Origin of the sequence: Nocardioides astragali (genome assembly GCF_024436375.1) — a bacterium.
GTDB lineage: Bacteria > Actinomycetota > Actinomycetes > Propionibacteriales > Nocardioidaceae > Nocardioides > Nocardioides astragali.
Window position 1 is genome coordinate 571,359 of the sequence record NZ_JAFMZM010000004.1, and the last position, 55,426, is coordinate 626,784.

Genomic DNA, 55,426 nt, shown 5'->3' on the forward strand with positions numbered 1-55,426 from the left:
CTCCCACTCCTCGCCGATGTGGAAACGCTTGGATCCCACGTGCTTGAAGCCGTGCCGGGCGTAGAACGCGTTGGCCCGCCCGTTCTCCTCCCTGACGCCGAGCCAGATCCCGGCGGCGCCGAGCTCCCGGGCCGTCTCGACGGTGGCGGTCATCAGCTGCGAGGCGGTGCCGGTGCCGTGGCGGTCGGGGTGGACGTAGCACCGCGCCAGCTCGATCGTCGGCCGCCTGCGGAGCACGCGTACGACATCGGCGTCGCTCGGCTCGCCGGACACGAGCATCGTGTAGCCCAGCGGGTCGGCATCGAGGTCGGCCGCGTCGGCGGCGATCAGCACGGTGCGGGCCGGATCGGCCAGGTGCTCGCGGAACAGCTGCTCGCCCAGGTGCTCGGCGATGTGGGCGGTCAGGGTCTCCGCTGCGGTCTGCGGGGTGCAGGCGAGCGGGAAGGTGAGGGCTGCCAGGCGCGACAGGCCGGGCGCGTCCTCCGGGACGGCGCGGCGGACGGTCACGGGCACCTGTCGGACACTACCCAAACGTCCTACCTCCGCCTGCTCTATGAGGGCGCTCGTCAGCTGATCTCCGGCAGCTCCTGCGCGGCGCCGAGCAGGACGCGGAACGGGTCGCCCTTCTCCGCCAGCCGGTCCAGCGCGGTGCGCACCGTCCAGCGGTCCGGGCGCAGGTCGGGGTCATCGAGCTCGTCCCAGGTGATCGGGACCGAGACGGGGGCGCCGGGACCGGGCCGTGGCGACCACGGCGCGACGAGCGTCTTGTTGACGGCGTTCTGCGTGTAGTCGAGCCGCGCGAGCCCCTTGCGTGCCTTGACCTCCCACTTCCAGCTCACCAGGTCGGGCACGACCTTGCCGACGGTCCTCGAGAGCTTCTCCACCCATGCCCTCGTGTCCTCGAAGGCGTACCCGTCGACCACCGGGACCCAGATCTGGATCCCGCGCCGGCCGGTCACCTTCGCCCGCGCCGTCACTCCGAGGTGGTCGAGTGCCGTGCGGTGCAGGCGTGCGAGCGCCAACAGCTCCTCCCACGTCGTGGCGGTTCCCGGGTCGAGGTCGACCAGGGCGTACGTCGGCTCGTGCGGCGCCTTCGTCCGGGAGGTCCACGGGTGCCACTCCAGCGCTCCGAAGTTGGCGGCCCAGACGAGTGCGGCCGGCTCGTCGGCGACCACGTACGTCTCCGTCTCGCCCTCGTCAGCGTCCGGGTTGTCCCAGGCGCCGAGCCACTCCGGGGCGTGGCGCGGACGCTCCTTGTGCCAGAAGCCCTTGGCCTGCGCGCCGTCGGGGTAGCGGTGCATGTTGAGGGCCCGGCCCTCGAGGTAGGGCAGCGCGTACGGCGCGATCCGTGCGGTGTAGGCCAGCAGCTCGCGCTTGGTGACCGGCGGGTCGCCCGGGAAGAGCTCCTTGTCGAGGTTGGTCACCTTGAGCCGGCGGCCGAAGACCTCCCACGTGCCCTGCTGCCCGAAGGACGCAAGCTCGTCGATCGCGTCGTCCGGCAACGGCTCGGGGACCAGGGAGATCGCGGCCTCGGCCGGGGGCGCACCGGAGCGCCAGAGCCGGTGTGGGTCGGCCAGCACTTCCTCGTTGGTGCGGCCGCTGAGGACCGATCGCGGGTGGTCCTCGGGGTCCCAGCCCTCGATCGCGTGCTCGTCGCGCTTGTGCAGGAGCATCCACGGCTCCCCGCTGCCGTCGGTGCCGCGTCGTACGAGCACGAGGCGGCCGCGCAGCTTGCGTCCGTGGACCTCGGCGTGCAGCTCCCCGCCGTCCACCGCTGCCCGCGGGTCGTCGGTCTTCACGGGCTCCCAGGTGCCGATGTCCCAGACGATGACGTCACCCCCGCCGTACTCGCGGGAGGGGATGACGCCCTCGAAGTCGAGGTACTCGATCGGGTGGTCCTCGACGTGCATCGCCAGCCGTCGCGAAGAGGGGTTCAGGGTCGGGCCCTTGGGGACCGCCCAGCTGACCAGGACGCCGTCGATCTCGAAGCGGAGGTCGTAGTGCAGACGGCTGGCGCGGTGGCGCTGCACCACGAACCGCGGCACGCCGTCCGATGGCTCAGCCCCGCCCGCAGGCTCAGGGGTGCGGCCGAAGTCCCGCTTGCGACGATAGGTCTCCAGCGGGTCGCCCATGGACCCATGGTGCCCCCGGTGCGGCTGGTCATGCGCTGGCCGCGGGTATCCGCGTGACCTGCGCGGGGTAAGGGTGCTGCAGGATGACAGAGAACAAGGAGGCACAGTGGGCCTGACTCAGGCGTTGCACGGCCGGCGCGGTCCGGAGGAGCTGGTGCTGGTGCGCCACGGCGAGAGCGTCGGGAACCTCGCCGACACCGAGGCGAGGGACGCCGGCGCCGACCGGCTCGAGCTGACGGCGCGCGACGCCGACGTGGAGCTCTCGGACAACGGCGAGGAGCAGGCGCGCACCCTCGGCCGATGGGTCGCGGACCTGGCGGAGCCCGACCGGCCGGACCTGGTGGTGAGCTCGCCCTACCGGAGGGCCGCGGACACGGCGCGGACCGCGCTCGGCGACCTGGGGTGCGAGCTGGTGTTCGACGAGCGGTTGCGCGAGCGGGACCTCGGGGTCTTCGACGGCCTCACCGGCAAGGGCATCCGGTCGCGCTACGCCGAGGAGGCGGAGCGACGCACCCACGTGGGCAAGTTCTACTACCAGCCTCCCTCCGGCGAGAGCTGGGCCGACGTCGTGCTGCGGGTGCGGAGCCTGCTCGCCGACCTGCGGGAGGGGTACGACGGGCGGCGCGTGTGGTTGTTCACCCACCAGGCGGTCATCATGTCGTTCCGCTACGCGCTCGAGGGCCTCGACGAGCAGAACCTGCTGGAGATCGACCGGACCATCCGCATCCCGAACGCGTCGGTGACCCGCTACCGCAGGCGGGACGGCGGTCTCGCGCTGGAGCACTTCGCCGACGACAGCCACCTGACCACCGGTCCGGCGGAGAAGACCGAGGAACCGGATCGTGTCGAGGAAGCGCCCGGTGCCTGACGGCACCGTCGTCGACGCCGGCCTCCTGCGGGGCTGGCCCCTTCCCGAGCCCGGGTCGGACAAGGAGGAACGCGGCCGGCTGCTGGTGGTGGCGGGAAGCCGGGAGACGCCGGGCGCCGGGCTGCTCGCGGTGGAGGCGGCGTTCCGGGTGGGCGCGGGAAAGGTGCAGCTGGCCACCGCCCGCTCCTGTGCGGCCTCGCTGGCGGTCGTCGCGCCCGAGCTGAGGGTGATCGGCCTGGCCGAGGACGAGGCCGGAAACATCGAGCCGGACGAGGCCGGCCGGGTGCTCGACCGCGCACGGGGGAGCAGCGCCGTGCTGCTCGGACCCGGCTTCATGGACCCTGCCTGCGCCGCCGTTCTGGTCGGGCGACTCCTACCGAGGCTGCAGGGCACCGTGGTGCTGGACGCGCTCGCGTCGGCGTACGTCACGGGCGGCCCGGAGCGGGTCGGGGACCTCGACGCCACCGTGGTGCTGACGCTCAACCCCGCCGAGCTCGCCCACTGCCTCGACATCGACGCGGACAAGGTGCAGGCCGACCTCGAGACGTACGCGGCCGCGCTGGCCCACCGCACCCGCGCTGTCGTCCTCTGCGGCGGCTCGACCAAGGTCGTCGCGCACGGGGACGACCTCTGGCGCGTCGAGGCCGGCAACTCCGGCCTCGGCACGGCCGGCTCCGGCGACGTCCAGTCCGGCCTTGTCACCGGTCTTCTCGCGCGGGGGGCCGAACCTGTCCAGGCCGCGGTCTGGGGTGCGTTCCTGCACGCCACGTCCGGCGACCGCCTCGCCGAGCGGGTCGGCCCCGTCGGCTACCTCGCCCGTGATCTGGCCGGCGAGGTGCCGGGGTTGCTGGCGGAACTCAGCCGATAGGCGCGCAGCGTGCCTGTTGGCTCGCCCGCGTCCTCGCAGGCGTGCCGATCAGTCGCGCGGAACCTGGACGGTGCCGCGAGGTGTGACCATGACCGAGAGACCGTAGGGTCCGGACCACAAGTAGGTGCCGGGGTCGATGCGTTCATAGCTCCAACGCCGTGTGGTCTTGGCTCGATGGTGCCGACGGCACAGGGGAGCGAGTGAGTCGGGGGAGGTCTGGCCCGGCGGACCGCCGTCACCGGGATCCTCGTAGGACTCGCGGTGGTCGAGGTCGCACTGTCGCGCCGCTCGCGAGCACCACGGGAAGACACACGCCTCGTCGCGCAGACGGACCTGCTCGGCCATCCGGGGTGGCGGGTCGTGCCGGTCGACGGACCATCGGTCGTCAGCGGCGACGTGGAGGACGGGTTGGATGGTCACTCGAGAGCGGCCGACCCAGTCGCGGATCAGGTCGAGGGTGACCGGCCCCAGGGACTCCGCCGAGCCGGTCGGACAGGCGCCGATGTCGGGTCGGTGGACTCTCCGGCGATGACGTCGGCGAGGGACGTATAGAGGTAGAGCCGGACCTTCGCATCCCGGCGGGCCAGGGCGCCGCGGCGTGCGGCCTCGTGCGCGGCAGGATCGTGACTCGTCAGGACGCTTGTCAGGTCCAGGCGTGCCTGGGCATCAGCAATCACGCCGAGGGCCTTGGCCTTGCGAATGCTGAGGTCGTCGGTGTCACCGAGGGCCCCCAGGTCCTCGGCCTCCGCACAGACGACGTCGCGGAAGCGGGTGAGGTCGAGGGTGTCGCCGGTGGCATGCAGCTCGGAGGTGCCGGCGAAGCAGTGGGGGTCGGGGTGGACCAGGATCACGTCCCAACCCGACCGGGCACTCTGCTCCCGATCGGTCTGGGCCTCGCCATCGCAGCGGGCTGCGGCTTCGGCGACGATCCGGTCAAGGGCCGCGATGCCCAGCGCCGAGACCCGGCCGGCGATCTGTCGGTCAAGCCACAGGGCGGCGTCGAGTGGCAGGTCGCGGGTCCGCGAGGCGACCCGCCGTGCCTTCCACACGGGCACGAGCAGCGCCCTCACCTGGTCCCATAGCAACGGCAGCCTGTGGTGCAGGTCGAGCGCATCGGCCAGGAGCGAGATGGCGGAGGCGGGGGAGCAACCCGTGGCGACGGCTAGGGGCTCGCTCGTGAAGGCTGCCACGGCAGGCGTGCCGGCTCCGCCCAGGGTCTCCGGCTCGGTGAGCACGGAGGGCAATGCCGGACCGCGGGGTGTCTCGCAGGCGTCGAGCGCAGGATGGGCGATCGCCCACTGGTAGGCGAGCCGCAGCTTGTGGACCTCTGCCTCCCGGATGAGTGACTCGACCTCGCTCACCTCCGACAGCAGCGCGCCCTCAGCCAGGCCCTCGAGCTCACGCGTGACCTCGGTCCGCGGGTGGGGTCCGGTTGCTGTCATGGGACCAGTCAAGCAGGGACCACCGACACTCTGACCTGCGCGAATGCAGCATGTGGAGAAGTGCTTTTCGAACGCAGCCCGAACACGATGGCGCGGTGTTTTCGAGGCCCGACGGGCCCGCGCCGCGGCGACCGAGCTAGAAAGCCTCGGCGCGCTCGGCGCACAACCAGGCCTCCACGACCGCCCCCGACGAGAGCGTGACCGGCGCGAGCACGCGCTCGTAGCCAGGTCCCTCGAACTCGTCGAGGCGCTCCCACTCGCCGTCGAGGGCGTCCGACGACAGGACGAATCCCGCCACCTCGTTGGCGTCGGGCCTCAGCACGAGCGCGGGGTAGCCGGCTGTGGCGCCCCAGCCACGCTCCATGAGGTCGCCGCGGACGGTGCCCTCCTCCCACTCACCCGCGACGCCGGCGAGCACATGGGCGTTGGGACGGCCTGGGGCGAGGGTGCCGTAGACGAACAGTCGGTGCATCAGCCCAGGGATCCCAGCCATGCATCGATCGGGACGTCCCCGTCGCCGAAGACCAGTGTGCGGCGCGAGGCCCGGGGGTCCTCGAGCACCGCCACCGCGACCTGGGCGACGAGCTCGCGCGAGGTCACGTCGCCGTCCCTGAAACGAGCGTCGGGGTTGACCGAGCCGGTGCCGGGCTCGAGCGTCAAGGTGCCGGGCCCCAGGATCGTCCAGTCGAGGTCGGTGCCGCGCAGGTGATCGTCGGCGGCGATCTTGGCGTCCTGGTAGCGCCGGAACGGATTGTCCGCTGGCACCAGCACCTCCGGGGACGAGCCGGAGAACGACACCATGACGTAGCGGGTGACGCCGGCTGCTCGCGCGGCCTCCATCGAGCGGATGGCGGCATCGCGGTCGACGGCGTCGGTGCGAGCCGGGTCGCCACCGCCGGCCCCTGCGGACCAGACGACCGCGTCCTGACCGGAGAGCATCGCTGCGAGGCTCTCCACGTCGGCGTCCTCCACCGAGGACACGGCTGCGGTGGCGCCCGTCGCCTCGACGTCGGGGACGTGGCTCGGGTCGCGGACGACCGAGGTGACCTGATGACCCGCCTCGACGAGCATCGGGGCCAGGAGGAGCGCGATCTTGCCGTGTCCGCCGACGATGGTGACTCGCATGGACGTGACGCTACCTGCGCCCGGGCTAGGTTGGCGCGGTGCAGACCTCCACCCACGGCCTGACCATCGGCGAGACCGAGGTCCGCAAGGAGTTCGTCGCCGACCACGAGGCGCAGGCCGAGCGGGAGTGGGCCTGCCTGACCCTGCTCGCCGAGCACGCACCCGGACTCGCCCCCCGCCCGCTGCGGCGGGAGGACGGCGACACCCCGGTCATCGTGATGGAGCGGATCCCTGGTGAGCCACTCGGACCCATTCCGCTGACGACCCTCCAGCACGCGGCCCTCGGGTCGACGCTGCGGAGGCTGTACGACGTACCGGTCGACGTCGTGCGCGCCGCGGGCGTGGGGGCCCGGAGGTATGGCGCGCCCGAGCATGCTCCGATCCTGGTCGAGTGGTTGGGGGACGACTACGAGCTGGGCGAGTGCCTCGACCCGGCGCTGGTCGAGGAGGCGCTCGACGCAGCGCGGGCCTGGGTCGCGGATCCGCCTCTTCCGGAGCCGCGCCTGACCGCTCTCGGGATCGCCGACCTCAACCCGCCCAACGTGCTTGTGCACGGACGGGTCGCCCGGCTCGTGGACTTCGAGGACGGCGGCCTCAGCGACCCGGCGTACGAGCTCGCCGACCACGTCGAGCACCTCGGCAGCCGCCTGCCCGGCGTGTACGACGCCCGCGCACTGGCCGACGCGGTCGGCCTGGACGCCGAGGGGAGGGAGCGGATGGCCGCCTACCGCCCGTTGTGGGCCGCCTTCTGGCTGGCGATGCTGCTGCCGGGCAACGGAGGGTGGCGACGTAACCCGCCCGGCACCACCGAGGACCAGGCCGCGCATTTCATGGCTCTCGCGGGCCGCGACTAGACTGGCGCGTCGGCGCGGGCCTCCCGCCCAGCGCTGCACCTTGACATCTGGAAACTCGACGAAGGCGGAGATCGAGCACATGGCAACCACCAACGACCTCAAGAACGGCATGGTCCTCAGGATCGAGGGGCAGCTCTGGGCCGTCGTCGAGTTCCAGCACGTGAAGCCCGGCAAGGGCCCGGCGTTCGTGCGCACCAAGCTCCGCAACGTCGAGTCCGGCAAGAACGTCGACAAGACCTTCAACGCCGGCACCAAGGTCGAGACCGCCAACGTCGACAAGCGGACCATGCAGTACCTCTACAACGACGGCTCGTCCTACGTCTTCATGGACACCAGCACCTACGAGCAGCTCGAGGTCACGCCCGAGGTCGTCGGCGACGCCAAGAACTTCATGCTGGAGAACCAGGAGGCGATCGTCGCCACCAACGATGGCCGCGTCCTCTTCATCGAGCTGCCCGCGTCGGTCGAGCTGCTCATCGCCGAGACCGAGCCCGGACTGCAGGGCGACCGCTCCACCGGCGGCACCAAGCCGGCCACGCTCGAGACCGGTCACACGATCGCGGTGCCGCTCTTCATCACCACCGGCGAGAAGGTCAAGGTCGACACCCGCGACTCCTCCTATCTCGGCCGCGTCAAGGGCTGAGCACCCAGGTGGCTGCCCGTTCGAAGGCCCGCAAGCGCGCGCTGGACATCCTGTTCGCCTCCGAGCTCCGCTCGGAGGATCCCGTCGTGGCGCTCGACCGCGCCATCGAGGCCGGCGAGGGGCCGACCAACGACTACACCAGCACGCTCGTGCGGGGCGTGGTCGAGCACCTGCCCCGCATCGACGAGGTGCTGACGACCTACAGCAAGGGCTGGACGCTCACCCGCATGCCGGCGGTGGACCGCAACGTGCTGCGCATCGGCGTCTTCGAGCTGTTGTGGGGGGATGACGACGTGCCCGAGTCGGTCGCGGTCAGCGAGGCGTTGCACCTGGTGCAGGACCTCTCCACCGACGACTCCCCGGCCTTCGTCAACGGACTGCTCGGCTCGGTCATGCGCGACCGCGCCAGCCTGGTCTGACAGGCCTCACCCTCAGGGGTTGACGGCACTCGCCGGGATCGGTCGCAGGACCTAGGTTGGCGCCATGAACGCTTCCGACGTCGCCGAGCAGGTCCACGCCAGCAACTGGCTGGACCACGCGATCCGCGCGGGGCTCGTGGCCTACGGACTCGTCCACCTCCTCGTCGCCTGGCTCGCCCTCCAGCTGGCGTTCGGCGAGAAGGCGGACAGCGCCTCCAACAGCGGCGCGCTCCAGCTGCTCGCCGAGCAGCCGCTCGGTGAGGTGCTGGTGTGGCTGGTCGCCGGGGGCATGTTCCTGCTGGTGCTGTGGCGCCTGCTCGAGTTCGCCTTCGGCTACCCCGAGGTGTCCGACAAGGCCAAGCGCTGGCGCAAGCGGGCCACGTCGCTCGGCAAGGCCGTGATCTACGGCGCGATCGGATGGAGCGCGGTCAAGACCGCCACTGGCGACGCGTCGAAGGGCGGCACCGACTCCACCACCGCCAAGCTGATGCAGCTGTCCGGCGGTCAGCTGATCGTCGGTGCCGTCGGGCTTGCGATCATCGCGTACGGCATCTCGCTCGTGGTCCGCGGTTGGACCGAGAAGTTCAGGGAGCACCTGGACGCGCAGGGGCAGCTGGGCCAGGAGGGGTCGGCGTACGTCCTGCTCGGCAAGGTCGGCTACATCGCCAAGGGCATCGCCATCGGCATCGTCGGCGGGCTGTTCTGCTATGCCGCGATCACGCACAAGGCGAAGAAGTCGGGCGGCCTCGACCAGGCGCTGCAGACCGTGCTGGAGCAGCCGTTCGGCCCCGTCCTGCTCACGGCGATCGCCGTCGGCATCGCGGCGTACGGGCTGTTCTGCTTCGCCCGGGCCAAGCACCTCTCGCGCTGACGTCAGGCACCGGTCTTCGTCAGCGGGGTGTGCCGATCGCGACGGCGAGCGCGGTCGCGACCATGTGGTCACGCACCTGCTCCGCGGTGACACGGCTGATGCGGGGTACGCCGGGAGCCTCCTCCGACACGAGCATGGCCACCCGGCCGAGCTGCAGCGTGCCCAGGCCACTGGCGTAGAGCATGTTGGCCAGCAGCGCCGGGTCCTCGACGTGGAAGTCGCCGCTCGCGGCGCCGGCCTGGATCGTGTCGGTCAGCACCGAGAGACAGCCGCCGATCGCCTGACCGAGGCGGTACATCGCGCTCTCGCTGACCTCCTGGAGAAGGTCGCCACCAGGGCGGCGCATGATCGACTGGGCACAGTCGACGAAGGCAGGGTGGGCCAGGCCGTAGGCGACGAACGCCTCGACCAGCCGCACGAGCTGGGCGCGCGGTTCGTCGGTCGAGTCGGCCGCCTCCTGGAGGGCGAGCCTGAGCTCGTCGAGGTACTGCACCAGGGTGAGGCTGAACAGCTCCTCCTTGCCGGTGAAGTGGCGATAGATGATCGCGCGATTGATGCCGACGGCCTGGGCGATGTCCTCGATCTGCGCGTCACGCACCCCGCGCTCGTCGAAGAGGCGGCGGGTCGCAGCGATGATCTCGGCCTCGCGGAGCCGTCGCCGCGCGGCCGCGGTGCCGCCGCGCCCGGTGACCGACGGCGACGACGACTCGGAGCTCATGGGTCAAGTCTAGAGACGGCGGCGCGCACGCCCCGTCTGTGGTTCGATGCCGGCATGGCTCTTCACGGACGTCGTCGCCTCCTCACGACCCTGGTCGTGGCCCTGCTCGGCGCGACCTTCCTCTCGGTGTCCGTTCTTGCGTCGCCGGCGCAAGCCGCCATCTCCACCCTGGACGAGGGACGGTTCGCCGGCACGGCACGCCTGCCGAACTGCTCGGCATCGGTCGTGCGGTGGGCGTCCGCTCTGGACGAGGACCCCGCCGTCGTGCTGACCAACGGCCACTGCGTGCTCCCCCGCTTCCTCGGCGCGCGAGAGGTCCTGGTGGACCAGAAGCAGTACAAGCTGATCGAGCTCCTCGACGGTCGCGGCAAGGTGGCCATGACGGTGCGTGGAGTCCGCCTGCGCTACGCCACGATGTACCGCACCGACCTGGCGATCTACGAGCTGCGCGAGTCGTACGCCGACCTCGCCGCAGGGGGAGTCACCCCGCTGGCGCTGGCCGCCCGTGGACCGTCGCGCGGCGACTCGATCCGCATCCCCTCCGGCTACTGGGGTGAGCAGCGTTCGTGCGTCACCACCGGCACCGTCCACCGGCTGCACGAGCGCGAGTGGGACTGGTGGCGCTCGATCCGGCTGCCGGCCCGTGACGGCTGCGCGATCCGGGGCGGCTACTCCGGCGCGCCGATCATCGACCAGACCACCGGTGCGGTCGTCGGCGTCGCGAACACGGCGTACATCGGCGGTCGGCGCTGCATCGACTCGGCCTGCGAGGAGGACAAGCGCGGCGTCGTGCGGATGGTCCGGCACATGAACTACGGCCAGCAGACGGCGTGGATCACCACCTGCATCGGCGCGGACCGCCGGTTCGACCTCGACGTGGCGGGCTGCCGGCTGGCGAAACCTCGCGGCTGACGCCCTACTCGCCCGTGTGGGCGCGCACCATCTCGATGGTGTCCGCCTCGTGGGGTCCCTTGTCGTCGCGGTAGCGCACCACCCGTGCGAACCGCAGGGCGACGCCACCGGGATAGCGCGTGGAGCGCTGGAGGCCGTCGAAGGCGATCTCCACGACCTGCTCGGGCCGGAGCTGGACGACGTAGGACGACCGGTCGACCGGTGAGACGGCGAGCTCGGTGAAGCGCTCGGTCTGCCACGCCAGCATCTCGTCCGTCATGCCCTTGAACGTCTTGCCCAGCATCACGAACCCGGTCGGGGAGGAGTCGTCGCGCGCCCCGAGGTGGATGTTGGAGAGCCAGCCCTCGCGACGACCGGATCCCCACTCGACCGCCAGCACGACCAGGTCGAGGGTGTGGACCGGCTTGACCTTGACCCACGCAGAGCCCCGGCGACCGGCGGCGTAGGGGGCGGACAGGTCCTTGAGGACGACGCCCTCGTGCCCGGCTGCCACAGTCTCGGCCGCGAAGGCGTCGGCGGCTGCCGGGTCGGAGGTGACCAGGCGGCGCACTCGGTGCTGCTCGGGCACGAGGGCGTCCAGCGCCGCGAGCCGCTCACGGCCGGGAGAGTCGAGCAGGTCGCGACCGTCGACATGGAGAAGGTCGAAGAAGTGGGGCGTGACGGTCACCCCCGAGTCCTGGGCCGTGCGGCTCGCGGTGTCCTGGAAGGCCATCGGCCGACCGTCATCGGTCAGGGCGAGGGCCTCGCCGTCGAGGACGAAGCGGTCCGCGGACAGCGACCGCGCCACCTCGACCACCTCCGGGAGCCGGCCGGTGATGTCGTCGAGGCTCCGGGTCACCACGAGCACCTCGTCGCCGTCGCGGTGCACCTGGATCCGGATGCCGTCGAGCTTGGCGTCGATCGCCACCACTGTCGTGCCGTCGGGGGAGAGCCCGGTCATCGCCGTCGTCACGTCGGGCGCGCTGGAGGCGAGCATCGGCATGATCGGCCGGCCCACCTCGAGCCCGATCGCGGCGAGCGCCTCCTCACCATCGAACGCGGCCCCGGCCGCCGCGACCGTGCTGCCGGCGAGCATCGCGGCTCGGCGTACGGCAGCGAGCGGGACGGCGGCGACCTGGGCCACCGCCTCCTGGGTCACCGCGTCGAGCGCGCCCTGGCGGACGTTGCCGGTCACGACTGCCCGCAGCCACGCCTGCTCCGCGGCCGTGGCGCGCCCGAACAGCGCGACCACCGCGTCGCGACGCGCCTGCTGGGAGCCGGGGCCGGCCAGGCCCGCCATCGCCTCGAAGGCCTCGTGCACCTCGAGCACCGTCAGCGACGGCTCGGCCGCGGGCGCGGGCAGGTCGCTCACCCCGCGCCAGCCCAGACCGGTGCGGCGCTGCCGCAGCGCACCCCCGAGGTAGGACACGACGACCTCGAGCTCGGCCGGCTCGACCCGGGAAAGCGTCTCCGCGAGCGCGGCCACCTTTGCCTTGCGGGAGCGGGTGGCGGCGACCGCGGTGGAGGTCGCGACGAGGTCGGCGAGCAACATGGCCCCATCCTGCCGCCCGCCACCGACACCGGCTCACCCGAAGGGGGAGGCGAAGGGGGAGGATGGTCAGGTGGACCGCTCCGTGACCGACCCCCAGCTCTACGTCCCGCACTTCAACGTGATGGTGGCGGACGACGTACGCCCGTTCGTCGACGAGATCGCCACCGCGCAGCTCGTCACCGTGGGCGACGACGGCCTGCCCGACGCGACGTTCCTGCCCGTGCTGTGGGAGGGCGAGCGCCTGGTCGGCCACCTCGCCCGCGCCAACGCCCACTGGCGACGGATCATCGACGGCTCACCGGCGCTCGCGATCGTGACCGGGCCGGACACCTACGTCAGCCCGAGCTGGTACGCCACGAAGGCTGAGCACGGGAAGGTCGTTCCGACGTGGAACTACTCCGCGGTCCACCTGCGCGGCCGGATCCGGGTCCACGACGACCCCGACTGGGTGCGCGCCCTCGTCACCCGCCTCAGCGACCGCCACGAGCAGCCGCGCGAGGAGCCTTGGCACGTCACCGACGCGCCCGAGGGCTTCGTCACCAAGAACCTCCGCGCGATCGTCGGCGTGGAGCTGGTCGTGGAGCAGGTCGAGGCCAAGGCCAAGCTGAGCCAGAACCGCTCCGACGAGGACCGGGCGGGCGTCGCGGCGGGCCTGACGGCAGACGGCAAGGACCCCGAAGGCCTGGTCCTCCCCTGAGGGAGGACGCTCCGCGGCACCCGGGGGTCAGCGCGTGGCCCCGTCGCCACAAACGGCGTCGAGGTAGCGGATCAGGGCGAGCTCCATCGACGCGTCGTGATCTCCGCCGGTGTCCATGTGGATGTCTCCGCGGTCGTCCTGCCAGGTGAGGGTGAACGGCTGGGCGCTCGGGGTCCATTCGGCCGCGAACCCGCAGTCTCGTGGGGTGATCTCCAGGCGGATCCGCTCGAAGGAATGGTTGACGGACAGCTCGACAGGTAGCGCGGGAACCCGAATCTTGAGGCTTCCGCCGGGGCGGTGGATCCTCGTCACTGTCGTGATGCCGGGACCCCGACTGTGCAGCAGCACGGCGTCGATCCGCAACGGATCGGTCCCGATGGCGCCGTTCCGATCGTTCGGTCGTGTCGGCGCGACCACTCTGCTGAGGACGAGCCGCACCTCGGCACCGGTCGCGGCCGTCGGGGAGGGCGCTCTCGCCTCCCGGGACGACCGATCGTCCCACCACCAGGCCGCGCCACCGCCCCCCATCACACCCAGCAGGAACGCCATGAGGACGACGCCGCGCCGTCGCCATGCAGGCGTGAGCCGCTCGACCAGCGGCGCTCGAGTGGGACCACTCCGCAGGATCTCCCGCTCCGGCGCGGGGTGCTGCTCCGAGGCATCCACGCAAGAACGATACCGGCGGCCGGCTCGTGACGAGGGTCTGTCGGCGGCGTTCGGACCCTACTCGCCGATCCGCGTCCGCACCTCGTAGAGCTCGGGGAAGAAGGTCAGGCTGAGGGCCCGGCGCAGGAAGTCGACGCCGGACGACCCGCCGGTGCCGACCTTGTGGCCGATGACGCGCTGGACGACCTGGAGGTGGCGGAAGCGCCACTGCTGGAAGTTGTCCTCGATGTCGACCAGCTCCTCGCAGGTCTCGTAGACGCCCCAGTGCTGGGCGGGCGCGGCGTAGACACCGGCGAAGACCTGGACCAGGTCGTCGTCGGTCGTGTGCGGCTGCGACCAGTCGCGGTCCAGCAGCCGCTGGGGGATGTCGTACCCCTGCCGGGCGAGGTGGGCGAGGAACTCGTCGTAGAGCGACGGCTCGTGCAGCAGCTCCTCGAGGGCGGCCTGCGCGGACTCGTCGTGGGAGAAGACCTTGACCATGTCGGCGTTCTTGTTGCCGAGCAGGAACTCGACCTCGCGGTACTGCGCCGACTGGAAGCCGGAGCTGGTCGCCAGGAAGGGCCGGATCTCGGCGTACTCGCTCGGCGTCAACGTGGCCAGCACGGACCACTGGTCGGTGAGGGTGTGCTGGATGTGCTTGATCCGCGCCATCCGCTTCAACGCTGGGGCGAGGTCGTCGGTGCGGATCAGGGCACGAGCCGAGCGGAGCTCGTGGATCATCAGCTTGAGCCACAGCTCGCTCGTCTGGTGCTGCACGATGAAGAGCAGCTCGTCGTGCTGCGGCGGGTCCGACAGGGGCTGTTGGGCGGCGAGGAGCACGTCGAGGCGGAGGTAGTCGCCGTAGGACATCGACCGGGAGAAGTCGCGCTGGATCCCCTCCTCCAGGTCGCGCCGGTTGGGGTTGTCGGCCGCTGCTTCGCCCATGGCTGCAACCTAGCCGCTCGATGGTCGGTGGTCTCGTCTACGGTCGTGACATGTCCTCCCTCGCAGGTGGCGAGCGCACCCGCACCTGGCAGCCGTCCTGGCCGTGCGCCGTGGGGCAGGTCCTGCGGGTCCAGCGCCGCGGCAGCGGGGACCCGACCCACCGCATCGAGGACTCGGGACGCCACTGGCGCGCCATGCGTACGCCGCTGGGGCCGGCGACGCTGTGCGTGCAGCCCCGGCCGTCGTCGGGCGACGTGCTCGGCCGTGCGTGGGGCGCGGGCGCGGAGTGGGCATTGGACCGGATGCCGTCCCTGCTCGGCGCCGACGACGACCCGACGGGGTTCGAGCCGCTCCACCCCGAGGTCGCCGAGGGCTGGCGCCGCCACCGGCACTGGCGCATCGGCGCCACCGGCCTGGTGATGGAGTCGCTGGTGCCCTCGATCCTCGAGCAGAAGGTGACCGGCAAGCAGGCCTTCGGGTCGTTCCGCGGGCTCGTCCGGCGCCACGGCGAGCCCGCCCCGGGACCGGTCTCGGCCCTGCGCCTGATGGTCCAGCCGGCTCCCGCGACGATCGCGGCGATCCCGTCGTGGGAGTGGCTCAAGCTCCAGGTCGACCCCGCCCGCTCGCGCACGGTCGTCACGGCGTGCCGGCTCGCGCCCTCGCTGGAGCGGATCGCCGAGGTGGCCGCCGACGAGGCCGACCGCCGTCTCCGGTCCGTGCCCGGGATCGGCGTGTGGACCAGCGCGGAGGTGCGCCAGCGCGCGCTCGGCGACCCCGATGCCGTGAGCTTCGGTGACTACCACCTCGCCAACTGGGTGGGCTGGGCGCTCTTCGGCCGCGACATCACCGACGACGAGCTGGCCGTCGCCCTCGAGCCCTATCGACCCCAGCGGGGGCGGGCCGCGGCGATGGCGATGGCCGGGGGCCGCGCCCGGCCCAGGCGCGGACCGCGGATGAACGTCCCGACGCACCTCCCGACGCGCTGACGCTGCGGCAGCCCGACCTGGTCCAGACCCCCTGAATTGAGGTCGCCACCCCCGAGGGGCGCGAGTAGCGTCAACGCTCTGCGGAGGCATTGAGGGAGGCCGGCGATGAGCGACGTCGATCCTGTCCTGCTGCTGGCCACGACCGACGCGGCTACGAGGACCGTGCTGGAGTCGGAGCTACGGCGGCGCTACGGAGGCGACTACGAGGTGGTCGTCTGCGCGGACTACGCCCACGCGCGAGCCGTGCTCGAGGGACTGAAGCGGTGGCAGCGGCAGGTCGCACTGGTGCTCGCCTGCTACGGCCCGGACGACCGCGAAGGCCTCGACTTCCTGCGCCGGGCCTATTCGCTGCATCCCTCCGCCAAGCGAGCCATCTGTGCCGTGTGGGGCGACTTCGCCAGCACGTCCGACGTGTTCGCCGCCATCGGGCAGGGGCACGCCGAGCTGGTGCTGCTGAGGCCCGAGCGCCGCCGCGACGAGGAGTTCCACGGGGCCGTCGTCGACGCCTTGGACGACTGGCACCTGGCCCAGGGCATCGGCTTCGAGGCCGTCCGGATCATCGGCGAGCAGCGCGACGAGCGGACCCACTCGCTCCGTGACTCGTTCGGACGCAACCACATCCCGGTGGGCTTCCACCAGGTCGGTACGGCGTCAGCTGCCCGGCTGCTCGCGGGGCTCGGCCTGACTGACCCGCAGCTGCCCGTCGTCCAGCTCGCCTTCACCTCACCGCCTACGACCCTGGAGGCGCCGAGCGACCTCGACATCGCGGACGCGTTCGGCCTGATGGCGCCGTTGACTCCCGACCGCGTGTACGACGTCGTGGTGGTCGGCGCGGGTCCCAGCGGACTGGCTGCGGCCGTCTACGCCTCTTCCGAGGGGTTGTCGACGCTGGTCGTCGAGCAACAAGCGGTCGGCGGGCAGGCCGGCACGTCCTCGCTCATCCGCAACTACCCCGGCTTCTCGCGCGGGGTCAGCGGTGCTCACCTGGCCTTCCGGTCCTTCCAGCAGGCATGGGCGTTCGGGACCGAGTACAGCTTCATGAGGCCGGTCGAGTCGCTGGGGACCGAGGGTGGGCTCCGCACGGTCTCGATGGGCGACGGTAGCCGGGTGCGAGCCCGCAGCGTCGTGATCGCGACCGGGGTCGATTACCGCCGCCTCGACGTCCCGGAGCTCGAGTCGTTGGTCGGCCGAGGTGTCTACTACGGCGCTGCCGTTGCTGAGGCGCCGTCGATGGCCGGCGAGGATGTGTTCGTCGTGGGTGGCGGCAACTCGGCCGGGCAGGCCGCGCTCCACCTCGCCCGGTACGCCCGCCAGGTCACGCTGCTGGTCCGCGGGCCGTCGCTTGCCGCGAGCATGTCGGACTACCTCATCTCGCAGCTCGAGGCCACCCGCAACGTCACCCTTCGCTACCGGACGGCCGTGGTCGGCGGCCGGAGCGACGACGACGGGTGCCTGGCGGGCCTGACCCTGGGCGACCCGCACGGGACGACGACGGAGGAGGTCACCGCGGGCGGGCTGTTCGTGCTGATCGGGTCGATGCCGCGCACCTCGTGGCTCCCGGACGAGGTGGAGCGGGACCAGGCGGGCTTCGTGCGTACCGGGCGCGAGGTCACGACTGCCACGGACGGCACGATGCGACTGTCGTTGGAGACCAGCCTGTCGGGTGTCTTCGCGGTCGGCGACGTCCGCGCGGGGTCGATCAAGCGCGTCGCCACCGCGGTCGGTGACGGCGCCACGGTCATCGCGACGCTGCACGGCTACCTCGCTGCGCATCCGGCGCCCGCCACGTCGTCATGAGCGGTGACCACCTCGCGCGCAGGGACACCCCGGTGGCGGCTCCGATGCGCGTCATCCTGGTTGCGGCAGCCTTCCTGGTCTTCCTCGCGGGCCTCCAGCTCACCGTCTTCGCGACGCGCACCGACGAGTGGTTCTCGTGGACCATCGACGTCCCCATGACCGCGGTCTTCCTTGGTGCCGCTTACTGGTCCAGCGCGGTGCTGGAGGTCGCCGGCGCCCGGTCCGCGGGCTGGGGACGGGCCCGGCTGACCGTCTGGGCCGTGCTGGTCTTCACGGTGCTCACCCTCGTGGTCACGCTCGTCCACCTCGACAAGTTCCACCTCGGCGCCGAGCAGCCGACGAGTGCGCGACTGGTCGCCTGGGGATGGCTCGCGATCTACGCCGGGGTCCCGGTGGCGATGGTGGTGGCGCTGGTGCTGCAGGAGCGCAGTCGGGGGAGGGCTACCCCGGACGTCGTACGCCGGCCGCTGCCCGCCGGCCTCCGCATCCTCCTGGCGGTGCTCGCCGTGGTGCTGATCGGCGCCGGTGCGGCGCTGCTGGTCTCGCCCACGTGGGCCGCTGGGGCCTGGTCGTGGCCGCTGACCCCTCTGACGGCGCGGGCGGTCGGCGCCTGGCTCGTGGGGCTCGGCTGGGCCGCCGCGCACGCGTTCGTGCTCGACGACGCGCACCGGGTCCGGCCGCTGGGACTGACCGGGACCGCCTTCGTCCTGCTGCAGTCGGTGGCCCTGCTCCGCCACGGCGATGCGCTCGACTGGTCGGGCTGGCGGGCTGCGGCGTACGTCGTCGGGCTGGCGTGGATCGGCGTCGTGGCCACCTGGATCCTGCTGCTCAGAGCAGCGGGCGCAGGGGTGCCAGGAAGCTCTCGGTGAACTTGCGGTTGAGGTCGCGCGCCTCCCACTCGGCCAGCGTGAGCTCGAGGCAGTTGGTCTCGTCGGTGCGGAAGACGTCCTCCATCACCTCGGCGAAGGCCGGGTCGATGACCTCGAGGTTGATCTCGTAGTTGCCCTGGAGGCTGAGCCGGTCGATGTTGGCGGTGCCGACGGTCGCCCAGTTGCCGTCGATGGTCGCGGTCTTGGCGTGCACCATGGCGTCCTTGAAGCGCAGGATGCGGGCGCCCGACGCGAGCAGCTGGCCGTAGTAGCCACGCGAGATCCAGTCCGCCACGATGTGGTTGGACTTCAGCGGCAGCAGGATGCGTACGTCGACCCCGCGCTGTGCCGCCTCGGCGAGCGAGTCGACGAAGTCCTGGTCGGGCAGGAAGTAGGCGGTGGTGAGCCAGATGTTGCGGCTCGCCCGGTTGATCGCCTCGAGGTACATGCTGCGGATCGGGAAGTTCCACTGGCGCGGGATGTTGCGGTGGATCCGGATCTGCGGGTCCCAGTCCGACGCGGTCTCCAGCAGGAGCGGTCGCTCGCTGCGCGTCAGCCGCCGGCGACGGTTGAGGTTCCAGAAGTCGGCGAAGGCGCGCTTGACGTCCCAGACCCCGGGGCCGGTGATCCGCACGTGCGTGTCGCGCCACTCCGTGGCGTACGCCGAGCCGATGTTGTAGCCGCCGAGGAAGGCGACCTCCTCGTCGACGACCAGCAGCTTGCGGTGGTTGCGGCCGTAGCGGCGCAGGTCCCAGACCCGGAGCCCGGCGTTCCAGATCGGGTATCGCATCACCTTCAGGGACGGGGAGAACCGCTTGAAGGCGGGGGAGACGACCATGTTGGCGAAGCCGTCGTAGATGCAGTGGACGTCGACGCCCCGGTCGGCGGCGGCGGTGAGCGCGGTCTTGAACTTCCACCCGATCTCGTCGCCCTTCCAGATGTAGGTCTCGAAGAGGATCTGCTTCCGAGCGCCGTCGATGGCCGCCAGCATGTCGTCGTACAGGTCGCGCCCGAAGGTGTACGTCGTGATCTCGCCGGCACCGACCGGCACGGTCTGCGGGCCGGTCACCGGGAACGGCTTGGGCTTCTTGCCGCGGCGGCGGTAGGAGTCGACGAGCGACAGCGCGATCGCGAGGCCGAGCTGGAGGCCGACGAGCCCGAGCAGGGTCCGCCGGACGGCGGTCAGCGTGCGAGCGACGGTCACGGGGTCAATGTAGCCAGCACCAGCCAGCGAGGTGTGGTCACTTCCTCCCGAAGCGCGGCGAGGAGTCAGGCCAGCCCGAGCGCGGCGTAGCGTGCGACGTCGCACGGCTGGTCCGCGAGGATGCGGAAGAGCGCGGCCCGCAGCATCGCCTGCCGGTGGAGGCCGGATCGCCAGTCGTCGAGCGTGTCGGCGGGAGCGCCGAACCACAGGCCGGCGTCCAGGACGCACACCGCCTCCGCCCACAACGGCGAGCGCCAGGCGGGGGAGAGGTCGATGACGAACGGGGTGCCTGCCGCATCCAGCAGCACGTTGCCGGCGAGGTCGGCGTGGACGAGCTGCTCCCGGCCGAGGGAGGTGTCGTCCAGCTCAGCAGCCAGCGCGGCGACCAGGTCGCGATGACCCGGTTCGGACCGGGTGCGCGCGGCGCGGACCGCAGCGTCGGCGTCGTACGCCTGCCGCTCGGCGACAGCCCACCGGTCCGTGCGTGCGTCGAGGCCGTCGGGTCGCACCGGAACGGCGCCGGCGAGGCGGGCGTGCAGGAGGTGGGCGGTGGCCCGCAGTGTCGGCAGGTCGTGGCACGGGGTCGTGCCCGGCTCGAACCGGGTCGCGGCCCAGCCGTCGACGACCAGCCTGCCGTCGCGAGCCGGGACAGGCAGGGCGAGCCGGACGGAACGCGGCGCCTCCTCGTCGAGCCGGACCGCGAGCCGGGCCTGGACGGGGGCCAGCCAGCCGAGCTGCGTCGCGTCGCGACCGGGGGAGAGCACGAGGTCGCCGGCGCGCCAGCTGGTGCCCTGACCGCCCTCGAGCGGCTCGAGCAGCCCGTCGGCGGCGAACAGGTCCAGGACGTGGTCCGGCGGGCCATGGGTCATCGGCGGTAGACGACCTCGGCCGGACCGTTGCCGTGGGCGTAGCGGAGGACCAGCTCCGTACGTCCGGCACGCTCGCGCACCTCGAGCACGGGCTCGGACAGGGCGTTGCCGACGGCCATCTCCTGGTCCATCAGCCGATCGGGGCACTCGCCGTGCCACTCCGCGCGAGCGACGTGTGGTGCACCGCGCCACTCCAGCCAGCGTCCCTCCAGCACCCGGCAGCCGGTGCTCGCGGAGATCCGTCCACCGGTATCGCCGCCCTGCCCGAGGCGGACGAAGGGTCGCCGTCCGCGCTCCCACGTCGGCCGGTGGACGACACCCGCGTCGTCGGTCCACGCGGCGAGGACCCACCGCCGGTCGACCACGTCCGCGCGCGGCCACGGCTCCTGGAGGCGGAGCTCGAGGTGGTCGTCCGCCCCGGTCATGGTGAGCGTGTCCCCGTCCCGGGTGACCGTGTCGACCTCGGTCAGCGCGGAGAGGTACGCCGACTCGAGCGCCTCCGGCTCCTGGCCGCAGCCCATCAGGGTCCGTTCGATGCCCGAGCCGGGAACCTCGAACGAGTCGCCGTCGAGCTCGTAGTCGGCGCCGTAGTCGTTGCACGGCGCTTTGCCGCCCATGCCGTCGTCGTCGAAGGTCAGCGTGACGTGCGTGTCGGGCGTCACCACCAGCGGACCGTCGGCCGTCCGTCCGGACACGAGCAGCCACGTGCCGGCCAGGGCGGAGTCCGGGTCGCCGCTGTCCGGCTCGCCGATGCCGGCCGAGCACCCGGTCCCAGCCAAGGCGATCGCCAGCGCCACCACGCCGAGCCCCCGTCGTGCTCCCATGGAGGAAGTCTGGCGGCCGCGGGTCACGAGGGGGTCACGGCTCGCTCACGAGCAGCTCGGGTGGCGCTGTCGGTGGCCCCGTCTAGGCTCGACGCATGCGTCCGATCACCGATCTCCAGCGCCGGGTGGCGCCGTTCAAGGTCGTCTCCGACTACCAGCCGTCCGGTGACCAGCCGGCGGCGATCGAGGAGATCGTCGAGCGGATCAAGGGCGGCGAGAAGGACATCGTGCTGCTCGGCGCGACCGGCACGGGCAAGACGGCGACGATCGCGTGGGTGGCCGAGCAGCTCCAGCGTCCCGTCCTGGTGCTCCAGCCCAACAAGACCCTGGCCGCGCAGTTCGCCAACGAGCTGCGCCAGCTGTTCCCGGACAACGCCGTCGAATACTTCGTCTCCTACTACGACTACTACCAGCCCGAGGCCTACGTCCCCCAGACCGACACCTACATCGAGAAGGACTCCTCGATCAACGAGGAGGTCGAGAGGCTGCGCCACAGCGCCACCAACAGCCTGCTCACCCGCCGCGACACGATCGTGGTCTCGACGGTGTCCTGCATCTACGGCCTCGGCACCCCGCAGGAGTACGTCGACCGGATGCTGCGGCTCAAGGTCGGCGAGGAGCACGACCGCGACTCGGTGCTGCGTCGGCTGGTGGAGATCCAGTACACCCGCAACGACATGTCGTTCACCCGCGGCACGTTCCGGGTCCGCGGCGACACGCTGGAGATCTTCCCCGTCTACGAGGAGCTCGCCGTCCGGATCGAGTTCTTCGGCGACGAGATCGAGCGCCTGATGACGCTGCACCCGATCACGGGTGAGGTCATCTCCGAGGACCACGAGCTCCACGTCTTCCCCGCCACCCACTACGTCGCCGGCCCCGAGCGGATGGAGCGGGCCATCAGGGGCATCGAGCTCGAGCTGGACGACCAGCTCGCCGCCTTCGAGAAGCAGGGCAAGCTGCTCGAGGCCCAGCGCCTGCGGATGCGCACGACGTACGACGTCGAGATGATGCGGCAGGTCGGCTCCTGCTCCGGCATCGAGAACTACTCGATGCACATGGACGGCCGCACGCGCGGGAGCGCGCCCAACACCCTGCTCGACTACTTCCCCGAGGACTTCGTCCTCGTCGTCGACGAGTCGCACGTCGCCGTGCCGCAGATCGGCGGGATGTACGAAGGCGACATGTCGCGCAAGCGCAACCTGGTCGACCACGGCTTCCGGCTGCCGAGCGCGATGGACAACCGCCCCCTCAAGTTCGAGGAGTTCCTCGACCGGATCGGCCAGACCATCTACCTCTCGGCCACCCCGGGCAACTACGAGCTCGACAAGGCCGGCGGCATCGAGGGCACGGTCCAGCAGATCATCCGACCCACCGGCCTCATCGACCCCGAGGTGGTGGTCAAGCCCACCAAGGGCCAGATCGACGACCTGATCCACGAGATCCGCGATCGCTCCCAGAAGGGCGAGCGGGTGCTGGTCACGACGCTGACCAAGAAGATGTCCGAGGACCTCACCGACTACCTCCTCGACGCCGGCATCCGCACCCGCTACCTCCACTCCGAGGTCGACACCCTCAAGCGGATCGAGCTGCTGCGCGACCTGAGGCTCGGCGAGTACGACGTCCTCGTCGGCATCAACCTCCTCCGGGAGGGCCTCGACCTGCCCGAGGTGTCGCTGGTCGCCATCCTCGACGCCGACAAGGAGGGCTTCCTGCGCTCCGACAAGTCGCTGATCCAGACCATCGGCCGCGCGGCGCGCAACGTGTCCGGGCAGGTCCACATGTACGCCGACAAGATCACGCCGTCCATGGAGGCGGCCATCGGTGAGACCAACCGTCGCCGGGCGATCCAGGTCGCCTACAACACCGAGCGCGGCCTCGACCCGCAGCCGCTGCGCAAGAAGATCGCCGACATCACCGAGATGCTCGCCCGCGAGGACGAGACCACCCAGGAGCTGCTCAAGACCTGGGCCGACGTCGGCCAGAAGGGTCGCGCCGGTGGGGTGAAGGCCGGCAAGTCGCCGACCCCGGCCCTCTCCCGGATCCACGCCGAGGCGCCGGACACGGCCGGCATCCCGAGCAGCGACCTGGCCGAGCTGATCCAGGAGCTGACCAACCAGATGAAGGCGGCCGCCGGCGACCTGCAGTTCGAGGTCGCGGCCCGGCTCCGCGACGAGATCTCCGACCTCAAGAAGGAGCTGCGCCAGATGATGGAAGCGACGAAGTGAGGAACGAGCTCAGCCCTCGTCCTCGCGCTTCCTGAGCTCCTTGCGCTCCTTCTTCTCCAGGCGGCGCGTCTCCTCCTCGATGATCTCGTCCTTCTGCCAGGCCACCCGGCCCGCGTTGAGCCCGGTGCCCAGCATCACGAAGAGCGGCCACGGGAAGCCGACGGCGAACCCGCCGTCGTCGAAGCTGGTCGCGACCCAGATCACCCAGCAGATCAATGAGGCCGACAAGAAGCCCCAGACCGCCTGGCGGCGGGCCTGGACGTAGGCCCGTTCCGCTGCCTCCGGGATGCTGGAGCGCGGCGCCCGGGCGACCGGGAGGTCCGCGACGAGCGGCAGGAGGTCACCCAGGGTGCGGCTCGCGAGCGCGGCGTCGGAGCGCTCGCCGTACTCGGCGTGCGTGAGCCGCCCTTCCGCGAACGCGTCGGCGAGCACGCTCTCGATCACCCCACGGTCCCGGTCCGATGCGCGCATCGTCGCGTTGGCGGGGATCCGCGGGTCGTGGTCGAACTGGCTCCACACCTCGATGCCTGGCACTTCGCCATCGTAGGCGGGGCCCACCCCAGGGGAGGTAGGCGCTGGCCGGTCCGGGCCCGTGCTCGCTAGGTTCGCTCGCATGAGCACTCCCATCGACCTGGGTCGCCCGGTCTCCGGCGACGTCATCGACCTGATCCTCGAGGACCACCGCCGCTTCGAAGGGCTGCTGCGCGACCTGCGCGACAGCACCTCGGACCGCGACGCGGTGCGCCGGGCCCTCGCCGCGCTGCACGTGGCGCACGCCGAGGCCGAGGAGAAGCACGTCTACCCCCAGCTCCGCCGCAAGGACGCGATCAGCGAGCACGAGGCCGAGCACGGCGAGGAGGAGCACGCCGAGGGCCACGAGGCCATGCTGGCGGTGCTGGAGCTCAAGGGCACCGACACGCAGGCCTTCGACGACGCCGTCGAGGAGCTGGCGAAGGTCCTCAACCACCACCTGACCGAGGAGGAGCTCACCATCCTCAACCCCGCGCGGGAGGAGGTGCGCGAGAAGGTCCGCGCTGACCTCGGTGAGGCGTTCGCCACGGAGCGCAACGCCCAGCTCGACGCCGACTGCGGCAACATCGACAACGTACGTCGCATCGTGGAGGCTGCCGAACGTGAGGGTCTCCTTGACGACGAGGGGGAGGACTCCGAGGGCTGAGGCGGGAGGAAGGTGACGGCCGGGTGGACGTGACGCAGATGCAGGCCTTGTGCGCCGAGCTCCCCGGCGCCTGGCCCGACAACCCCTGGGACCACGACTACCCGGTCTTCAAGGTCGGCCCGAGGGAGCGCGGCAAGATCTTCGCGTTCCTCGGCGCGACGGGCGTCGGCGTGAAGGCCGGCGCGACCCGCGACGTCGCCGACGAGTGGCTGCACCGCTATCCCCATGACGCCACCGTGATGGCCTACATCGGCCGATCCGGTTGGAACGACCTCGCCTTCGGGGGAGCGATCCCCGACGAGGAGCTGGTGGAGGCGGTCGAGGAGTCCTACCGGCTGGTGGTCTCCAAGCTGCCGAAGAAGGACCGCCCGGAAGGACGCTGAGCTCTCACCGTCGCCGCATCATGGTGAGCCCGACCATCCGCGACACCACCATCGCGATGTAGAAGACGCCGGCCATCATCTCCACCATCACCAGCGACCTGGCGTGCAGGCCGACCGCCACGATGTCGGACAACCCGACGCTGGTGAGCGTGGAGAAGGACAGGTAGAGCAGCTCGAACCATTCCTGCTCCGAGCCGGCCGGGCTGGAGAACGAGTCCGGCCACACCACCTGCACGGCGGAGAAGGCGTAGGCGAAGCCCCATGCCACCACGGTGAACGCGGCGCCGGTGGCGTAGTACTCGTCCGTGGTGACCTCGTCGTCGTGGAAGAGGTAGCGCAGCATGGCGTAGGAGACGTAGAAGTAGAACGGACAGTGCAGGAGTCCCGACGTGAGGACAATCGCGTCGTGGTCGCGGAACACCGCCTCCAGCAGGGTCAGCACCATCGCCGGCGCACCGAGGATGAGCACCACGCGGCTCACCGTGGGCGTACGCCGCACCGCGAGGACGGCGGCCCCGACGGCCAGCATGCCGATCACGCCGAGGAAGGTGCGCCCGAGCGCTGATCCCTCGAGGAAGGGCCACGCCATCACCTGGACCATCTGGGCAGCGAGCAGCACGGCGGACGGGTGGGCCACCCATTGCTCGAGACGACGGTTCACGGTCACGAAGTCTAGGGATCGGGATATGGATGCGGATGTGCCGCGCGGAGACCGTGGGCTGGGCTAGGTTCGCCGCGTGGGCGTGCGTGGCAGCAGATGGGTGATCGGCGGCCTGGCAGTCGTGCTCGCCGCGCTGCTGGTCGCCATCGGTCTCGTCGCGACCTCGCGGGGCTCCGTCGACGACGACCTCAGCACGGCGCAGCGCGAGGTCGCGGAGGCGGCGCAGGCCCAGGCAGTGGCCTTCCTGACGGTCGACCACCGCGACATGGACGCGGTCATCGACGCGGTCCTCGAGGGCGCCACGGGCGAGTTCGCGGAGCAGTACGAGTCCCAGCGTGAGCGCCTGACCCGCGGTGCGGTCCGGACGGAGGCGAGCTCGACCGGGGAGGTCGTGGCCCTCGGTGTCGGCGACCTGGACGACGACTCGGCGACCGTCCTCGTCGCGGCCAACAGCACCGTCACCAACACGAGCACCGGCAGCGACGGCGAGGTCCGCTACTACCGCCTGCGGCTGGACATGGTCCGCGAGGGCGAGCGGTGGCTCACGAGCAACGTGCAGTTCGTGAGGTGACTGGCATGTCGACGCAGCGGCGGTTGATCGCGGGCCTCGGGGCGCTCGTGCTCGGGGCGGCCCTCATCCTCGGCTGGTTGGTCCTCAGGGCCGGCGACGACCCGGCCGCAGGGGTCTCGACGGCGGCGTCCACCGAGGCGACCGTGGCGTCGGGAGCGGTCAAGGACGACGTGCTCGAGGTGGCCTCGGACGCGGCCACCCGCGTCTACGGCTACTCGTGGGAGACCCTCGCCGAGGACAAGGCCGACGCCCGCGCCCTGCTGACCGGCGACATGCTCGACCAGTACGACCGGACGATGGCGGGGGTCGCCACCTCCAGCCGGCGCGACCACACCGTGGTCACCGCCTCGGTGGTGGGGGAGGCGCTGGTCCACGCCTCGTCGTCGTACGCCCGGGTGCTCGTGTTCGTCAACCAGAGCACGACCAGCGACGACCTCGAGGAGCCGCTCCTCAACCTCGATCGCGTGCTCGTCACGCTCGAGCGGGTCGACGACGAGTGGATGGTCAGCGAGCTCGACGCCTTGTGAGGAGCCCGCATGGACGCAAGGATCACGGCGTGGACGACGTGACGAGGGACCTGCTGATCATCGGAGCCGGCCCGACAGGGCTGTTCTCCGCCTACTACGCCGGGTTCCGGGGCATGAGCGTCGCCGTGGTCGACTCCCTGCCCGAGCTGGGCGGGCAGATCACCGCGATGTACCCCGAGAAGGCGATCCTCGACGTCGCCGGGTTCCCCAGCGTCAAGGGACGTGACCTGGTCGCCGGCCTGGTCGAGCAGGCGGCCACCGCCGACCCGACGTACCTGCTGGACCGCACCGCGACGACCCTCGAGCACCACGACGACCACGTGGTGGTCACCCTCGACGACGACACGAGGGTGCGGGCCGGAGCAGTGCTCATCACCTCGGGCATCGGGAAGTTCAGCCCGCGTCCGCTGCCGGCCGGCGACGGCTGGGTGGGCCGCGGCATGGAGTTCTTCGTGCCGAGCTTCGCGCCGTACGCCGGCAAGGACGTGGTGATCGTCGGCGGCGGGGACAGTGCCTTCGACTGGGCCCAGCACCTCGAGCCGATCGCGGCCTCGGTGACGCTGGTGCACCGCCGCGAGGCGTTCCGCGCCCACGAGCGCACCGTCGAGGCCGTCAAGGACTCCAGCGTCGAGATCATCACGAGTGCCCAGGTGACCGCACTGCGCGGCGAGGCCCACCTGGAGGAGGTCGAGGTCAGCGTCGACGGCCAGGAGCCCCGGACGCTGCCGGCCCAGGCGCTGGTGGCCGCACTCGGCTTCATCGCCGATCTCGGCGCCATCCAGCAGTGGGGACTGGTCACCGAGAAGCGCCACGTGGTCGTCGACTCCGCGATGCGCACCAACCTGCCGCGGGTCTTCGCGGCCGGCGACATCACCGACTACCCGGGCAAGGTCCGGCTGATCGCCGTGGGCTTCGGGGAGGCCGCGACCGCGGTCAACAACGCCGCGGTCGCCATCGACCCCTCCGCCCACGTCTTCCCCGGGCACTCCAGCGAGGGGTGAGGGCGGAGGGCCCTACCGGCCAGTAGGCATAATGAAGGCCCATCGAGCGCGACGCGAAAGGCTGACACGTGCGCATCGCCATGCTGTCCTACCGGAGCAAGCCCCACTGCGGCGGCCAGGGAGTCTACATCCGGCACCTGAGCCGGGAGCTCGTACGCCTGGGCCACGAGGTCGAGGTGTTCTCCGGACAGCCCTACCCCGAGCTCGACCAAGGCGTCCGTCTGACCAAGGTGCCCAGTCTCGACCTCTACCGCGAGCCCGACCCGTTCCGGGTGCCGCACCTGCGTGAGTTCCGCGACCGGATCGACGTCGAGGAGTTCCTCACCATGTGCACGGCCGGCTTCCCCGAGCCGAAGACGTTCTCCTCTCGCATCTCCCGCCTGATGAAGGACCGGGCCGCCGACTTCGACATCGCCCACGACAACCAGGTCCTGGGCACCGGGATCATGGAGCTCGAGTCCTACGGCCTGCCCGTGGTCGCGACCATCCACCACCCGATCACCATGGACCGCCAGATCGACCTGGCCACCGCCCCGACCTGGCGCAAGCGGCTGACGCTGCGCCGGTGGTACGGCTTCCTGCGGATGCAGACCAAGGTCGCCAAGCGCCTGCGCCGGGTGCTGGTGCCCTCGGAGTCCTCGGCGCGCGACGTCGCGCGCGACTTCGGGGTGGACCCGGCTCGGATCCGGACCATCCTGCTCGGCGTCGACGACGTCTTCGCGCCGCCGGTCGAGCCGCGGGTGCCGGGCCGGATCCTCGCGATGGCGAGTGCCGACGCCCCGATGAAGGGCATCGCGACCCTGCTCGAGGCCTTCGCCAAGCTCAGCGTCGAGCGCGACGTGTCGCTGGTGCTCGTGACCCGGCCCGAGCCGGGCGGACGCACCGAGCAGCTGATCGACCAGCTCTCCATCACTGACCGGGTCACCTTCGTCAGCGGCGTCAGCGACGAGGAGCTCGTCGAAGTGATGGGGTCCGCGGAGGTGGCCTGCGTGCCCTCCCTCTACGAGGGCTTCTCACTTCCGACCGCGGAGCTGATGGCCTGCGCGACGCCCCTGGTCGTCTCGCGCGCCGGAGCGATCCCTGAGGTCGTCGGACCCGACGGGCAGTGCGCCGACCTGGTCACTCCGGGGGACGTCGGCGAGCTGGAGGCCGCGATCGCCGCGCTGCTCGACGACCCCGAGCGTCGTACGGCCATGGGGGCGGCGGGCCGCGCCCGGGTGCAGGAGCTGTTCAGCTGGCGGGCCGTGGCCGAGGCCACCGCTGCCGCCTACGAGGAGACGATCGCCGACTTCCGCAAGGAACAGGGCAGGCGAGAGCAGGAGGAGCCGCCGTGCTGACCGTTGACTTCGACCGGCTCGGACTCCGTCCGGGCGAGCGCGTGCTCGACATGGGCTGCGGGGCGGGCCGGCACGCCTTCGAGATGTACAAGCGTGGCGCGGACGTCATCGCCTTCGACCAGGACGCCGACGAGCTGGCGACGGTGCGCGAGTGGTTCGCCGCGATGCGCGACGCGGGCGAGGTCCCGGCGGGCGCGGAGGCCGACGTCAAGGAGGGTGACGCCCTGGCCCTGCCGTTCGCCGACGGCGAGTTCGACCGGATCGTGGCGGCCGAGGTGCTCGAGCACATCCACGCCGACGTCGACGCCATCAAGGAGCTGGTCCGCGTGCTCCGCCCGGGCGGCACCCTGGCGATCTCCGTGCCGCGGTGGCTGCCCGAGATCGTCAACTGGAAGCTCTCCGACGACTACCACAACGCCGAGGGCGGCCACGTCCGGATCTACACGGCCGAGGAGCTCGTCGACAAGGTCACCAAGGCGGGCCGGTCCAACGACGGGACCCCCGGCGACGCGATGGTCTTCACCGGCAAGGACTACGCCCACGGCCTGCACTCGCCCTACTGGTGGATCAAGTGCGCGGTGGGCGTCACCAACGACGACCACCCGCTCGCCAAGGCCTACCACAAGCTCCTGGTCTGGGAGATCATGAAGAACCCCCGGGCGCTCCGGGCCGCCGGCAGGGTGCTCGACCCGCTGATCGGCAAGAGCATGGTCCTCTACTTCACCAAGCCCATGACGACGCCGGACGCCTCCCTCGCATGACCACCCGTCGGGCGCTGGGCGACATCCTCACCCGGGCCGAGGTCGAGCAGACCGCCGGCACGATCGTGGCCATGCAGGAGGCGTCGGGGGCGATCCCGTGGACCACCGGCGAGCACACCGACGTGTGGAACCACGTCGAGTCGGCGATGGCGCTCATGGTCGGTGACCAGCGGGAGGCCGCCGAGCGGGCCTATGCCTGGGTCCGCGACACCCAGCGGCCCGACGGGTCGTGGCCGATGAAGATCGTCGCCGGCGAGGTCGAGGACAACTCCGGTGAGTCCAACATGTCGGCGTACGTCGCCGTCGGCGTCTGGCACCACTGGCTGGTGGCCCGCGACGAGGCGTTCGTGCACCGGATGTGGCCGACCGTGCGCCGCGCGCTCGACCACGTCGTCTCCCTCCAGCTGCCCTTCGGTGGCATCGCCTGGTCGCAGGAGTGGCGCGACGGGCGTCCGGCCCGGGTCAACGAGGAGGCGCTGCTCGCGGGCTCGTCGAGCATCTACCACTCGCTGCGCGCCGGAGTGGCGCTCGCCGAGCTGATGGGGGAGCCGCAGGTCGACTGGGAGCTCGCCGGCGGGCGGCTGGGTCACGCCCTGCGCGAGCACCGCGAGCTCTTCCTCGACAAGTCCACCTTCTCGATGGACTGGTACTACCCCGTCCTGGGCGGCGCGGTCCGCGGCGAGGCCGCGCGCGCACTGATCGCCGAGCGGTGGGACACCTTCGTCGAGCCCGGGCTGGGCATCCGCTGCGTCTCCACCAACCCGTGGGTGACCGGCGCGGAGACCTGCGAGCTGGTGCTGGCGCTCGAGGCGATCGGCGACCGCGAGCGGGCGCTGCAGCTCCTCGCCGACATGCAGCACCTGCGCACCGACGAGGGCGCCTACTTCACCGGCTACGTCTGGCCCGACGAGGCCAACTGGCCGGCCGAGCACACGACCTACACGGCCGCGGCGGTCATCCTCGCGGTCGACGCCTTGTCCGACGCCACGCCGGGTGCGGACATCATGCGCGGCACCACGCTCGCCCCGGACTTCGCCGAGATCGGCCTCGAGTGCGGGTGTCGGCGAGAGGCGGGCTCAGGCGAGCGGGTCGCCGGCGCCACCCGTCGTACGGCGTAGCACCCGCATCGAGCCCAGCGCCTCGACCTCGGTGAAGGACCCGCTGGCGAGGGCCGGGAGGTAGATGTCCTCGTACGGCGGTCGCCCCCCGTCCGCGGGGTCGGGGAAGACGTCGTGGACGACCAGCAGCCCGTCCGCCATGACCCAGTGCGCCCAGCCCCGGAAGTCGGTGCGGGCCGGCTCGACGCCGTGGCCGCCGTCGATGAAGAGCAGGGACAGCGGCGTGCGCCACCAGCGGCTCACCGTGCCGGAGCGGCCGACGACCGCGACAACGTGCTCCTCCAGCCCGGCGTCGGCGATGGTGCGCCGGAAGGTGGGCAGCGTGTCCATCAGCCCGAGCTCGGGGTCGACCAAGCTGTCGTCGTGGTGCTCCCACCCGGCCTGGTTCTCCTCCGAACCGCGGTGGTGGTCGACCGTGAAGACGGTGCCACCGACCTCGCGGGCGGCGCCACCGAGCCAGATCGCCGACCTCCCGCAGTAGGTGCCGACCTCCAGGACCGGGCCGTGTGCCAGCTGCACGCGGGCCCACCGGTGCAGCAGCGCGCCCTCGTCCTCGGGCATGAAGCCCTTCGCGGAGCGGGCGTGGACGAGGAGGTCCGGCGGCATCCGGACTGACGTCGGGTCGGGGGGAAGCACGAGCGCAGACTAGTCCTTGGGTCGGGTGGGCCTGCAGCGGTCACACTGCTCGGCTCCGCTACGTCGGGAGGGTGAGGGGCCGGAACGACGGCCCAACGAGCAGCTGAGGAGCAGCCATGAGCAACCACTCGATCGTCATCCCCGTGAAGGACCTCGCCGCCGCGACGTCGTTCTACTCGACCGCCTTCGGCGTCGAGCCGCACACCGACACCCCCTACTACGTCGGCTTCAACGTCGGCGGTCAGGAGATCGGGCTCAACCCCAACGTCCAGGTCACGAAGATGACCGGACCGGTCGTCTACTGGGACACCGACGACCTCGACGCCAAGGTGGCGGAGGTCCAGGCGGCAGGCGGCACCGTCGTCCGGCCCGTGTCCCAGGTCGGCGGCGGCACGTCGCTCGCGCTGCTGACCGACCCGGCGGGCAACCAGGTCGGCTTCATCTCCACCAGCGGCTGACGCCGAGCGTCCTCAGGTGCCTGTCTCCACGAGGTCCTCGGGCTCGACCCCGCTGTCGGCCTCGAGGCCGTGGCGCCAGGTGTTCCAGTGCCAGGTCAGGTAGCGGTCGACGGCGCGGACCGCGTGCGCGCTCCGGATCGAGTGGAAGACGTCGAAAGCGTGCTGGGCGCCGGGCAGCTCGGCGTACACCACCGACTTGTGCGACGTGCGCCGCAGCTCCGCGACGAACAGCCGCGCCTGGTCGACGGCCACGAGCGTGTCGAGCTCGCCGTGGATGACGAAGAAGTCGGGGGCGTCGGGGGTGATGCGGAGGATGGGCGAGGCGGCCTCGTAGAGGTCAGGCGTGTCTGCCCACGTCGTCTGCATCACCCTCGGGCCCAGGAAGGTGTCGCGCATCCCGATCGCGTTGGTCAGCCCGGTCGACCCCGCGAAGTCGTAGACGCCGTAGAACGGGACGGCCGCCTGCACGCTGGTGTCCGCGTCCTCGAAGCCCGGCTGGAACTCGGGGTCACCCGCGGTCAGCGCGGCCAGCGCGGTCAGGTGCCCGCCGGCCGAGCCACCCGTGATCACGACGTAGTCGGGGTCGCCGCCGTAGTCGGCGATGTTGTCCTTGACCCAGGCGATGGCGCGCTTGACGTCGACGATGTGGGCCGGCCAGGCGTCGCGCGGGGCGAGGCGGTAGTTGATCGCCACGCACACCCAGCCCTTGGCGGCCATCTGGTTCATCAACGGTCGTCCCTGGTGCTCCTTCTGGCCGACCGTCCAGGCGCCGCCGTGCACCTGCAGCAGGACCGGGGCTTCCTTGATCGCGTCCTCCCCGGCCGGGAGGTAGATGTCGAGGTGGCCGCGCCGGCCGGCCTCGGAGTAGGGGAGGTTGCTGATCACGCGCACGCCGTCGTCGGCGAAGCTGAAGGGTCGGGCCAGGCGCCGCCATGGCGTGGCCAGGTCGGCGGGGTCGGGCACCTGGTCGAGCTGCTCGACGTAGTCGACCCCCAGACCGTCGACCAGTGCATCCTCGAAGCCGTCTCCGACCTGGCGGCTCTGCTGGATGATGCGGGCCAGGCCCAGCGCGCTGGCACCCGCGAGCGCGAGGCCGGCCTTGGCCCGAAGTCCCCCTCGGCGCCCGCGGGTGAGGTGCGTCGCCGCGTCCAACGCCGTCAGCGCGAGCATCTGGGGGGCGGTCTCGCCGAACAGCCAGCCGGCGACGAAGGCGGGGACACCCGCCCGCGCACCCCGCGGTGGACGCAGGGCGTTGACGGTCAGGGCAGCGAGGACGCTCTGGCGACGTAGGAAGCTCACCGGCCAAACCTACTCGCCAGTACCACCTGCCGCGGAGAGGTCCGGGCTGCGGACGTCAGCTCGCCGGACGCAGGTTCGCGGCCAGGAACTCGAGCACCGCATCGACCGCTACCTGCTGCCGGTGCGTGGTGACCGTCGAGTGGCCCCTCCCCTCGAGCTCCACCCGGACGAAGGCGTCGCCGAGCTCGGTGGTGAGGGTGCCGAAGCGCCTCCCCACGGCCGGGTCCGAGCGGTAGCGCAGGCCGAGCACCTGCTGCCCGGCGGCGCATCGTCCCTTCACGATGTCGAGGTCGCCGGGGGAGAGGTTGAGGTCGCGCGACCTCCCGGGCGTCACCGCGAACGGTGCGCTGGGCTGGCACAGGACGGGCGCCGTGACGGAGGGGTCGACCATCATCGCCAGTGCGAAGCCGCCGGTGAAGCACATGCCCAGGGCGCCCACCCCGCGGCCCCCGACCTCCTCGTGGAGCTCGCGGGCCAGCGAGCGGAGCCATCCGGCGACCGGGGTGGTCACGCCGCTGCGGAGCTTGGTGAACTCCTTGCTGACGCACACCTGCCGCAGCACCCTCGCCGTCGAGCGGGCCGTCATCGGCGCCCCGTCGGTGCCGAAGAGGCTCGGCATCACGACGGTGTAGCCCGCGTCCACCAGCTCGTGCGCGAACGCCGCGACCTCGGGGGTGATGCCCGGGATCTCGTGGACCACGACCACCGCGGGCCCGCTGCCTCTCCGGTACGTCCCATGGCTGACGCCGTCGTACGTGTGGGAGCCGCGGGTCCACCCGGCCGGGAAAGTCATGGGCGCAGTGTGACGCACCTGCGCCACGTCGGCCCAGGTCCGGCTCAGGTCGGGCTCAGAAGGTGTAGCCGAACGCCTCGAGGTCGGCGGCGTACACCTCCGTGACCTTGTCGCGAGCGGCGTCGGAGTAGTAGTCGCGGTAGCTGCCGTGGGGCGACTTGTTGCGGTGGGGCACCCGCGCCGGCTCGCCGCCGAGGCGGCGCTCGACCTCCTCGAGGTCGACCGCGAAGGTCTCGGTGCGGCCGACGAAGTCCACCTCACGACCCGGCGCCCGCAGGTAGTCGATCTGCGGGCGCCCGACCCGCGGCAGCTCCTCGGTCCCGCGCAGCACGAACTCCTCGAAGCCCGAGTACGCCGCCGCTGCCCGCCACATGTCGTTGCCGCGCATGCGGGTGGCGCGCTCGCCCTGTGGCCGCCCGCTCGAGGGTCCCCACTCCCGGTCCCAGTCCTGGATCATCGACCACCACGACACCATCCGGGCCCACGGGTTGCGGACGAACGCGAAGGACCAGTAGTCGGCCGTCTGCGGCTCGGCGCGGAGGATGCGCTCGTACGGCGCGTGCCGGCCCAGCGGTGGGGAGACGCCCGGCGCCTTGCTCCGCGCGTCCGGGCAGCAGCGCCTGAAGGTCACCCCGACCGACACCCCGCCCGTCTTGGGCACGTGCACGAAGAGTGCGCGTCTGGCGTCGGAGATCAGCACGGGCGCGAGGCTAGCCCACGCCCGCCCTGCTGGCGGAGCCCGTGGGTGGACGATGGGGGATGATCGGTGGGTGATGACGTTCCTCGGGCGCGGTCCCGGCCGCGACTTCGTGCTGCTCGCGCTGCCGAAGACCGCGAGCACCTCGCTGGAGCGCACGCTGTCGCCCTACGCCACTGAGGTGGTCAGCTCGCCCCCGGCCCGCAAGCACCTCCCCGCGCGGGGGTTCGTGCACACCAAGGCGCACGAGCTGGCCGAGCAGGGGCACCCGCGCGAGTCGTACGAGCTGGTCACGATGTTCCGCGAGCCGATCGCGTGGCTGGAGTCCTGGTGGCGCTACCGCGCGCGTGACGACAGCCGCCGGTCGACGGCCGACATGTCGTTCGAGGAGTTCGCGCTGCACTACCTGGCAGGCGACGACGGCGCACCGGTCCCGAAGGGTCGTCCGGCGAGGTTCATCCAGGCCCAGGGGGCGGTGGCTGTGGACCGTGTGTTCAGTGTCGAGCGCCCCGGCGTCTGGACGGCGTGGTTCAGCGAACGGGTCGGCGAGCCCCTGCTGTTCGAGCGCCGCAATGCCTCCGCCGTCGAGCGCGGCGAGCTCAGCGCCTCGACCCGGGAGGGGCTGGTGGCGCTCTTCGCACCGGAGTACGAGGTGTGGCACCGGCTCGCCGACACGGGCGAGTGGTCAGGTGCTCGGGGCACCCGGCTCGCCGGCCTGGCGGAGGAGCTCGATCAGTAGCGGTAGCCGAACAGCTCGATGTCCTCGGCGTAGACCTCGGCCACGCGCTGGCGCGTCTCGTCGGTGAAGTAGTCGTGGTAGGTGCCGTGCCGGGACTTGTTCTTGTGCACCGGGACGCTCGGCTCCAGGCCCAGCTGGACCTGGACCCGCTGCAGGTCCTCGACGAAGTTCTCGGTGCGGCCGATGAAGTCGACCTCGCGGCCGAGCCTGGGGGCGCGCAGGTAGGTGATCTGCGGAGTGCCGACACGGGGGAGCTCCTCGGTGCCGCGCATCACGAACTCGTCGAACCCGGAGTAGGCCGCCGCCGCGCGCCACATCTCGTTGCCGTCGCGCATCGAGTTGTGCTTGACGTCCTGGGGCTTGCCGCTGGACGGCCCGTGCCGGCGGTCCCACGCCGTGATCATCGAGTACCACGAGACCATCCGGGCCCAGGGGTTGCGCACGAACCCGAACATCCAGTAGTCGGCGACCTGCGGCTCGTGCTTGAGGATCTTGCCGAGCGTGGCGTGCCGTCCGAGCGCGGGACGCGCCTTGCGAGCGTCCGGGCAGGCCTCCTTCACCGTCTCCTCGACCGATACGCCACCGGTCTTGGGGACATGGACGAAGAGGACCTGCCGAGAGTCGGAGATGAGCACGCGCCGAGGCTATCCCACGCTCACAGGGGCGCCGGACCACCGACCGGCACGCGGTGATGCCGCCGGAATGCCCGTTCTGCTGACGGCGTGGGTCTAGACCAGTTACGGTGATTTCGCAAGGAAGATCGAAGGAACAGTCAAGACGTACAGGTTTCACTCAGGTCTCTCTCCCGGAGCCCGTAGCGTCTGTCGAGCCATCGTGGGGATGGCATCAACGCCACCAGTGGGGGTCTCCCGTGTCTCAGTTCAACCGCCGTACGCTCGTGCGCGGCGCCGCGTGGAGCATCCCCGTCGTGGCCGTCGCCGCGCACTCGCCGGCGTTCGCGACGTCGCTCGCGGCGCCGCAGCCGTCGGGTGTCACCGCCTGCAAGCAGCCCGGTGGCCCCAACGGTCCCAACTGCCAGGGCTACCGGATGACGCTCAACTTGACGATCCAGCCCGGCGACACCTGGACGATCGACTTCACCGAGCTGCGGAATGACGGCACGGACGTCATGGCAACGGCGAGCCAGACCACCTTCCTCGCGGTGTCCTCGACGTCGTCCGTCCTCACCTTCGCGCTCTGCGGAAACTCCAGCCCGAGCCACTTCGGCCTCACCCTTCGTTACAGCGCGACCAACGACCGCACTGGTGAGACCACGACGAACCTCGGGGGCACGTTCGCTCTCAGCGGCATCAAGAACTGCTGAAAGCCGAACGCCGCCTAGCATCGGCGCGGTGACCGCGCTTCGCCCCACCGGCTACCACCCCGCCACCAAGGCTCTGCACTGGCTGACCGTGCTGGCCCTTGCGACGCAGTTCGCGGTGGGCTACCAGATGGACGCCAACGACTCTGGTCGCGGCCGGGGCCGCGGCGAGAGCGGACGGGGTCGTGGCCGCGGTGGTGAGTCGGGCGGCTACCTCGACGATCCCGACATCCTGCTCAAGGTCCATGTCGCCCTGGGTCTGACCATCCTGGGCCTCGCGGTCGCCCGTGTGGGGTGGCGTCGGGTCGCCGGGCTGCCGCCGTGGGCCGAGCAGCTCAGGCCGACCCAGCGGCGGGTGGCCACGTGGACGGAGCGGGTCCTGCTCATGACGCTGTTCGTCATCCCGCTCAGCGGCCTTGCCCTCGTGGCCGCGGGCGACGACGACCTGGTCTGGCTGCACGTCACCGGGCACGTCCTGTTCCTCGCCGCGCTCCTGGCCCATCTCGGGCTGGTGGCGTGGCGCGGGCTCCTGCCCCGGATGCTGCCCGCGACCTGACTCCCGCCTCGGTCAGCCCTCGAGCGGCCAGCCGCGCCGCACCCAGCCGATGGTGCCACCCGCGACGTTGACAGCAGGGAGCCCCTGGGCGCGCAGGTGGTCGACGACCTGGCGGCTGCGCGAGCCCACGGCGCAGATGACGAAGAACGGGGTGTCGCGGGGCAGCTCGGCGATCCGGCCGGGCACGTCGTTCATGGGGATGTGCACCGCCCCGGGGACGCGTCCGCCGGCCACCTCGTCGGCCTCGCGGACGTCGACGACGTACGCGCCCCGGCTGTGGGCCGCGGCGAAGTCGTCGAGCCCGACCTCGTCCTGCGGGCCGTTGGCGGCGGCTTCCTGGGCCGCCTGCACCTCCTGGCGCACGGCGTCCATGTCGAGCTCGCGGGCCTGCGTGATCACCTCGCCGAGGGCCTGCGGCGGGAGCGCGCCCGCCTGGTTGAAGAGCAGGATCCCGTCGCGGAAGAGCATCAGGGTCGGGATCGAGCTGATCGCGGCCATCTGGGCCAGCTGCTGCTCGGCCTCCGTGTCGACCTTGGCGAAGACGATGTCGGGGTTGTCCTCCGACGCCTTCTCGAAGACCGGGGCGAACTGGCGGCACGGGCCGCACCACGCAGCCCAGAAGTCGACGAGGACGATGCCCTCGCCGCTCACGGTCTGCTCGAAGTCGGCCAGGGTCAGCTCGCGGGTGCTCATGCCTCAAGCCTGCCACGGCCCAGGAGCCGGCTCACGTCGGCCGGGTCACCACCCGCGGGCGCGCCACTCGCCGAGATGAGGTCGTTCGGCGCCGAGTGTCGAGTCGTTGCCGTGACCGGGGTAGAACCACGTCTCGTCGGCCAGGCGGTCGAAGACCTTGGCCTCGAGGTCGTCCATGATGGACGTGAAGTCCTCAGGGCTCGTCGTCCGGCCGGGGCCCCCGGGGAAGAGCGAGTCGCCGGTGAACAGGTGGGGCGTCGGCGAGGCGACCGGGTCGTCGAGCAGCAGCACGATCGACCCGGGCGTGTGTCCGGCGACGGGGATGACGTGGAGGTCGCAGGTGCCGACGGCGACCTTGTCGCCCTCCCGGACGCGGCGGTCGACGCTCACGCCGGTCTGCTCGGTGATCGGGTCGGCGTCGGGCTCGCCCGCCACCACGGTCGCTGCGGGGTGCACGGCCTTGACCGCGGCCAGCCCCCGGTGGTGGTCCCAGTGCTGGTGCGTCGTGACGATCGAGGTCAGCGACCGGTCGCCGATCAGCTCGAGCAGCCGCTCCGGTTCGGCGGCGGCGTCGATCAGCACCACCTCGTCGGTCTCGCCGCAGTGCAGGAGGTAGCAGTTGTTGGACATGTCGGGGTCGACGGCGACCTTGGTGAGGGTCAGGCAGCCGAGGCTGCGGACGTCGGGGTCCCCACCGGGGGAGACGTCCCCGGTGTAGCTGTCGCTGCGGTCGGTCACCACGACTCCACCTCCGGGAGGGCTCCTGTGTCGGACGTGAGGCCCTCACCCGTACCCCGCCCGGTCAGCCACCAGCCGAGCGCCGACGACGTACCGCTGACGACGGGACCGCCGCCGCCCTCGCCGTAGTGCCAGGTCCGGTCGAGGTCGGTGGGCCGGACGCTGAACGGTGCGGGATAGGGGCGCTTGGTCATGGACTCCAGCAGGACCACCCGGAAGTCCTCGGGCCAGTCGTCGGCCGAGTAGCCGGCGTCGAGGTCGGCGTGGTGGATCTCCACCTCGCGTAGCCGCATCAGCACCACGTTGCCGAGCGCGAAGTCCGGTCCGTCGGGTGTGCGCTCGAAGCGCCCCTCCCAGTCGCTCTCGCTCATCGCCTCGAGCGCATGGCCGAACTGCCCGGTGGCGGCGAGGAAGCGCTCGCGCAGCTCAGCGGGCTGGGCCGTGGCGAGCTCGGCGATGTCGGTGTCGCGCGCCTCGGGCGAGGCGTACATCGGCCGGGGCCGTCCGAGGTGCGCGCCGTGCAGGACCCCGGCCAGCCCCTCGGCGTTGAGCGTGAGGTGGGCGACCACGTGCCCGCGGGTCCAGCCCGGGAGTTGGGAGGGCTCGGCATACTCGTGGTCGGAGAGGGCGTCGACCGTGCGGACGAGCGCTTGATCGGCTCGGGTGATCATGTCCGGGTCAGGTCGCAGAACGTCGGTCACGAACTCATCGTGCCACCCACCCCCGCGGGTGATCGATGGACCCGCTGTCGGTGCCGCGTGAGAGGGTGGAACGGCGCGTCGGGTTGACCCCGACTGACCACCGAGGCGAACATGTGTTCGACTCCGACATGACGCCAGAACGAGGACCACTGTGGCCGACCAGCTCATCATCCGGGGCGCCCGCGAGCACAACCTCAAGGACGTCTCGCTCGACCTCCCGCGTGACTCGCTCATCGTCTTCACGGGCCTGTCGGGATCGGGAAAGTCCAGCCTGGCCTTCGACACCATCTTCGCCGAGGGCCAGCGTCGCTACGTCGAGTCGCTCAGCGCCTACGCCCGCCAGTTCCTGGGCCAGATGGACAAGCCGGACGTCGACTTCATCGAGGGCCTGAGCCCCGCGGTCAGCATCGACCAGAAGTCGACCTCGAAGAACCCTCGCTCGACCGTGGGCACGATCACCGAGGTCTACGACTACCTCCGCCTGCTCTACGCCCGCGCCGGCCGCGCCCACTGCCCGACGTGCGGTGCCCCGATCGAGCGGCAGACTCCGCAGCAGATCGTCGACCGCATCCTCGCGTTGGAGGAGGGCCGCCGCTTCCAGGTGCTGGCGCCGGTGATCCGCGGGCGCAAGGGCGAGTACGTCGAGCTGTTCCGCCAGCTCCAGCAGCAGGGCTTCAGCCGCGCTCGGGTCGACGGCCAGACGCACTCCCTCGACGAGCCGCCGGTGCTCGACAAGAAGCTCAAGCACACCATCGAGGTTGTCGTCGACCGCCTCGCGGTGAAGGACTCCTCCAAGCGTCGCCTCACCGACTCGGTCGAGACAGCTCTCGGGCTGGCCGGCGGGCTGGTCGTGTTCGACTTCGTCGATCTCGACGCCAAGGATCCCGGCCGCGAGATGAAGTTCTCCGAGAAGATGGCGTGCCCCAACGACCACACCATCGACACCGACGACCTCGAGCCGCGGTCGTTCTCCTTCAACTCCCCGTTCGGCGCCTGCACCGTCTGCTCGGGCCTCGGCACGAGGATGGAGGTCGACCCGGAGCTGGTCGTCCCCGACACCGGCGCCACGCTCGGGGAGGGCGCGATCGCGCCGTGGAGCGGCGCGCACGTCGCCGACTACTTCCTGCGCCTGGTCAACGCGCTGGGGGAGGAGCTCGGCTTCGACCTCAACACCCCCTGGGACCAGCTCACGCCCAAGGCGCGCACGTCCCTGCTCGAGGGCCACAAGACCAAGGTCCACGTCGTCACCAAGAACCGCTACGGCCGCCAGCGCGCCTACTACGCCGCCTTCGAGGGCGTCCGCCCCTACGTCGAGCGCCGCCACCGCGAGGCCGAGTCCGACACCAGCCGCGAGCGCTTCGAGGGCTTCATGCGCGAGGTGCCGTGCCCCGCGTGCCAGGGCACCCGTCTCAAGCCGGTGTCGGTGTCGGTGACCTTGGGCGCCAAGGACGAGGGCGGCAAGAACATCGCCGAGGTCTGCGCGCTGCCGATCAACGAGGCCGCCCACTACCTCCGCACCGTCGACCTGTCCGTCCGCGAGCGCCAGATCGGCGAGCGGGTGCTCAAGGAGATCCAGGAGCGGCTGCAGTTCCTGCTCGACGTCGGCCTCGACTACCTCTCCCTGGACCGGCCGAGCGGCTCGTTGTCCGGCGGGGAGGCGCAGCGCATCCGGCTCGCGACCCAGATCGGCGCCGGCCTCGTCGGTGTGCTCTACGTCCTCGACGAGCCATCGATCGGACTCCACCAGCGCGACAACCAGCGCCTGATCGAGACCCTGGTCCGGCTCAAGGACCTCGGCAACACCTTGATCGTCGTCGAGCACGACGAGGAGACCGTGCGCATGGCCGACTGGGTCGTCGACATCGGCCCGGGTGCCGGCGAGCACGGCGGCCAGGTGGTCCACTCCGGGTCCGTCGAGGACCTGCTCAAGCACCCCGACTCGATGACAGGCCAATACCTCAGCGGCCGCCGCGAGATCCCGGTCCCCGCCGTACGCCGCCCGCGCACAGTGGGTCGCGAGCTCACCGTGCACGGCGCCCGTGAGCACAACCTCCGCGACGTCGACGTCAGCTTCCCGCTCGGCGTCTTCACCGCCGTCACGGGCGTCTCCGGCTCCGGCAAGTCCACGCTGGTCAACGACATCCTCTACACCTCGCTCGCCAAGCAGATCTACAACGCGCGCACGGTTCCCGGCCGGCACACCAAGATCACCGGCCTCGAGCACGTCGACAAGGTGATCCACGTCGACCAGTCGCCGATCGGCCGCACCCCGCGGTCCAACCCGGCGACCTACACCGGCGTCTTCGACCACATCCGCAAGCTCTTCGCCTCCACGCCCGAGGCGAAGATGCGCGGCTACCTGCAGGGCCGGTTCTCGTTCAACGTCAAGGGCGGGCGCTGCGAGGCCTGCTCCGGTGACGGCACGCTCAAGATCGAGATGAACTTCCTCCCGGACGTCTACGTCCCGTGCGAGGTCTGCCACGGGGCCCGCTACAACCGCGAGACGCTCGAGGTCCACTACAAGGGCAAGACCATCGCCGAGGTCCTCGACATGCCGATCGAGGAGGCCGCCGACTTCTTCGCCGCGGTCCCCGCGATCGCGCGCCACATGAACACGCTGGGCGAGGTGGGCCTCGGCTACGTCCGTCTCGGGCAGCCGGCCACGACGCTGTCCGGTGGTGAGGCCCAACGCGTCAAGCTGGCCAGCGAGCTGCAGAAGCGCTCGACCGGCCGCACCGTCTACGTCCTCGACGAGCCGACCACCGGCCTGCACTTCGAGGACATCCGCAAGCTCCTCCACGTCCTGTCCGGGCTCGTCGACAAGGGCAACACGGTCCTGGTGATCGAGCACAACCTCGACGTCATCAAGACCGCCGACTGGCTCATCGACATGGGCCCCGAGGGCGGTTCGCGGGGCGGCCTGGTCGTCGCCGAGGGGACCCCGGAAGACGTCGCGGCGGTCCCGGAGAGCCACACCGGCACCTTCCTGCGGCCGATCCTCGAAGGACGAGGCGCCCGGCAACCCGGAGCACCGCGACGGGCCCAGGCCGTGGCGGCGAAGTCGACGCCTGCGCGGAAGACGTCCACGAGCGCCGCCAAGAAGTCGGCAGCCAAGAAGTCGGCAGCCAAGAAGTCGGCGGCCAAGAAGTCGGCGGCCAAGAAGACGGCAGCCAAGACAGCGCCCGCGAGCAAGAGGTCGGCTTCCTAGGCTCAGCGTTCCTACAGGTGGGCTGGCTACTCTCTGGCGACATGACCGCCATCAACAGACGTCGTGCCCTGTCCGGTTCCGCCGCCGTCGCTCTCGGCCTCCCCGTCCTCGCTGCGTGCGGCGACGACGCGGACCCGACGGCCGCCGACACCGTGTCCTCGAGCAGCCCTGACGCCGAGACCCCGTCGCCCAGCGATGAGGAGGCCGGCTCGGGCGGCGGAGAGGTGCTCGCCAGCACGGCCGACGTACCGGTGGGGGGATGCTTCGTGGTGTCCGCAGCCAAGGTGGTGGTGACCCAACCGACGGAGGGTGACTTCAAGGCCTTCTCCGCCATCTGCACCCACCAGGGCTGTCCGGTGGAGAGCAGCTCGGACGGCGAGATCCCGTGCCCGTGCCACGGCAGCCGGTTCTCCCTCGAGGACGGCTCGGCGCTGTCCGGACCGGCCACCGCAGGCCTGGAGCCGGTGACGATCACGGTGGACGGGGACTCGATCTCGCGGGTGTGACGTTTGAGAACGCCCAGATGAGACACAATGCTCCCGAGACGCCCTGACGGGGGGCGAACGCAGGGGGAGCACTACATGTCATCTCGGGCTGTTCGAGCACGCCTCACGGTCGCGACGGTCGCCACCGTCACCGCGGCGCTGCTGATGCCGACGCCAGGGGGTGCGGCCGGTCCGACGGCCGCTTCGCGCGACACGATCGACGTCACCGGCACCGTCGTGGTGCTGGCCGGAGAGAACGGGGAACCCGACCGCTACTCGCTGCTGCTGCCCTCGGGGAGCACCATCGACCTCGCCGAGGGATTCACCGCCGAGCCGCAGTCGCGCTTCGTCGGCTCCGTCGCAGCGCCGGGAGCGGGCAACGGCAAGGCGCTGACCGGGTCGCTGCGTTCCAGCACGCTCCGTCGCGCCGCCTCCTCCGGCACGCCTCTCGAGGTCGTCAGTGCGCGGGTGGCCCAGCCGGCCCCGCCGCCGGGACCCACCAACCACACGACGTACGTCGCCAAGGTGACCAACTTTGGCGCCATCGGCCTCACCGACGAGCAGATCCTGGCCACGGTCAACGCCTCCCAGCAGTACTGGGTGCGTGAGTCGGCCGGACACATCCCGGCCTGGACGACGGCGACGGGCGTCGTGCCGGTGGCGTCGGCCGCGGGCTCGGCCGCCAACGGGTGCGGACTCGGCGCCGGCGGAGCCGACTTCGGTGCCGTCGTCCAGAGCGTGGGCAGCCAGGCCTTCCCGGGTGTCGACTTCTCGGGCAAGTCGCCCAACCACCTCGTCGTCGTGGTGCCCCACGGCTGTGGCGGCACCGAAGCCAGCGGTCGTGCCCGGGTCGGCATGTCCTTCGCCAACGGCGGACCGGTGATCATCGACGCCCGACCGCAGGCGCAGCCCACGCTCGACCACGAGTTCGGGCACAACGTAGGCCTCCAGCACGCCAACAACGCGACCGCCGAGTACGGCGACGTCTACGAGGTGATGGGCGCGGCAGCGGACCAGTTCTCCAGCCCGGCTCTCGGCACGCTCTACCGGTTCGAGCAGGGCGCCGTAGCCGCTGACGAGGTGGTGGACGGGCTCGGTGGAGGCACGTGGACGCTCCAGCCACGATCGGCGACAGCCGGACTGCGAGGGGTCCACTTCATCAACCCCGACGACGGCCGCCGCCACTTCGTCGACTACCGCAACGGAGGCGGCACCGACGCCGGCACCTGCTACGTGAGCGGTGCCTGCAACTACACCACCGCCTACGGCCAGACCTACGTCCCGGGGCTCGTCATCGAGCGCGAGGACGCGCAGCGCGGCGCCTTCCTGCTCGGTGTCGCCGGCAACGACGGTGTGCTCCAGGCGACTGAGGCCTGGACCAACGCGGGTGGCAGCGTGACAGTCACCGCGGAGACGGCCAACCGCATCCGGATCACCCGGGTCGCGAAGCCCGCGTTGGGGGCGGGCTCGGCGTCCATCGCCGGCGTCCCCACGGCCCACCGGGAGGTCACCGCCACCGCGAGCCTGCCCGGGGCCACGTCGGTGCGCTACCAGTGGATGCTCAACGGTCAGCCCATCCGGCAGGCCGACGACGCCACCTTCACCCCGACCCCGGCGATGGCGGGAGCCAGCCTCAGCGTCGTCGCCACCGGCTACGCGGTGGGCCGCGACCCGAGTCCGCCGGCGCAGTCGGCCGCCCAGACCGTCGCTGCCGCCGGCTGGTACGCCACCGGCACGCGTCGCTACCCCGAGATCACCGGCAAGACGCGCGTCGGCGGCACCCTGACGGCACTCGGGCTCGACTGGGTCGACTACTACAACAGCAAGCCTGACGGCTACGCCCCCACCTACCAGTGGAGCCGCAACGGCAACCCGATCAAGGGTGCGACCGCCAGCACCTACCGGCTGACGTCCAAGGACCGCGGCAAGACCATCCAGGTCTCCGAGTACCCGCGGGCGGCGGGCTTCGTCACGACCACCTATGCCCGGTCGGACTCCACCTCCAAGATCCGGATCGGTCGGCTCACGACGGCCCGCCCGAAGATCGCGGGCAAGGCCAAGGTCGGCAAGCGCGTCGTCGCGAAGACGAAGGGCTGGACCCACGCCACCAAGTTCCGCTACCAGTGGTTCGTCGGCAAGCGGGCCATCAAGGGCGCGACGAAGCGCAAGCTGCAGATCACCCGGTCGATGCGCGGGAAGAAGATCGTGGTGAAGGTGACGGGCAAGAAGTCCGGCTACAAGTCGGCGTCGATGAAGTCGCGGCCCAAGAAGGTGCGCTGACACACCTGCCCGACCCTGAGCGGGCGGCCCCCACCACAAGCCCGGCTGTCGGGGGCCGCCCGTAGGGTTGACGCGTGGCCACCCCGAGCTCCTATCGACCCGCGCCGGGGTCGATCCCGACCCGTCCGGGGGTCTATCGGTTCCGCGACGCCAAGGGCCGCGTCATCTACGTCGGCAAGGCCAAGAGCCTGCGCGCGCGGCTGTCGTCCTACTTCCAGGACATCGGCAACCTGCACCCGCGGACGGCGACGATGGTCAGCACCGGCGCGAGCGTCGAGTGGACCGTCGTCGACACCGAGGTCGAGGCGCTCCAGCTGGAGTACAGCTGGATCAAGGAGTTCGACCCGCGCTTCAACGTGAAGTACCGCGACGACAAGTCCTATCCGTGGCTCGCCGTCACGGTCGGCGACGAGTTCCCGCGGGTGATGGTCGGCCGCGGCGCCAAGCGCAAGGGCACCCGCTACTTCGGCCCCTACAGCCACGCGTGGGCCATCCGCGAGACTGTCGACATCCTGCTGCGCGTCTTCCCCATGCGCTCATGCTCCAACGGTGTGTTCAAGCGCTCCAGCCAGATCGGGCGTCCCTGCCTCCTCGGCTACATCGACAAGTGCTCTGCGCCCTGCGTCGGCAACGTCACCGAGGAGGAGCACCGCCGCATCGTCGACGACTTCTGCGACTTCATGGGCGGGCAGACCAAGCCGTTCATGGCGCGGATCCGCCAGGAGATGTACGCCGCCAGCGAGGCGCTCGACTTCGAGAAGGCCGCCCGGCTGCGGGACGACCTCGGCGCCATGGAGCGGGCGCTCGAGAAGCAGGCCGTCGTCCTCGGCGACGGCGCCGACGCCGACGTGATCGCCCTCGTCGAGGACCCGCTCGAGGTCGCGGTGCAGATCTTCTACGTCCGCGGCGGCCGGATCCGCGGCCAGCGCGGCTGGGTCGCCGACCGCACCGACGAGGGCGGCACGCCCGAGCTGGTGCAGGACTTCCTGCTCCAGCTCTACGGCGGCATCGGTGCCGAGGAGGGCGACACCATCCCGCGCGAGGTGCTGGTGCCCGCACTGCCGCCGGACGCCGACGTCCTCGAGGAGCTGTTGTCCGAGCGGCGCGGCAGCAAGGTCGCCATCCGCGTGCCGCAGCGCGGCGACAAGCGCGACCTCCAGCAGACCGTCGCCACCAACGCCGCCCAGGCGCTCGCGCTCCACAAGACCAAGCGCGCGAGCGACCTGACCACCCGCAACCGCGCGCTGGAGGAGATCCAGCAGTCGCTGGCCCTCGACGAGGTGCCGCTGCGCATCGAGTGCTACGACGTCTCCAACCTCCAGGGCACCGAGGTCGTGGCCTCGATGGTGGTCTTCGAGGACGGCCTGTCACGCAAGTCCGAATACCGCCGCTTCGTGATCCGCGGCGTCGACGGGCAGAACGACGTCGCGTCGATGCACGAGGTGATCACCCGGCGGTTCAAGCGGCTGCTGGACGAGCAGGCGCGGAGCGAGACCGTGGCGACCGACTCCGGCCCCATGCTCGTTGATCCAGAGACAGGGAGGCCGCGCAAGTTCGCGTACGCCCCGTCGCTGGTCGTCGTCGACGGCGGCCCGCCGCAGGTGGCAGCCGCCCAGCAGGCGCTGGCCGAGCTGGGCGTCAACGACATCCCCGTCTGCGGGCTGGCCAAGCGGCTCGAGGAGGTGTGGCTGCCAGGGGAGGAGGACCCCGTGATCATGGCCCGCACCAGCGAAGGGCTCTACCTGCTCCAGCGCATCCGGGACGAGGCCCACCGGTTCGCCATCACCCACCACCGCAGCCGGCGCTCCAAGTCGATGGTCGAGAGCATGCTCGACGACGTGCCCGGCCTCGGCGAGGTGCGGCGCAAGACGCTGCTCAAGCACTTCGGCTCGCTGAAGAAGCTGCGAGAGGCCGAGCCCGACGCGATCGCACTGGTTCCCGGCATCGGCCCGCGCACGGCGGCTGCGATCAAGGAAGCGGTCGCGAAGGCCGACGTCACCCGCAAGACTGCAGGCACGCAGTCGGTGAACACCGCCACCGGTGAGATCTTGGAGGAGCCCTGATGCCCGACCCGACTCCCGGCGAGCTGGTCATCGTCACCGGCATGACCGGAGCCGGCCGCAGCACCGCGGCCAAGGAGCTGGAGGACCTCGGCTACTTCGTGGTCGACAACCTCCCGCCGACGCTGGTGCGCGACGTCGTACGCCTGGTCGACGACAGTCGCGGCATCCACCAGCCCATCGCGATCGTCGTCGACGTGCGGTCGGGGTCGTTCTTCGACTCGTTGCAGGCCAACCGACACCAGCGGGTCACCGGTCGCCCGACCACGCTGCTGTTCCTCGAGGCCACCGACGATGTCCTCGTGCGCCGCCAGGAGGCCGCCCGCCGGCCGCACCCGCTGCAGGGTGGTGGGCGCCTGCTCCAAGGCCTTCAGCGCGAGCGGGAGGCGATGGCCGACATCCGCGGTGATGCCGACGTGCTGCTCGACACCTCCAACTTCAACGTGCACCAGCTGCAGGACCGCATCACCGAGATGTTCGGCACGGCCACCACGACCCGGCTCAAGGTGACCGTGATCAGCTTCGGGTTCAAGTACGGCATCCCGGTGGACGCCGACTGGGTCGCCGACATGCGTTTCCTTCCCAACCCGCACTGGATCCCCGAGCTGCGTCCTCAGAACGGCCGCGACGCCGAGGTGTCCGCCTACGTCTTGTCCCAGCCCGGAGCCGGCAGGTTCCTCACGCAATACCTCCCGGTGCTGCAGAGCGTCGCAGAGGGCTACCTCGTCGAGGGCAAGCGCTTCATGGAGATCGCCGTCGGGTGCACCGGCGGCAAGCACCGCAGCGTCGCCATGACAGAGGCGATCGCCGGTCTGCTCCGCAATGCCGGCTACGACGTGCGCACCGCCCACCGCGACCTCGGCAGGGAGTGACGTGGCACGCCGTACCGCGGAGGCCGCGGTCGCCCTCGGTGGGGGCCACGGGCTCGCCGCCACGCTGTCCGCACTGCGGCGGCTCCACGACGACCTGACCATCGACGACCTGACCGCGGTGGTCACCGTCGCGGACAACGGCGGTTCGTCCGGGCGGCTGCGCGGCGAGTTCGGCGTGCTCCCTCCCGGCGACCTGCGGATGGCGCTCGCGGCCCTCTGCGGCGACGACGAGTGGGGGCGCACGTGGGCCGACGTGGTCCAGCACCGCTTCGCCGGGCAGGGCGAGATGCAGGGCCACGTCGTGGGCAACCTGCTGATCGTGTCGCTGTGGGAGCTGATGGGCGACCACGTGCGAGCGCTCGACTGGATGGGACGGCTGCTGGGTGCCCACGGACGCGTGCTGCCGATGGCGACCACTCCCATGGACATCACGGCGCGGGTCCGTGGGGCCGACCCCGCCGACCCGACAGCCGTGCAGGTCGTACGAGGACAGGTGGAGGTCGCCACGACCGACGGCCAGATCGAGTCCGTCGCCCTGGTGCCCGAGGACCCGGAGGCGTGCCAGGAGGCCGTCGAGGCCATCCGCGCGGCGGAGTGGGTGGTGCTGGGACCCGGGTCGTGGTTCACCTCCGTCATCCCGCACCTGATGGTGCCGGGACTGCGGCAGGCGCTCGCCGAGACCGAGGGACGGCTCATCGTCGTGCTCAACCTGGAGGCCCAGGCGGGCGAGACCACCGGCTTCGGGCCCGCCGACCACCTCGCCGCCCTCTACGAGCACGCGCCCGACCTCACGGTGCACGCGGTGCTCGTCGACGCCGGCTCGCTGGCTGGCGACGGCGCCGAGCTGGAGAAGGCGGTGACCGACCGGGGCGCCCGACTGGTCGTTGCGGACCTCGCCGTCCCGGGGGAGCCGCGGCACGATCCCGACCGTCTCGCGGCCGCCTTCGCGCTCATCGTCGACGAAGGCTGAGGCGAACGGGGAGAGGGTCGTTGACCAGCATGGCAGGATTCCGCTCATGGCAATGACGGCACAGGTGAAGGCCGAGCTCGCCTCCACCCAGATCACCAAGACCTGCTGCCGCAAGGCCGAGGTGGCCTCGATGCTCCGCTTCGCCGGCGGCCTGCACATCGTGAGCGGCCGGATCGTCGTCGAGGCAGAGCTCGACACCGGCGCCGCGGCACGCCGGCTGCGCAAGGACATCTCCGAGGTCTACGGCCACCCCTCGGACGTCGTGATGGTCCAGGGCAACGGGATCCGCAAGGGCAGCCGCTACATCGTCCGGGTGACCAAGGACGGTGAGGCGCTGGCCCGCCAGACCGGCCTGCTCGACCAGCGCGGTCGCCCCGTACGCGGCCTGCCGCCCGCCGTCGTGAGCGGTGGTGGCTGCGACGCCGTCGCCGCCTGGCGCGGCGCTTTCCTGGCGCACGGCTCCTTGACCGAGCCCGGACGCTCGTCCTCGCTCGAGATCACCTGCCCGGGCCCCGAGGCCGCCCTCGCGATCGTGGGCGTGGCCCGACGGCTCGGCATCTCGGCGAAGGCCCGCGAGGTGCGCGGCGTCGACCGGGTCGTGATCCGGGACGGTGACGCCATCGGCGCCCTCCTCACCCGCCTCGGTGCCCACGAGTCGCTGATGGCGTGGGAGGAGCGCCGGATGCGCCGCGAGGTCCGGGCCACCGCCAACCGGCTCGCCAACTTCGACGACGCCAACCTGCGTCGTTCGGCCCGCGCCGCCGTCGCTGCCGGCGCCCGGGTGGAGCGGGCGCTCGAGATCCTCGGCGAGGAGATCCCCGACCACCTCCGGCAGGCCGGACACCTGCGCCTGGAGCACAAGCAGGCCTCGCTCGAGGAGCTGGGCCAGCTGCACGACCCGGTGCTGACCAAGGACGCGATCGCCGGTCGGATCCGCCGCCTGCTCGCCATGGCCGACAAGCGGGCCGAGGAGCTCGGCATCCCCGACACCGAGGCGTCGCTGACTCCGGAGATGCTCGCCGAGGACGGCTGAGCCCGTCTTCTTGGATCGTTCCAAAGTTACCTGTCCGTACCGCGAGCGACCGCGCGTCGGGGCCCACTCCGTACCCGATAAGGTCGGAGCCGGTCACCAAAGGCCAGAGTTGTCGACGGGGTCACTGAAGGCCCCACCCCAAGGAGACATGCACCCATGACCGTTCGCGTAGGCATCAACGGCTTCGGCCGCATCGGCCGCAACTTCTACCGCGCCGTCCAGGCCTCGGGCGCCGACATCGAGATCGTCGGCGTCAACGACCTGACCGACAACGCGTCGCTGGCGCACCTGCTCAAGTTCGACTCGATCCTGGGCCGGCTCGACGCCGACGTCTCCAGCGACGAGAGTTCGATCAAGGTCGGCGACAAGACCATCACGGCGTTCGCCGAGCGCGACCCCGCCAACCTCAAGTGGGGCGACCTGGGGGTCGACGTCGTCGTCGAGTCCACCGGCTTCTTCACCGACGCCACCAAGGCGCGCGCCCACGTCGACGCGGGTGCCAAGAAGGTCATCATCTCCGCGCCCGCCTCCAACGAGGACATCACCGTGGTGATGGGCGTCAACCACGAGCTCTACGACGGTGACAAGCACACCGTCATCTCCAACGCGTCGTGCACGACCAACTGCCTGGCACCCATGGCGAAGGCGCTCCACGAGGAGTTCACGATCGTCAAGGGCCTGATGACGACGGTGCACGCCTACACCGCCGACCAGAACCTCCTCGACAACATCCACAAGGACCCCCGCCGCGCCCGCGCCGCCGCCCTCAACGTGGTGCCCACCTCGACCGGCGCCGCGAAGGCCATCGGCCTGGTCATGCCCGAGCTCAAGGGCAAGCTCGACGGCTACGCCCTCCGCGTCCCGGTCCCGACCGGCTCCGCCACGGACCTCACCTTCGAGGCGGGCCGCGAGACCTCGGTCGAGGAGGTCAACGCCGCTGTCGAGAAGGCCGCCGACGGGCGATACCTCAAGTACTCCACCGACCCGATCGTGTCCTCCGACATCGTCACCGACCCGGCGTCCTGCATCTTCGACGCGCCGCTGACGAAGGTCATCGGCAACCAGGTCAAGGTCGTCGGCTGGTACGACAACGAGTGGGGCTACTCCAACCGCCTGGCCGACCTGATCACCCACATCGGCGCGACGCTCTGACGTCGATGTCCTCCTCTGCAGGCATCGCCTCACTGGGTGACCTGACGGGCAAGCGCGTGCTGGTCCGCTCGGACCTCAACGTGCCCCTCGACGGCGCCGCCATCACCGACGACGGCCGGATCCGCGCGAGCGTGCCGACCATCGCCCAGCTCGCCGACGCGGGGGCCCGGGTGGTCGTCGTGGCCCACCTGGGCCGCCCGGACGGCTCGCCCGACCCCAAGTACTCGTTGCAACCGGTCGCCGCGCGCCTCTCCGAGCTGCTGGAGCGTCCCGTCGCCTTCGCCACCGACACCGTCGGGGCGAGCGCCACGGCGACCGTCGCGGGCCTCCAGGACGGCGAGATCGCCGTCCTGGAGAACGTGCGCTTCAACGACGGTGAGACCAGCAAGGACGACGACGTACGGGGTGCCTTCGCCGACCAGCTCGCGCAGCTCGCCGACGCCTTCGTGTCCGACGGCTTCGGCGTCGTCCACCGCAAGCAGGCGAGCGTGTACGACGTGGCGCTGCGGCTGCCGTCCGCGATGGGCGGACTGGTCGCTGCCGAGGTCGACGTGCTCCGCCGGCTCACTGATCACCCCGAGCGCCCCTACGTCGTGGTCCTCGGCGGGTCCAAGGTCTCGGACAAGCTCGGCGTGATCGACAACCTCATCGACAAGGCCGACAAGCTGTTGATCGGCGGCGGCATGGTCTTCACCTTCCTCAAGGCCCAGGGCCACGAGGTCGGCAAGAGCCTGCTCGAGGCCGACCAGCTCGACACCTGCACCCGCTACCTCAGCGAGGCCGAGGACCGCGGCGTGGAGATCCTGCTCCCGACCGACATCGTCGTCGACACGGCGTTCCCGTCGGACGACCGGGCTCCCGAGCCCTCCGTCGTACCCGCCTCGAAGATCCCGTCGGACGCCCTCGGCCTCGACATCGGCCCCGAGTCCGCCGCCGCGTTCGCCGCAGCCCTGAGCGACGCGAAGACGGTGTTCTGGAACGGTCCGATGGGTGTGTTCGAGGTCGGCGCGTTCGCGGACGGCACGCGTGCCGTGGCGCAGGCCCTGACCGAGGTCGACGGTCTCTCCGTCGTCGGTGGTGGCGACTCAGCCGCTGCCGTGCGCCAGCTCGGCTTCGACGAGGCCGCGTTCGGCCACATCTCCACCGGCGGTGGCGCGTCGCTGGAGTTCCTGGAGGGCAAGGAGCTCCCGGGCATCGCTGTACTCGAGAGGGACTGATCCGTGGCTGACAAGCGCACCCCGCTGATGGCGGGCAACTGGAAGATGAACCTCAACCACCAAGAAGCGGTGGTGCTGATCCAGAAGCTCGCCTGGACGCTGTCGGACAAGCGGCACGACTACTCCAAGGTCGAGGTGGTCGTCGTGCCGCCGTTCACCGACATCCGGTCGGTGCAGACCCTCGTCGACGGCGACCGGCTGGCGATCCGCTACGGCGCGCAGGACGTCTCCGTCCACGACAACGGCGCCTACACCGGCGAGATCTCCGCGGCGATGCTGGCCAAGCTCGGCTGCTCCTACGTCGTGGTGGGCCACTCCGAGCGCCGGATGCACCACGACGAGAGCGACGAGCTGGTCAACGGCAAGGCACACAAGGCGCTGCAGGCCGGCATGACCCCGATCGTGTGCGTGGGCGAGGGCCTCGACGTACGCCAGGCGGGGGAGCACGTCCCCTTCACGCTCACGCAGGTCGACGGGTCGTTGGACGGCTTCACGGCCGAGCAGATCGCCGGCCTGGTCGTCGCCTACGAGCCCGTGTGGGCAATCGGCACCGGCGAGGTGGCCACCCCCGACGACGCCCAGGAGGTCTGCGCCGCCATCCGCGAGCGGGTCCGCGAGGTGCACGGCGACGCGGCGGCCGAGGGCCTGCGGATCCTCTACGGCGGGTCGGTCAAGGCCGCCAACGTCGGCGGGATCATGGAGAAGCCGGACGTCGACGGGTGCCTCGTGGGCGGCGCCAGCCTGCAGGTCGACGAGTTCGGCGGCATCTGCCGGTTCTACGACATGCCCGTGCTGTGAGGCGCCCACCGGTTCGCAACCGGCGTGACGTAGGCTTCCGCTCGTGATTCTGGCTTTTACCATCCTGCTCGTCGTGACGAGCGCGATCATGATCCTGCTGGTGCTGCTCCACAAGGGACGCGGCGGCGGTCTGTCCGACATGTTCGGCGGCGGCGTGTCCAGCAGTCTGGGGGGATCGTCGATCGCTGAGCGCAACCTCGATCGTTTCACGGTCGGGGTCGGCGTCATCTGGTTTGCCTGCATCGTCGCCCTGGGCCTGCTCAAGGCCTACCAGGGCAACTGAGTCCCCCGGATAAGGAGTAGTACTCGTGGCTGGTGGTGGAAACGCGATCCGCGGTAGTCGGGTCGGAGCTGGCCCCATGGGTGAGGCCGAGCGTGGCGAGGCCGCGCCGCGCCAGACGGTCACCTACTTCTGCAGTCACGGCCACCGGTCGGTGGTGACGTTCGCGATCGAGGCCGCCGTGCCGGAGTCGTGGGACTGCCCCAAGTGCGGGCTCCCGGCCAGTCTGGACAGTGAGAACCCGCCGCCGGCGCCGAAGATCGAGCCCTACAAGACGCACCTGGCCTACGTCAAGGAGCGTCGCAGCGAGACCGAGGCGGCCGACATCCTCGACGAGGCCGTCGCCCTGCTGCGCAGCCGCCGCAAGGCCGGCGAGATCATCTTCTGACCTGCCGCTTGTGCACGCGGCACACGCGCCGAACTGACGCTTGTGCACGCAGCACACGCGCCGAACTGACGCTTGTGCACGCAGCACACGCGCCGAACTGACGCTTGTGCACGCGGCGCAGGTGCCGAGCTGACGCTTGTGCTCACGCTGAGCGGCCACGGGTACGCCTGACCGCCTCGGTGACCACCGAGAAGATGGCATCCTCCACGCGTTGCCGCGGGCCGTAGACGTCGGCACACACGAGTGGTTCGATCACCCAGTCCTCGTCCCGGTCCAACCAGTGGCGTCGTAGGGCGTCGTGCTCGCGGTCCGTCGGCCTGCAGTGCCACTCCTCGCCGTCGTACTCGACTCCTGCGCGGAGGTCGGCATTCCCGACATCGACGAACGCATGGCGTGCGCCCGACCTGACCTCGACCTGCGGCACGGGAGCCGGCACAGGCAGCTGCATCCAGCGCCACCGGATCACGCTCTCACCACCCGACTGCGACCTGCCGTCCGTGTGTGGGGCGACCGTCCGGAGCGTCGTCACCCACCGCATGCCCTTGAACCGATCGACCTCCTGCACCAGCTCCTCCACGGTGAAGGCCCCGAGTCGGTGCAGCGCATCGAGGGCGGTGATGGCTGGCTCGGGCCAACGTTGGCGGCCGAGATCGAGGGCGGTGCGAAGGGGAGTCGTCACTCTCAGGCCGTGAATCTCTGTGACGTCGCGCGGGAGCAGCGAACGCTGGCCACCGTCGACCAGCTTGTTGCGGAGGCGACCGCGGCCAAGCGGCAGGTCCATCGTCACGGGCCGCGCGTGGAGGTGCTCGTTGGGGAGGAGGAGCATGTCGGCGCCCAGCAGCCACCCGGCGTGACGTTCGACGACGATGGCGTCGGGTGGCACCACGAGCCGGAGACAGGCACATCGAGTGGCGATGTCGTCGGGCAGCTCCGCCGAGACGTAACAGTTCCTGATGGGGTGCCGCAACAATCCCGCTGCCACCAGCGCGGCGAGGTCGCGACGCGTGACTCCGTTCTGCGCCGCCATCCGCGCGGTGAAGGGAACCCGCGTCGGCAAAGGAAACGTGTCGTC

60 protein-coding genes (2 of these 60 only partly in view) are annotated in these 55,426 nt (G+C 71.0%); 36 read left to right on the plus strand and 24 right to left on the minus strand.

Annotated features, from left to right (window positions below; translation table 11 throughout):
* Positions 1 to 513: the 5' portion of a GNAT family N-acetyltransferase gene (locus tag J3P44_RS16000; RefSeq protein WP_255891426.1), read on the minus strand. The gene continues 30 nt to the left of window position 1, outside the view; the window shows 513 of its 543 coding nt (coding positions 1-513); the start codon lies at positions 511 to 513; its stop codon lies beyond the left edge, outside the window.
* Positions 514 to 566: 53 nt separating this feature from the next.
* Positions 567 to 2,132 (minus strand): non-homologous end-joining DNA ligase LigD, encoded by a 1,566-nt coding sequence (locus tag J3P44_RS16005; protein ID WP_255891427.1) that lies wholly within the window; start codon positions 2,130 to 2,132, stop codon positions 567 to 569.
* A 106-nt stretch (positions 2,133 to 2,238) separates the two neighbouring features.
* Here J3P44_RS16005 and J3P44_RS16010 point away from each other — a divergent pair, with 106 nt between their 5' ends.
* Positions 2,239 to 3,000 (plus strand): histidine phosphatase family protein, encoded by a 762-nt coding sequence (locus J3P44_RS16010; protein WP_255891428.1) that lies wholly within the window; start codon positions 2,239 to 2,241, stop codon positions 2,998 to 3,000.
* On the plus strand, positions 2,993 to 3,868 hold the full coding sequence (locus J3P44_RS16015; protein WP_255891429.1) for an NAD(P)H-hydrate dehydratase: 876 nt from the start codon (positions 2,993 to 2,995) through the stop codon (positions 3,866 to 3,868). The genes J3P44_RS16010 and J3P44_RS16015 overlap by 8 nt, the downstream gene beginning before the upstream one ends.
* 48 nt (positions 3,869 to 3,916) lie before the next feature.
* On the opposite strand, the gene J3P44_RS16020 is transcribed toward J3P44_RS16015, so the two are convergent.
* The 4 genes from J3P44_RS16020 to J3P44_RS16035 form a co-directional block, all read right to left on the minus strand.
* Complete coding sequence (locus J3P44_RS16020; RefSeq protein WP_255891430.1) at positions 3,917 to 4,288, minus strand: HNH endonuclease signature motif containing protein; 372 nt, start codon at positions 4,286 to 4,288, stop codon at positions 3,917 to 3,919.
* A 26-nt stretch (positions 4,289 to 4,314) separates the two neighbouring features.
* Positions 4,315 to 5,310 (minus strand): hypothetical protein, encoded by a 996-nt coding sequence (locus tag J3P44_RS16025; RefSeq protein WP_255891431.1) that lies wholly within the window; start codon positions 5,308 to 5,310, stop codon positions 4,315 to 4,317.
* A gap of 136 nt (positions 5,311 to 5,446) precedes the next feature.
* On the minus strand, positions 5,447 to 5,803 hold the full coding sequence (locus tag J3P44_RS16030; RefSeq protein ID WP_255891432.1) for a gamma-glutamylcyclotransferase family protein: 357 nt from the start codon (positions 5,801 to 5,803) through the stop codon (positions 5,447 to 5,449).
* On the minus strand, positions 5,782 to 6,435 hold the full coding sequence (locus J3P44_RS16035) for an SDR family oxidoreductase (RefSeq protein WP_255891433.1): 654 nt from the start codon (positions 6,433 to 6,435) through the stop codon (positions 5,782 to 5,784). The genes J3P44_RS16030 and J3P44_RS16035 overlap by 22 nt, the downstream gene beginning before the upstream one ends.
* A gap of 38 nt (positions 6,436 to 6,473) precedes the next feature.
* On the opposite strand from J3P44_RS16035, the gene J3P44_RS16040 reads away from it, so the two are divergent.
* From J3P44_RS16040 to J3P44_RS16055, 4 genes are all read left to right on the plus strand, one after another.
* Positions 6,474 to 7,289 carry an aminoglycoside phosphotransferase family protein gene (locus J3P44_RS16040; protein ID WP_255891434.1) on the plus strand — a complete coding sequence of 272 codons (816 nt, stop codon included), beginning with the start codon at positions 6,474 to 6,476 and terminating at the stop codon, positions 7,287 to 7,289.
* Positions 7,290 to 7,368: 79 nt separating this feature from the next.
* On the plus strand, positions 7,369 to 7,932 hold the full coding sequence (gene efp, locus J3P44_RS16045) for an elongation factor P (protein ID WP_255891435.1): 564 nt from the start codon (positions 7,369 to 7,371) through the stop codon (positions 7,930 to 7,932).
* Between the two features lie 8 nt (positions 7,933 to 7,940).
* Complete coding sequence (gene nusB, locus J3P44_RS16050) at positions 7,941 to 8,351, plus strand: transcription antitermination factor NusB (protein ID WP_255891436.1); 411 nt, start codon at positions 7,941 to 7,943, stop codon at positions 8,349 to 8,351.
* A gap of 64 nt (positions 8,352 to 8,415) precedes the next feature.
* A complete protein-coding gene (locus tag J3P44_RS16055; RefSeq protein WP_255891437.1) occupies positions 8,416 to 9,222 on the plus strand; it encodes a DUF1206 domain-containing protein in 807 nt (268 codons plus the stop codon).
* Between the two features lie 19 nt (positions 9,223 to 9,241).
* Here J3P44_RS16055 and J3P44_RS16060 read toward each other — a convergent pair whose 3' ends face one another.
* A complete protein-coding gene (locus J3P44_RS16060) occupies positions 9,242 to 9,940 on the minus strand; it encodes a TetR/AcrR family transcriptional regulator (protein WP_255891438.1) in 699 nt (232 codons plus the stop codon).
* Between the two features lie 54 nt (positions 9,941 to 9,994).
* On the opposite strand from J3P44_RS16060, the gene J3P44_RS16065 reads away from it, so the two are divergent.
* On the plus strand, positions 9,995 to 10,852 hold the full coding sequence (locus tag J3P44_RS16065) for a S1 family peptidase (protein ID WP_255891439.1): 858 nt from the start codon (positions 9,995 to 9,997) through the stop codon (positions 10,850 to 10,852).
* A 4-nt stretch (positions 10,853 to 10,856) separates the two neighbouring features.
* Here the strand turns inward: J3P44_RS16065 and J3P44_RS16070 are convergent, their stop codons facing one another.
* Positions 10,857 to 12,383 (minus strand): ATP-dependent DNA ligase, encoded by a 1,527-nt coding sequence (locus J3P44_RS16070; RefSeq protein ID WP_255891440.1) that lies wholly within the window; start codon positions 12,381 to 12,383, stop codon positions 10,857 to 10,859.
* A 70-nt stretch (positions 12,384 to 12,453) separates the two neighbouring features.
* Between J3P44_RS16070 and J3P44_RS16075 the strand changes: the two genes are divergently transcribed.
* Complete coding sequence (locus J3P44_RS16075; protein ID WP_255891441.1) at positions 12,454 to 13,080, plus strand: FMN-binding negative transcriptional regulator; 627 nt, start codon at positions 12,454 to 12,456, stop codon at positions 13,078 to 13,080.
* A 27-nt stretch (positions 13,081 to 13,107) separates the two neighbouring features.
* Here the strand turns inward: J3P44_RS16075 and J3P44_RS16080 are convergent, their stop codons facing one another.
* Positions 13,108 to 13,746, minus strand: a complete 639-nt coding sequence (locus J3P44_RS16080) for a hypothetical protein (protein ID WP_255891442.1) — start codon at positions 13,744 to 13,746, stop codon at positions 13,108 to 13,110.
* 57 nt (positions 13,747 to 13,803) lie between these two features.
* Positions 13,804 to 14,670 carry a tryptophan 2,3-dioxygenase gene (gene kynA / locus J3P44_RS16085; RefSeq protein WP_255891443.1) on the minus strand — a complete coding sequence of 289 codons (867 nt, stop codon included), beginning with the start codon at positions 14,668 to 14,670 and terminating at the stop codon, positions 13,804 to 13,806.
* Between the two features lie 50 nt (positions 14,671 to 14,720).
* On the opposite strand from kynA, the gene J3P44_RS16090 reads away from it, so the two are divergent.
* From J3P44_RS16090 to J3P44_RS16100, 3 genes are all read left to right on the plus strand, one after another.
* Entirely contained in the window at positions 14,721 to 15,656 is a 936-nt protein-coding gene (locus J3P44_RS16090) for a DNA-3-methyladenine glycosylase family protein (protein WP_255891444.1), read from the plus strand.
* Positions 15,657 to 15,761: 105 nt separating this feature from the next.
* Positions 15,762 to 17,453, plus strand: coding sequence for an NAD(P)/FAD-dependent oxidoreductase (locus J3P44_RS16095; protein ID WP_255891445.1), 1,692 nt, complete (start codon positions 15,762 to 15,764; stop codon positions 17,451 to 17,453).
* Positions 17,450 to 18,322 carry a hypothetical protein gene (locus tag J3P44_RS16100; protein ID WP_255891446.1) on the plus strand — a complete coding sequence of 291 codons (873 nt, stop codon included), beginning with the start codon at positions 17,450 to 17,452 and terminating at the stop codon, positions 18,320 to 18,322. Before J3P44_RS16095 ends, J3P44_RS16100 begins: the two co-directional genes overlap by 4 nt.
* Here the strand turns inward: J3P44_RS16100 and J3P44_RS16105 are convergent.
* The 3 genes from J3P44_RS16105 to J3P44_RS16115 form a co-directional block, all read right to left on the minus strand.
* Complete coding sequence (locus J3P44_RS16105; RefSeq protein WP_308212275.1) at positions 18,282 to 19,526, minus strand: phospholipase D-like domain-containing protein; 1,245 nt, start codon at positions 19,524 to 19,526, stop codon at positions 18,282 to 18,284. The two genes, J3P44_RS16100 and J3P44_RS16105, sit on opposite strands and share 41 nt — an antisense overlap.
* A gap of 65 nt (positions 19,527 to 19,591) precedes the next feature.
* On the minus strand, positions 19,592 to 20,395 hold the full coding sequence (locus J3P44_RS16110; protein WP_255891447.1) for an aminoglycoside phosphotransferase/kinase family protein: 804 nt from the start codon (positions 20,393 to 20,395) through the stop codon (positions 19,592 to 19,594).
* A complete protein-coding gene (locus J3P44_RS16115) occupies positions 20,392 to 21,219 on the minus strand; it encodes an META domain-containing protein (protein ID WP_255891448.1) in 828 nt (275 codons plus the stop codon). Before J3P44_RS16115 ends, J3P44_RS16110 begins: the two co-directional genes overlap by 4 nt.
* Before the next feature lie 95 nt (positions 21,220 to 21,314).
* Between J3P44_RS16115 and uvrB the strand changes: the two genes are divergently transcribed.
* Positions 21,315 to 23,444 (plus strand): excinuclease ABC subunit UvrB, encoded by a 2,130-nt coding sequence (gene uvrB / locus J3P44_RS16120; RefSeq protein ID WP_255891449.1) that lies wholly within the window; start codon positions 21,315 to 21,317, stop codon positions 23,442 to 23,444.
* A gap of 9 nt (positions 23,445 to 23,453) precedes the next feature.
* On the opposite strand, the gene J3P44_RS16125 is transcribed toward uvrB, so the two are convergent.
* Positions 23,454 to 23,978: a DUF1707 SHOCT-like domain-containing protein gene (locus J3P44_RS16125; RefSeq protein WP_255891450.1), complete on the minus strand. Its 525-nt coding sequence runs from the start codon at positions 23,976 to 23,978 to the stop codon at positions 23,454 to 23,456.
* A gap of 79 nt (positions 23,979 to 24,057) precedes the next feature.
* Here J3P44_RS16125 and J3P44_RS16130 point away from each other — a divergent pair, with 79 nt between their 5' ends.
* Entirely contained in the window at positions 24,058 to 24,621 is a 564-nt protein-coding gene (locus J3P44_RS16130) for a hemerythrin domain-containing protein (RefSeq protein ID WP_255891451.1), read from the plus strand.
* A gap of 23 nt (positions 24,622 to 24,644) precedes the next feature.
* Positions 24,645 to 25,004: an MmcQ/YjbR family DNA-binding protein gene (locus J3P44_RS16135; RefSeq protein WP_255891452.1), complete on the plus strand. Its 360-nt coding sequence runs from the start codon at positions 24,645 to 24,647 to the stop codon at positions 25,002 to 25,004.
* Positions 25,005 to 25,008: 4 nt separating this feature from the next.
* Here J3P44_RS16135 and J3P44_RS16140 read toward each other — a convergent pair whose 3' ends face one another.
* Positions 25,009 to 25,665 carry an ion channel gene (locus J3P44_RS16140; protein WP_255891453.1) on the minus strand — a complete coding sequence of 219 codons (657 nt, stop codon included), beginning with the start codon at positions 25,663 to 25,665 and terminating at the stop codon, positions 25,009 to 25,011.
* Between the two features lie 76 nt (positions 25,666 to 25,741).
* On the opposite strand from J3P44_RS16140, the gene J3P44_RS16145 reads away from it, so the two are divergent.
* The 6 genes from J3P44_RS16145 (at position 25,742) to J3P44_RS16170 (ending at position 30,980) form a co-directional block, all read left to right on the plus strand.
* The gene (locus tag J3P44_RS16145) at positions 25,742 to 26,236 is read left to right on the plus strand and encodes an Rv1363c family protein (protein WP_255891454.1); all 495 of its coding nucleotides are present in this window, start codon (positions 25,742 to 25,744) and stop codon (positions 26,234 to 26,236) included.
* 5 nt (positions 26,237 to 26,241) lie between these two features.
* Positions 26,242 to 26,763, plus strand: coding sequence for a hypothetical protein (locus J3P44_RS16150; RefSeq protein WP_255891455.1), 522 nt, complete (start codon positions 26,242 to 26,244; stop codon positions 26,761 to 26,763).
* A gap of 29 nt (positions 26,764 to 26,792) precedes the next feature.
* On the plus strand, positions 26,793 to 27,764 hold the full coding sequence (locus J3P44_RS16155; protein ID WP_255891456.1) for an NAD(P)/FAD-dependent oxidoreductase: 972 nt from the start codon (positions 26,793 to 26,795) through the stop codon (positions 27,762 to 27,764).
* A 68-nt stretch (positions 27,765 to 27,832) separates the two neighbouring features.
* Complete coding sequence (locus J3P44_RS16160; protein ID WP_255891457.1) at positions 27,833 to 29,101, plus strand: glycosyltransferase family 4 protein; 1,269 nt, start codon at positions 27,833 to 27,835, stop codon at positions 29,099 to 29,101.
* Entirely contained in the window at positions 29,095 to 29,862 is a 768-nt protein-coding gene (locus tag J3P44_RS16165; protein ID WP_255891458.1) for a class I SAM-dependent methyltransferase, read from the plus strand. The genes J3P44_RS16160 and J3P44_RS16165 overlap by 7 nt, the downstream gene beginning before the upstream one ends.
* On the plus strand, positions 29,859 to 30,980 hold the full coding sequence (locus J3P44_RS16170) for a prenyltransferase (protein WP_255891459.1): 1,122 nt from the start codon (positions 29,859 to 29,861) through the stop codon (positions 30,978 to 30,980). The genes J3P44_RS16165 and J3P44_RS16170 overlap by 4 nt, the downstream gene beginning before the upstream one ends.
* Here J3P44_RS16170 and J3P44_RS16175 read toward each other — a convergent pair.
* Entirely contained in the window at positions 30,939 to 31,616 is a 678-nt protein-coding gene (locus tag J3P44_RS16175; RefSeq protein ID WP_255891460.1) for a class I SAM-dependent methyltransferase, read from the minus strand. The genes J3P44_RS16170 and J3P44_RS16175 overlap by 42 nt on opposite strands.
* Positions 31,617 to 31,732: 116 nt before the next feature.
* Between J3P44_RS16175 and J3P44_RS16180 the strand changes: the two genes are divergently transcribed.
* Positions 31,733 to 32,074, plus strand: a complete 342-nt coding sequence (locus J3P44_RS16180; RefSeq protein WP_255891461.1) for a VOC family protein — start codon at positions 31,733 to 31,735, stop codon at positions 32,072 to 32,074.
* Positions 32,075 to 32,086: 12 nt separating this feature from the next.
* On the opposite strand, the gene J3P44_RS16185 is transcribed toward J3P44_RS16180, so the two are convergent.
* Genes J3P44_RS16185 through J3P44_RS16195 form a run of 3 tightly spaced genes read right to left on the minus strand, consistent with a single transcriptional unit; the run spans position 32,087 to position 34,866 of the window.
* Positions 32,087 to 33,373 carry an alpha/beta hydrolase fold domain-containing protein gene (locus tag J3P44_RS16185; protein ID WP_255891462.1) on the minus strand — a complete coding sequence of 429 codons (1,287 nt, stop codon included), beginning with the start codon at positions 33,371 to 33,373 and terminating at the stop codon, positions 32,087 to 32,089.
* A 55-nt stretch (positions 33,374 to 33,428) separates the two neighbouring features.
* Complete coding sequence (locus tag J3P44_RS16190) at positions 33,429 to 34,166, minus strand: dienelactone hydrolase family protein (protein WP_255891463.1); 738 nt, start codon at positions 34,164 to 34,166, stop codon at positions 33,429 to 33,431.
* Positions 34,167 to 34,221: 55 nt separating this feature from the next.
* Complete coding sequence (locus J3P44_RS16195) at positions 34,222 to 34,866, minus strand: sulfotransferase family 2 domain-containing protein (protein ID WP_255891464.1); 645 nt, start codon at positions 34,864 to 34,866, stop codon at positions 34,222 to 34,224.
* 70 nt (positions 34,867 to 34,936) lie between these two features.
* Between J3P44_RS16195 and J3P44_RS16200 the strand changes: the two genes are divergently transcribed.
* Positions 34,937 to 35,602, plus strand: a complete 666-nt coding sequence (locus tag J3P44_RS16200) for a sulfotransferase family protein (protein WP_255891465.1) — start codon at positions 34,937 to 34,939, stop codon at positions 35,600 to 35,602.
* Here J3P44_RS16200 and J3P44_RS16205 read toward each other — a convergent pair.
* Entirely contained in the window at positions 35,596 to 36,237 is a 642-nt protein-coding gene (locus J3P44_RS16205) for a sulfotransferase family 2 domain-containing protein (RefSeq protein ID WP_255891466.1), read from the minus strand. The two genes, J3P44_RS16200 and J3P44_RS16205, sit on opposite strands and share 7 nt — an antisense overlap.
* Positions 36,238 to 36,473: 236 nt before the next feature.
* Between J3P44_RS16205 and J3P44_RS25575 the strand changes: the two genes are divergently transcribed.
* On the plus strand, positions 36,474 to 36,926 hold the full coding sequence (locus J3P44_RS25575; RefSeq protein ID WP_255891467.1) for a hypothetical protein: 453 nt from the start codon (positions 36,474 to 36,476) through the stop codon (positions 36,924 to 36,926).
* 28 nt (positions 36,927 to 36,954) lie between these two features.
* Positions 36,955 to 37,479, plus strand: a complete 525-nt coding sequence (locus J3P44_RS16215) for a cytochrome b (RefSeq protein WP_255891468.1) — start codon at positions 36,955 to 36,957, stop codon at positions 37,477 to 37,479.
* A gap of 12 nt (positions 37,480 to 37,491) precedes the next feature.
* Here the strand turns inward: J3P44_RS16215 and trxA are convergent, their stop codons facing one another.
* Genes trxA through J3P44_RS16235 form a run of 3 tightly spaced genes read right to left on the minus strand, consistent with a single transcriptional unit; the run spans position 37,492 to position 39,611 of the window.
* Positions 37,492 to 38,172, minus strand: a complete 681-nt coding sequence (trxA, locus tag J3P44_RS25580; RefSeq protein ID WP_308212276.1) for a thioredoxin — start codon at positions 38,170 to 38,172, stop codon at positions 37,492 to 37,494.
* Positions 38,173 to 38,217: 45 nt separating this feature from the next.
* Positions 38,218 to 38,910 (minus strand): MBL fold metallo-hydrolase, encoded by a 693-nt coding sequence (locus tag J3P44_RS16230; RefSeq protein WP_255891469.1) that lies wholly within the window; start codon positions 38,908 to 38,910, stop codon positions 38,218 to 38,220.
* Positions 38,907 to 39,611 (minus strand): maleylpyruvate isomerase family mycothiol-dependent enzyme, encoded by a 705-nt coding sequence (locus tag J3P44_RS16235; RefSeq protein WP_255891470.1) that lies wholly within the window; start codon positions 39,609 to 39,611, stop codon positions 38,907 to 38,909. The genes J3P44_RS16230 and J3P44_RS16235 overlap by 4 nt, the downstream gene beginning before the upstream one ends.
* A gap of 151 nt (positions 39,612 to 39,762) precedes the next feature.
* On the opposite strand from J3P44_RS16235, the gene uvrA reads away from it, so the two are divergent.
* The 12 genes from uvrA to J3P44_RS16295 all read left to right on the plus strand — a co-directional run bounded on the left by uvrA (position 39,763) and on the right by J3P44_RS16295 (position 54,354).
* Entirely contained in the window at positions 39,763 to 42,819 is a 3,057-nt protein-coding gene (gene uvrA, locus J3P44_RS16240) for an excinuclease ABC subunit UvrA (RefSeq protein ID WP_255891471.1), read from the plus strand.
* 41 nt (positions 42,820 to 42,860) lie between these two features.
* On the plus strand, positions 42,861 to 43,325 hold the full coding sequence (locus J3P44_RS16245; RefSeq protein WP_255891472.1) for a Rieske (2Fe-2S) protein: 465 nt from the start codon (positions 42,861 to 42,863) through the stop codon (positions 43,323 to 43,325).
* A 75-nt stretch (positions 43,326 to 43,400) separates the two neighbouring features.
* Positions 43,401 to 45,584 (plus strand): hypothetical protein, encoded by a 2,184-nt coding sequence (locus J3P44_RS16250; RefSeq protein WP_255891473.1) that lies wholly within the window; start codon positions 43,401 to 43,403, stop codon positions 45,582 to 45,584.
* A gap of 74 nt (positions 45,585 to 45,658) precedes the next feature.
* Entirely contained in the window at positions 45,659 to 47,647 is a 1,989-nt protein-coding gene (gene uvrC, locus J3P44_RS16255; RefSeq protein ID WP_255891474.1) for an excinuclease ABC subunit UvrC, read from the plus strand.
* Positions 47,647 to 48,516 carry an RNase adapter RapZ gene (gene rapZ / locus J3P44_RS16260; RefSeq protein WP_255891475.1) on the plus strand — a complete coding sequence of 290 codons (870 nt, stop codon included), beginning with the start codon at positions 47,647 to 47,649 and terminating at the stop codon, positions 48,514 to 48,516. The genes uvrC and rapZ overlap by 1 nt, the downstream gene beginning before the upstream one ends.
* Before the next feature lies 1 nt (position 48,517).
* Entirely contained in the window at positions 48,518 to 49,486 is a 969-nt protein-coding gene (locus J3P44_RS16265) for a gluconeogenesis factor YvcK family protein (RefSeq protein ID WP_255891476.1), read from the plus strand.
* Positions 49,487 to 49,532: 46 nt separating this feature from the next.
* Positions 49,533 to 50,519 (plus strand): DNA-binding protein WhiA, encoded by a 987-nt coding sequence (whiA, locus tag J3P44_RS16270; RefSeq protein WP_255891477.1) that lies wholly within the window; start codon positions 49,533 to 49,535, stop codon positions 50,517 to 50,519.
* 156 nt (positions 50,520 to 50,675) lie between these two features.
* Positions 50,676 to 51,671 (plus strand): type I glyceraldehyde-3-phosphate dehydrogenase, encoded by a 996-nt coding sequence (gap, locus tag J3P44_RS16275; protein ID WP_255891478.1) that lies wholly within the window; start codon positions 50,676 to 50,678, stop codon positions 51,669 to 51,671.
* Positions 51,672 to 51,676: 5 nt separating this feature from the next.
* Complete coding sequence (locus tag J3P44_RS16280; RefSeq protein ID WP_255891479.1) at positions 51,677 to 52,888, plus strand: phosphoglycerate kinase; 1,212 nt, start codon at positions 51,677 to 51,679, stop codon at positions 52,886 to 52,888.
* A 27-nt stretch (positions 52,889 to 52,915) separates the two neighbouring features.
* Complete coding sequence (gene tpiA / locus J3P44_RS16285; protein ID WP_255891637.1) at positions 52,916 to 53,686, plus strand: triose-phosphate isomerase; 771 nt, start codon at positions 52,916 to 52,918, stop codon at positions 53,684 to 53,686.
* A gap of 43 nt (positions 53,687 to 53,729) precedes the next feature.
* Positions 53,730 to 53,969 carry a preprotein translocase subunit SecG gene (gene secG, locus J3P44_RS16290; protein ID WP_255891480.1) on the plus strand — a complete coding sequence of 80 codons (240 nt, stop codon included), beginning with the start codon at positions 53,730 to 53,732 and terminating at the stop codon, positions 53,967 to 53,969.
* A gap of 25 nt (positions 53,970 to 53,994) precedes the next feature.
* Entirely contained in the window at positions 53,995 to 54,354 is a 360-nt protein-coding gene (locus tag J3P44_RS16295) for an RNA polymerase-binding protein RbpA (RefSeq protein WP_255891481.1), read from the plus strand.
* Positions 54,355 to 54,496: 142 nt separating this feature from the next.
* On the opposite strand, the gene J3P44_RS16300 is transcribed toward J3P44_RS16295, so the two are convergent.
* A protein-coding gene (locus J3P44_RS16300) for a type IV toxin-antitoxin system AbiEi family antitoxin (protein ID WP_255891482.1) crosses the window boundary here: on the minus strand, positions 54,497 to 55,426 show its 3' portion. It continues 36 nt past the right edge of the window; 930 of the gene's 966 nt are visible here — the last part of the coding sequence; the start codon falls outside the window, past its right edge; it ends in the stop codon at positions 54,497 to 54,499.

Bases quoted from the DNA above. Each gene is read 5' to 3' on its own strand.
- J3P44_RS16005 (WP_255891427.1), bottom strand. From the start codon at position 2,132: ATGGGCGACCCGCTGGAGACCTATCGTCGCAAGCGGGACTTCGGCCGC.
- J3P44_RS16025 (WP_255891431.1), bottom strand. From the start codon at position 5,310: ATGACAGCAACCGGACCCCACCCGCGGACCGAGGTCACGCGTGAGCTC.
- J3P44_RS16030 (WP_255891432.1), bottom strand. From the start codon at position 5,803: ATGGCTGGGATCCCTGGGCTGATGCACCGACTGTTCGTCTACGGCACC.
- J3P44_RS16035 (WP_255891433.1), bottom strand. From the start codon at position 6,435: ATGCGAGTCACCATCGTCGGCGGACACGGCAAGATCGCGCTCCTCCTG.
- efp (WP_255891435.1), top strand. From the start codon at position 7,369: ATGGCAACCACCAACGACCTCAAGAACGGCATGGTCCTCAGGATCGAG.
- J3P44_RS16055 (WP_255891437.1), top strand. From the start codon at position 8,416: ATGAACGCTTCCGACGTCGCCGAGCAGGTCCACGCCAGCAACTGGCTG.
- J3P44_RS16060 (WP_255891438.1), bottom strand. From the start codon at position 9,940: ATGAGCTCCGAGTCGTCGTCGCCGTCGGTCACCGGGCGCGGCGGCACC.
- J3P44_RS16065 (WP_255891439.1), top strand. From the start codon at position 9,995: ATGGCTCTTCACGGACGTCGTCGCCTCCTCACGACCCTGGTCGTGGCC.
- J3P44_RS16070 (WP_255891440.1), bottom strand. From the start codon at position 12,383: ATGTTGCTCGCCGACCTCGTCGCGACCTCCACCGCGGTCGCCGCCACC.
- kynA (WP_255891443.1), bottom strand. From the start codon at position 14,670: ATGGGCGAAGCAGCGGCCGACAACCCCAACCGGCGCGACCTGGAGGAG.
- J3P44_RS16090 (WP_255891444.1), top strand. From the start codon at position 14,721: ATGTCCTCCCTCGCAGGTGGCGAGCGCACCCGCACCTGGCAGCCGTCC.
- J3P44_RS16095 (WP_255891445.1), top strand. From the start codon at position 15,762: ATGAGCGACGTCGATCCTGTCCTGCTGCTGGCCACGACCGACGCGGCT.
- J3P44_RS16100 (WP_255891446.1), top strand. From the start codon at position 17,450: ATGAGCGGTGACCACCTCGCGCGCAGGGACACCCCGGTGGCGGCTCCG.
- J3P44_RS16110 (WP_255891447.1), bottom strand. From the start codon at position 20,395: ATGACCCATGGCCCGCCGGACCACGTCCTGGACCTGTTCGCCGCCGAC.
- J3P44_RS16115 (WP_255891448.1), bottom strand. From the start codon at position 21,219: ATGGGAGCACGACGGGGGCTCGGCGTGGTGGCGCTGGCGATCGCCTTG.
- uvrB (WP_255891449.1), top strand. From the start codon at position 21,315: ATGCGTCCGATCACCGATCTCCAGCGCCGGGTGGCGCCGTTCAAGGTC.
- J3P44_RS16130 (WP_255891451.1), top strand. From the start codon at position 24,058: ATGAGCACTCCCATCGACCTGGGTCGCCCGGTCTCCGGCGACGTCATC.
- J3P44_RS16150 (WP_255891455.1), top strand. From the start codon at position 26,242: ATGTCGACGCAGCGGCGGTTGATCGCGGGCCTCGGGGCGCTCGTGCTC.
- J3P44_RS16170 (WP_255891459.1), top strand. From the start codon at position 29,859: ATGACCACCCGTCGGGCGCTGGGCGACATCCTCACCCGGGCCGAGGTC.
- J3P44_RS16180 (WP_255891461.1), top strand. From the start codon at position 31,733: ATGAGCAACCACTCGATCGTCATCCCCGTGAAGGACCTCGCCGCCGCG.
- J3P44_RS16190 (WP_255891463.1), bottom strand. From the start codon at position 34,166: ATGACTTTCCCGGCCGGGTGGACCCGCGGCTCCCACACGTACGACGGC.
- trxA (WP_308212276.1), bottom strand. From the start codon at position 38,172: ATGAGCACCCGCGAGCTGACCCTGGCCGACTTCGAGCAGACCGTGAGC.
- J3P44_RS16245 (WP_255891472.1), top strand. From the start codon at position 42,861: ATGACCGCCATCAACAGACGTCGTGCCCTGTCCGGTTCCGCCGCCGTC.
- J3P44_RS16250 (WP_255891473.1), top strand. From the start codon at position 43,401: ATGTCATCTCGGGCTGTTCGAGCACGCCTCACGGTCGCGACGGTCGCC.
- rapZ (WP_255891475.1), top strand. From the start codon at position 47,647: ATGCCCGACCCGACTCCCGGCGAGCTGGTCATCGTCACCGGCATGACC.
- whiA (WP_255891477.1), top strand. From the start codon at position 49,533: ATGGCAATGACGGCACAGGTGAAGGCCGAGCTCGCCTCCACCCAGATC.
- gap (WP_255891478.1), top strand. From the start codon at position 50,676: ATGACCGTTCGCGTAGGCATCAACGGCTTCGGCCGCATCGGCCGCAAC.
- J3P44_RS16280 (WP_255891479.1), top strand. From the start codon at position 51,677: ATGTCCTCCTCTGCAGGCATCGCCTCACTGGGTGACCTGACGGGCAAG.
- tpiA (WP_255891637.1), top strand. From the start codon at position 52,916: ATGGCGGGCAACTGGAAGATGAACCTCAACCACCAAGAAGCGGTGGTG.